General features: G+C 72.9%; 56 protein-coding genes, 2 tRNA genes and 1 pseudogene (1 of these 59 running past the window's edge). 20 read left to right on the forward strand and 39 right to left on the reverse strand.

The features are described 5' to 3' along the window. From ABFX46_RS25665 to ABFX46_RS25695, 7 genes and pseudogenes are all read left to right on the forward strand, one after another. Nucleotides 1-496 (forward strand): annotated as a pseudogene (locus ABFX46_RS25665) (hypothetical protein); the annotation flags it as partial. A gap of 186 nt (nt 497-682) precedes the next feature. Then, the gene (locus ABFX46_RS25670) at nt 683-1,516 is read left to right on the forward strand and encodes an NUDIX hydrolase (RefSeq protein ID WP_346045894.1); all 834 of its coding nucleotides are present in this window, start codon (nt 683-685) and stop codon (nt 1,514-1,516) included. Beyond that, complete coding sequence (locus tag ABFX46_RS25675) at nt 1,513-2,535, forward strand: serine/threonine-protein kinase (RefSeq protein ID WP_346045896.1); 1,023 nt, start codon at nt 1,513-1,515, stop codon at nt 2,533-2,535. Before ABFX46_RS25670 ends, ABFX46_RS25675 begins: the two co-directional genes overlap by 4 nt. 12 nt (nt 2,536-2,547) lie before the next feature. Next, nucleotides 2,548-3,519 (forward strand): hypothetical protein, encoded by a 972-nt coding sequence (locus tag ABFX46_RS25680; protein ID WP_346045898.1) that lies wholly within the window; start codon nt 2,548-2,550, stop codon nt 3,517-3,519. 5 nt (nt 3,520-3,524) lie between these two features. Beyond that, the gene (locus ABFX46_RS25685; protein ID WP_346045900.1) at nt 3,525-4,808 is read left to right on the forward strand and encodes an adenylosuccinate synthetase; all 1,284 of its coding nucleotides are present in this window, start codon (nt 3,525-3,527) and stop codon (nt 4,806-4,808) included. Nucleotides 4,809-4,852: 44 nt separating this feature from the next. Then, on the forward strand, nt 4,853-6,814 hold the full coding sequence (locus ABFX46_RS25690; protein WP_346045902.1) for a hypothetical protein: 1,962 nt from the start codon (nt 4,853-4,855) through the stop codon (nt 6,812-6,814). 23 nt (nt 6,815-6,837) lie between these two features. Then, nucleotides 6,838-7,542: a 3-keto-5-aminohexanoate cleavage protein gene (locus ABFX46_RS25695; protein WP_346045904.1), complete on the forward strand. Its 705-nt coding sequence runs from the start codon at nt 6,838-6,840 to the stop codon at nt 7,540-7,542. A gap of 7 nt (nt 7,543-7,549) precedes the next feature. Here ABFX46_RS25695 and ABFX46_RS25700 read toward each other — a convergent pair whose 3' ends face one another. The 3 genes from ABFX46_RS25700 to ABFX46_RS25710 are packed head-to-tail and all read right to left on the reverse strand — an operon-like array spanning nt 7,550 to nt 10,524. Continuing rightward, nucleotides 7,550-8,161 (reverse strand): Rv1733c family protein, encoded by a 612-nt coding sequence (locus ABFX46_RS25700; RefSeq protein ID WP_346045906.1) that lies wholly within the window; start codon nt 8,159-8,161, stop codon nt 7,550-7,552. A 43-nt stretch (nt 8,162-8,204) separates the two neighbouring features. Next, nucleotides 8,205-9,830, reverse strand: a complete 1,626-nt coding sequence (locus ABFX46_RS25705; RefSeq protein WP_346045907.1) for an MFS transporter — start codon at nt 9,828-9,830, stop codon at nt 8,205-8,207. Between the two features lie 10 nt (nt 9,831-9,840). After that, nucleotides 9,841-10,524: an LppX_LprAFG lipoprotein gene (locus ABFX46_RS25710; protein ID WP_346045909.1), complete on the reverse strand. Its 684-nt coding sequence runs from the start codon at nt 10,522-10,524 to the stop codon at nt 9,841-9,843. A gap of 155 nt (nt 10,525-10,679) precedes the next feature. Between ABFX46_RS25710 and ABFX46_RS25715 the strand changes: the two genes are divergently transcribed. Further along, nucleotides 10,680-10,753 (forward strand) — tRNA-Ile (locus tag ABFX46_RS25715). A gap of 367 nt (nt 10,754-11,120) precedes the next feature. On the opposite strand, the gene ABFX46_RS25720 is transcribed toward ABFX46_RS25715, so the two are convergent. Further along, nucleotides 11,121-11,894: an enoyl-CoA hydratase-related protein gene (locus ABFX46_RS25720; protein ID WP_346045911.1), complete on the reverse strand. Its 774-nt coding sequence runs from the start codon at nt 11,892-11,894 to the stop codon at nt 11,121-11,123. A gap of 64 nt (nt 11,895-11,958) precedes the next feature. Here ABFX46_RS25720 and ABFX46_RS25725 point away from each other — a divergent pair, with 64 nt between their 5' ends. Beyond that, on the forward strand, nt 11,959-12,345 hold the full coding sequence (locus ABFX46_RS25725; RefSeq protein WP_346045913.1) for a DUF7715 family protein: 387 nt from the start codon (nt 11,959-11,961) through the stop codon (nt 12,343-12,345). 12 nt (nt 12,346-12,357) lie between these two features. Continuing rightward, on the forward strand, nt 12,358-12,648 hold the full coding sequence (locus ABFX46_RS25730; RefSeq protein ID WP_346045915.1) for a thiamine-binding protein: 291 nt from the start codon (nt 12,358-12,360) through the stop codon (nt 12,646-12,648). Here ABFX46_RS25730 and ABFX46_RS25735 read toward each other — a convergent pair. Both ABFX46_RS25735 and ABFX46_RS25740 read right to left on the reverse strand, forming a co-directional pair. Next, on the reverse strand, nt 12,641-12,997 hold the full coding sequence (locus ABFX46_RS25735; RefSeq protein WP_346045917.1) for an STAS domain-containing protein: 357 nt from the start codon (nt 12,995-12,997) through the stop codon (nt 12,641-12,643). The genes ABFX46_RS25730 and ABFX46_RS25735 overlap by 8 nt on opposite strands. Nucleotides 12,998-13,029: 32 nt before the next feature. Next, nucleotides 13,030-13,752, reverse strand: coding sequence for a neutral zinc metallopeptidase (locus ABFX46_RS25740; protein WP_346045919.1), 723 nt, complete (start codon nt 13,750-13,752; stop codon nt 13,030-13,032). Nucleotides 13,753-13,924: 172 nt separating this feature from the next. Here ABFX46_RS25740 and ABFX46_RS25745 point away from each other — a divergent pair, with 172 nt between their 5' ends. The 5 genes from ABFX46_RS25745 to ABFX46_RS25765 are packed head-to-tail and all read left to right on the forward strand — an operon-like array spanning nt 13,925 to nt 18,824. Next, the gene (locus ABFX46_RS25745) at nt 13,925-14,725 is read left to right on the forward strand and encodes an ABC transporter ATP-binding protein (RefSeq protein WP_346045921.1); all 801 of its coding nucleotides are present in this window, start codon (nt 13,925-13,927) and stop codon (nt 14,723-14,725) included. Further along, nucleotides 14,722-15,576: an ABC transporter ATP-binding protein gene (locus tag ABFX46_RS25750; RefSeq protein WP_346045922.1), complete on the forward strand. Its 855-nt coding sequence runs from the start codon at nt 14,722-14,724 to the stop codon at nt 15,574-15,576. Before ABFX46_RS25745 ends, ABFX46_RS25750 begins: the two co-directional genes overlap by 4 nt. Then, a complete protein-coding gene (locus ABFX46_RS25755) occupies nt 15,573-16,463 on the forward strand; it encodes a branched-chain amino acid ABC transporter permease (RefSeq protein WP_131942988.1) in 891 nt (296 codons plus the stop codon). Before ABFX46_RS25750 ends, ABFX46_RS25755 begins: the two co-directional genes overlap by 4 nt. Further along, a complete protein-coding gene (locus ABFX46_RS25760) occupies nt 16,456-17,556 on the forward strand; it encodes a branched-chain amino acid ABC transporter permease (protein WP_346045924.1) in 1,101 nt (366 codons plus the stop codon). Before ABFX46_RS25755 ends, ABFX46_RS25760 begins: the two co-directional genes overlap by 8 nt. After that, entirely contained in the window at nt 17,553-18,824 is a 1,272-nt protein-coding gene (locus ABFX46_RS25765) for an ABC transporter substrate-binding protein (protein WP_346045926.1), read from the forward strand. Before ABFX46_RS25760 ends, ABFX46_RS25765 begins: the two co-directional genes overlap by 4 nt. Here the strand turns inward: ABFX46_RS25765 and ABFX46_RS25770 are convergent. The 5 genes from ABFX46_RS25770 to ABFX46_RS25790 are packed head-to-tail and all read right to left on the reverse strand — an operon-like array spanning nt 18,821 to nt 23,794. Next, nucleotides 18,821-19,318, reverse strand: a complete 498-nt coding sequence (locus tag ABFX46_RS25770; RefSeq protein WP_346045927.1) for a MarR family winged helix-turn-helix transcriptional regulator — start codon at nt 19,316-19,318, stop codon at nt 18,821-18,823. The genes ABFX46_RS25765 and ABFX46_RS25770 overlap by 4 nt on opposite strands. Continuing rightward, a complete protein-coding gene (locus ABFX46_RS25775) occupies nt 19,315-20,793 on the reverse strand; it encodes an MFS transporter (protein ID WP_346045928.1) in 1,479 nt (492 codons plus the stop codon). Before ABFX46_RS25775 ends, ABFX46_RS25770 begins: the two co-directional genes overlap by 4 nt. A 55-nt stretch (nt 20,794-20,848) precedes the next feature. Beyond that, a complete protein-coding gene (locus tag ABFX46_RS25780) occupies nt 20,849-21,655 on the reverse strand; it encodes an ABC transporter ATP-binding protein (protein WP_346045929.1) in 807 nt (268 codons plus the stop codon). Beyond that, nucleotides 21,655-22,704: a FecCD family ABC transporter permease gene (locus tag ABFX46_RS25785; RefSeq protein ID WP_346045930.1), complete on the reverse strand. Its 1,050-nt coding sequence runs from the start codon at nt 22,702-22,704 to the stop codon at nt 21,655-21,657. The genes ABFX46_RS25780 and ABFX46_RS25785 overlap by 1 nt, the downstream gene beginning before the upstream one ends. 52 nt (nt 22,705-22,756) lie before the next feature. After that, entirely contained in the window at nt 22,757-23,794 is a 1,038-nt protein-coding gene (locus ABFX46_RS25790; protein WP_346045931.1) for a FecCD family ABC transporter permease, read from the reverse strand. Between the two features lie 98 nt (nt 23,795-23,892). Between ABFX46_RS25790 and ABFX46_RS25795 the strand changes: the two genes are divergently transcribed. Then, the gene (locus ABFX46_RS25795; protein ID WP_346045932.1) at nt 23,893-24,921 is read left to right on the forward strand and encodes an ABC transporter substrate-binding protein; all 1,029 of its coding nucleotides are present in this window, start codon (nt 23,893-23,895) and stop codon (nt 24,919-24,921) included. 11 nt (nt 24,922-24,932) lie between these two features. Next, the gene (locus tag ABFX46_RS25800; RefSeq protein WP_346045934.1) at nt 24,933-25,763 is read left to right on the forward strand and encodes a siderophore-interacting protein; all 831 of its coding nucleotides are present in this window, start codon (nt 24,933-24,935) and stop codon (nt 25,761-25,763) included. A gap of 1 nt (nt 25,764) precedes the next feature. Here ABFX46_RS25800 and ABFX46_RS25805 read toward each other — a convergent pair whose 3' ends face one another. Together ABFX46_RS25805 and ABFX46_RS25810 are read right to left on the reverse strand one after the other, a co-directional pair. Continuing rightward, nucleotides 25,765-26,379, reverse strand: a complete 615-nt coding sequence (locus ABFX46_RS25805; RefSeq protein WP_346045936.1) for a response regulator transcription factor — start codon at nt 26,377-26,379, stop codon at nt 25,765-25,767. Further along, nucleotides 26,367-27,515, reverse strand: a complete 1,149-nt coding sequence (locus ABFX46_RS25810) for a sensor histidine kinase (RefSeq protein ID WP_346045938.1) — start codon at nt 27,513-27,515, stop codon at nt 26,367-26,369. Before ABFX46_RS25810 ends, ABFX46_RS25805 begins: the two co-directional genes overlap by 13 nt. A gap of 84 nt (nt 27,516-27,599) precedes the next feature. Between ABFX46_RS25810 and ABFX46_RS25815 the strand changes: the two genes are divergently transcribed. Next, complete coding sequence (locus tag ABFX46_RS25815; protein WP_346045940.1) at nt 27,600-27,779, forward strand: hypothetical protein; 180 nt, start codon at nt 27,600-27,602, stop codon at nt 27,777-27,779. Nucleotides 27,780-27,839: 60 nt separating this feature from the next. On the opposite strand, the gene mnhG is transcribed toward ABFX46_RS25815, so the two are convergent. From mnhG to ABFX46_RS25870, 11 genes are all read right to left on the reverse strand, one after another. Beyond that, on the reverse strand, nt 27,840-28,169 hold the full coding sequence (mnhG, locus tag ABFX46_RS25820; RefSeq protein WP_346045942.1) for a monovalent cation/H(+) antiporter subunit G: 330 nt from the start codon (nt 28,167-28,169) through the stop codon (nt 27,840-27,842). Next, complete coding sequence (locus ABFX46_RS25825) at nt 28,166-28,450, reverse strand: MrpF/PhaF family protein (RefSeq protein ID WP_346045944.1); 285 nt, start codon at nt 28,448-28,450, stop codon at nt 28,166-28,168. The genes mnhG and ABFX46_RS25825 overlap by 4 nt, the downstream gene beginning before the upstream one ends. Continuing rightward, the gene (locus tag ABFX46_RS25830) at nt 28,447-28,998 is read right to left on the reverse strand and encodes a Na+/H+ antiporter subunit E (protein WP_346045945.1); all 552 of its coding nucleotides are present in this window, start codon (nt 28,996-28,998) and stop codon (nt 28,447-28,449) included. Before ABFX46_RS25830 ends, ABFX46_RS25825 begins: the two co-directional genes overlap by 4 nt. Beyond that, a complete protein-coding gene (locus ABFX46_RS25835; protein ID WP_346045947.1) occupies nt 28,995-30,515 on the reverse strand; it encodes a Na+/H+ antiporter subunit D in 1,521 nt (506 codons plus the stop codon). Before ABFX46_RS25835 ends, ABFX46_RS25830 begins: the two co-directional genes overlap by 4 nt. Next, the gene (locus tag ABFX46_RS25840) at nt 30,512-30,937 is read right to left on the reverse strand and encodes a Na(+)/H(+) antiporter subunit C (RefSeq protein ID WP_346045949.1); all 426 of its coding nucleotides are present in this window, start codon (nt 30,935-30,937) and stop codon (nt 30,512-30,514) included. The genes ABFX46_RS25835 and ABFX46_RS25840 overlap by 4 nt, the downstream gene beginning before the upstream one ends. Then, nucleotides 30,934-33,726 carry a hydrogen gas-evolving membrane-bound hydrogenase subunit E gene (gene mbhE, locus ABFX46_RS25845; RefSeq protein WP_346045951.1) on the reverse strand — a complete coding sequence of 931 codons (2,793 nt, stop codon included), beginning with the start codon at nt 33,724-33,726 and terminating at the stop codon, nt 30,934-30,936. Before mbhE ends, ABFX46_RS25840 begins: the two co-directional genes overlap by 4 nt. A gap of 97 nt (nt 33,727-33,823) precedes the next feature. Beyond that, nucleotides 33,824-34,549 (reverse strand): NPCBM/NEW2 domain-containing protein, encoded by a 726-nt coding sequence (locus tag ABFX46_RS25850; protein WP_346045953.1) that lies wholly within the window; start codon nt 34,547-34,549, stop codon nt 33,824-33,826. Nucleotides 34,550-34,568: 19 nt separating this feature from the next. After that, entirely contained in the window at nt 34,569-35,132 is a 564-nt protein-coding gene (locus tag ABFX46_RS25855) for a dihydrofolate reductase family protein (RefSeq protein ID WP_346045955.1), read from the reverse strand. 138 nt (nt 35,133-35,270) lie between these two features. Further along, on the reverse strand, nt 35,271-35,633 hold the full coding sequence (locus ABFX46_RS25860) for a hypothetical protein (protein WP_346045957.1): 363 nt from the start codon (nt 35,631-35,633) through the stop codon (nt 35,271-35,273). A 191-nt stretch (nt 35,634-35,824) separates the two neighbouring features. Further along, a complete protein-coding gene (locus ABFX46_RS25865) occupies nt 35,825-36,610 on the reverse strand; it encodes a hypothetical protein (RefSeq protein ID WP_346045959.1) in 786 nt (261 codons plus the stop codon). A gap of 624 nt (nt 36,611-37,234) precedes the next feature. After that, nucleotides 37,235-37,307, reverse strand: a tRNA-Asn gene (locus tag ABFX46_RS25870). A gap of 144 nt (nt 37,308-37,451) precedes the next feature. Between ABFX46_RS25870 and ABFX46_RS25875 the strand changes: the two genes are divergently transcribed. Further along, nucleotides 37,452-37,724 (forward strand): YtxH domain-containing protein, encoded by a 273-nt coding sequence (locus tag ABFX46_RS25875; protein WP_346045960.1) that lies wholly within the window; start codon nt 37,452-37,454, stop codon nt 37,722-37,724. On the opposite strand, the gene ABFX46_RS25880 is transcribed toward ABFX46_RS25875, so the two are convergent. From ABFX46_RS25880 to ABFX46_RS25925, 10 genes are all read right to left on the reverse strand, one after another. Beyond that, nucleotides 37,721-38,212 carry a hypothetical protein gene (locus ABFX46_RS25880; RefSeq protein ID WP_346045962.1) on the reverse strand — a complete coding sequence of 164 codons (492 nt, stop codon included), beginning with the start codon at nt 38,210-38,212 and terminating at the stop codon, nt 37,721-37,723. The genes ABFX46_RS25875 and ABFX46_RS25880 overlap by 4 nt on opposite strands. Before the next feature lie 17 nt (nt 38,213-38,229). After that, nucleotides 38,230-39,549, reverse strand: a complete 1,320-nt coding sequence (locus tag ABFX46_RS25885) for an MGH1-like glycoside hydrolase domain-containing protein (RefSeq protein WP_346045964.1) — start codon at nt 39,547-39,549, stop codon at nt 38,230-38,232. 123 nt (nt 39,550-39,672) lie between these two features. Further along, complete coding sequence (locus tag ABFX46_RS25890) at nt 39,673-40,479, reverse strand: HAD family hydrolase (RefSeq protein ID WP_346045965.1); 807 nt, start codon at nt 40,477-40,479, stop codon at nt 39,673-39,675. Next, nucleotides 40,476-41,600, reverse strand: coding sequence for a cysteine protease StiP family protein (locus tag ABFX46_RS25895; RefSeq protein WP_346045967.1), 1,125 nt, complete (start codon nt 41,598-41,600; stop codon nt 40,476-40,478). Before ABFX46_RS25895 ends, ABFX46_RS25890 begins: the two co-directional genes overlap by 4 nt. After that, the gene (locus tag ABFX46_RS25900) at nt 41,597-42,907 is read right to left on the reverse strand and encodes a phosphoribosyltransferase family protein (RefSeq protein ID WP_346045969.1); all 1,311 of its coding nucleotides are present in this window, start codon (nt 42,905-42,907) and stop codon (nt 41,597-41,599) included. Before ABFX46_RS25900 ends, ABFX46_RS25895 begins: the two co-directional genes overlap by 4 nt. Nucleotides 42,908-42,945: 38 nt before the next feature. Further along, a complete protein-coding gene (locus ABFX46_RS25905) occupies nt 42,946-44,115 on the reverse strand; it encodes an HpcH/HpaI aldolase/citrate lyase family protein (protein ID WP_346045971.1) in 1,170 nt (389 codons plus the stop codon). A 17-nt stretch (nt 44,116-44,132) separates the two neighbouring features. Next, entirely contained in the window at nt 44,133-44,711 is a 579-nt protein-coding gene (locus ABFX46_RS25910; protein ID WP_163052931.1) for a TerD family protein, read from the reverse strand. A 52-nt stretch (nt 44,712-44,763) separates the two neighbouring features. Continuing rightward, complete coding sequence (locus ABFX46_RS25915) at nt 44,764-45,885, reverse strand: DUF475 domain-containing protein (protein ID WP_346045972.1); 1,122 nt, start codon at nt 45,883-45,885, stop codon at nt 44,764-44,766. A gap of 62 nt (nt 45,886-45,947) precedes the next feature. Beyond that, a complete protein-coding gene (locus ABFX46_RS25920; RefSeq protein WP_163052929.1) occupies nt 45,948-46,526 on the reverse strand; it encodes a TerD family protein in 579 nt (192 codons plus the stop codon). 97 nt (nt 46,527-46,623) lie between these two features. Beyond that, entirely contained in the window at nt 46,624-47,199 is a 576-nt protein-coding gene (locus ABFX46_RS25925; RefSeq protein WP_346045974.1) for a TerD family protein, read from the reverse strand. A 193-nt stretch (nt 47,200-47,392) separates the two neighbouring features. Between ABFX46_RS25925 and ABFX46_RS25930 the strand changes: the two genes are divergently transcribed. After that, entirely contained in the window at nt 47,393-48,646 is a 1,254-nt protein-coding gene (locus ABFX46_RS25930; RefSeq protein WP_346045975.1) for a molecular chaperone DnaJ, read from the forward strand. A 16-nt stretch (nt 48,647-48,662) separates the two neighbouring features. Here the strand turns inward: ABFX46_RS25930 and efeB are convergent, their stop codons facing one another. From efeB to dnaG, 5 genes are all read right to left on the reverse strand, one after another. After that, complete coding sequence (gene efeB / locus ABFX46_RS25935; protein ID WP_346045976.1) at nt 48,663-49,889, reverse strand: iron uptake transporter deferrochelatase/peroxidase subunit; 1,227 nt, start codon at nt 49,887-49,889, stop codon at nt 48,663-48,665. A 37-nt stretch (nt 49,890-49,926) separates the two neighbouring features. Continuing rightward, the gene (gene efeO, locus ABFX46_RS25940; RefSeq protein WP_346045977.1) at nt 49,927-51,057 is read right to left on the reverse strand and encodes an iron uptake system protein EfeO; all 1,131 of its coding nucleotides are present in this window, start codon (nt 51,055-51,057) and stop codon (nt 49,927-49,929) included. Nucleotides 51,058-51,205: 148 nt separating this feature from the next. After that, a complete protein-coding gene (locus ABFX46_RS25945; RefSeq protein WP_163060105.1) occupies nt 51,206-51,670 on the reverse strand; it encodes a YbjQ family protein in 465 nt (154 codons plus the stop codon). A gap of 132 nt (nt 51,671-51,802) precedes the next feature. Next, nucleotides 51,803-52,948, reverse strand: a complete 1,146-nt coding sequence (rpoD, locus tag ABFX46_RS25950) for an RNA polymerase sigma factor RpoD (protein ID WP_067631740.1) — start codon at nt 52,946-52,948, stop codon at nt 51,803-51,805. Nucleotides 52,949-53,019: 71 nt separating this feature from the next. After that, nucleotides 53,020-54,737, reverse strand: partial view of a DNA primase gene (dnaG, locus tag ABFX46_RS25955; RefSeq protein ID WP_346045978.1) — the 3' portion only. 256 nt of this gene lie beyond the right edge of the window; the window shows 1,718 of its 1,974 coding nt (coding positions 257-1,974); the start codon falls outside the window, past its right edge; its stop codon occupies nt 53,020-53,022.

Genomic DNA, 54,737 nt, shown 5'->3' on the forward strand with positions numbered 1-54,737 from the left:
GCCGCCCGGGGCACGGCCCGGGGCGCTGCGGCCGGGAGCGGCCGGGGGGCTGCCGCCCGGCGTCGTCCCCGCCGGCGGGCCCGGCCTCGGCGATCCGCTCGCCCACCCGCCCGGTGCGCGGAACGCCCGCCAGGCCCCCGGGCCCTACGAGTCCGGCCCGTGGCCCGGCGACCGGCGGCCCGGCGCGCCGGAGAGCCCCTACCCGACCGGCCGGTACTCGACCGGGCGGCAGCCGGGCGGGCAGTTCGCGCGGGAGCCGTACCGGCCCGAGCAGCCCGCACCGGAGCGGTACGAGGGCGGCGCGCCGTACCGCTCGGGCGCGTACGGGGCCGGGCCGTCCGCCGACGCCGATCCCTACGCGGTCGATCCGGGCGTGCCGAACCCGTACGCGTCCGGCCCCTACCGCGAGCCGGGCCGCCGCGACCAGGGCTACGGCGAGCAGGGCTACGGCGAGGAGCAGGAGGATCCGCCCGGCAGCGGGCGGCACCGCCGCTGAGCCTGCGGGCGGCCTGAGCCGCTCTTTGTGAAGTTCCGCCGAAGACAGCGGGCGCCGGCCCCCTTCCCAGGGGGCGGCGCCCGCTTTCGCAACCCCCGCGCACTGGACATACGCCCCCGTCCGGGTTACGTTGTTCTCAGTGAGAGATAAACTCACCTTGAGATCAACTAACGCGGGAGAGCGCGGATGACACCGGAACCGAGGCGCGACGAGGCGGAGTTCCTCGCGAACTACGACCCGCGCGACTACGACCCGGTCGCCGTGACCGTGGACGTGGTGGCGCTGACCATCCGGGACGGCGCCCTCCACGTCCTGCTGGTCCAGCGCGGGAACGCCCCCTACGAGGGCATGTGGGCACTGCCGGGCGGTTTCGTCCAGGCGGGCGGGCCGGTGCGGGGCACCGACGCCGAGGACCTGCCCGACGCGGCCGTCCGGGAGCTGGCCGAGGAGACCGGGCTCAGCGCCAAGGGCGGCGTGATCGGCCGCGTCCACCTGGAGCAGCTCGGCACCTACGGCTCCCCCGGCCGCGATCCGCGGATGCGCGTCATCTCCGTCGCCTACCTGGCGTTCGCGCCGGAGCTGCCCGATCCCGAGGCGGGCGGCGACGCGGCCGCGGCGGCCTGGACGCCGCTGGACGCGCTCGGCCTCACCGAGTCCGCCGAGCAGCGTCCGGGCACCACCCGCCGGCTGGCCTTCGACCACGCGCGGATCCTCGCGGACGGCCTGGAGCGGGCGCGCGGGAAGCTGGAGTACACGCCCCTCGCCACGGCGTTCTGCGGCGGCGAGTTCACGATCCCCGAGCTGCGCGCGGTCTACGAGGCGGTGTGGGGCGAGGAGCTGCACGCCGGCAACTTCCACCGCAAGGTCCTGTCGGTACCCGGGTTCGTGGAGAGCACCGGCGCCACGTCCGACCGCGGCGGCCGGCGCGGCGGTCCCCGCCCCCGGCTCTACCGGGCCGGCGACGCCCGCCTCCTGCACCCCGCCCTGCTGCGGCCGAGCCGGGAGGAGGAGATCCGGTGAACGCCCTGGACGACGCGCTGGCGCGGCTCGACCGGGCGCGGGTCCCGGCCGACCTGTTCGGCGACGACGCGGCGGAGGCCGCGCGGCGGTACCGGCGGCTGGCCCGGCTCGTCCACCCCGACGCGACGGGCGGCCGCACCCGCGACGCGTTCGTCAGGCTGAACGCCCTGTGGCGCACCTACAACCGCGGCGACCAGACCCTGATCACCACCCGCCGCCACGCGTACCGGCTGGACGGCGACCCGATCAGCGGCGATCTCGCCGAGCTGTACGCGGCGCGTCCCGAGGCCGGCCGCGACGTGCTGCTGAAGATGCCGCGCGACCCGCGCGACGGCGACCTGGTCGAGCGGGAGGCGGTGGCGCTCCGCCAACTGCCCAGGGACGGCGACGGGAAGTTCCTGCCGTACGTCCCGAGGCTGGTCGAGTCGTTCCGGCACCGGGACGCCGCGACCGGCGCGCAGCGCCAGGTCAACGTGATCGCCGCCCTCGACGGCTTCCGCAGCCTGGCCGAGGTCGGGAGGGCGTACCCCGGCGGCGTCGACCCGCGCGACGCGGCCTGGATGTGGCGGCGGCTGCTGGTCGGCCTCGGGTTCGCGCACCGCGCGGGCGTGCTGCACGGCGCGGTCCTCCCCGACCACGTGCTGATCCACCCGGAGGAGCACGGCCTGGTCCTCGTCGACTGGTGCTACTCCGTCCCCGGCTGCTACGCGCACGTCGACCCGTCCGGGCGCGTGCCCGCGATGGTCGACCGCTACGCCGGCTGGTACCCGCCCGAGGTGCCGGGACGGCGGCCCGCGAGCCCCGCGACCGACATCTTCATGGCCACCCGGTGCATGACCGAGCTGATGGGCGGCAAGGCGCCCCCGGCGATGCGCTCGTTCGCCCGCGGCTGCACGCTGCCCGCGCAGAACCGGCGCCCGTCCGACGCCTGGCGGCTGCTGGCCGAACTGGACGAGCTGCTGGAGCGGCTCTACGGCCCGCGGCGCTTCCGCCCCTTCCACCTGCCCTCCCCGAACTGAAGGAGAACCGCCATGGGAAGCGGACACTGGTCCACCGACGTCTACGCCGCCCGCGCGAGCTACCGCGCGTCCACCGGCGCCAGCGCGTTCGCCTACTCCGACGGCGGCGCCACCGCCGTCCACCCGGACCTCGACCCGTTCGGCGTGGCCGTCCGGGAGAGCCGGGACTCCGCCGACCACCCCGAGTCGCTCGCGATCGGCGTGCTGTTCGACGTGACCGGCTCGATGGGCACCGTGCCCCGGACGCTGCAGAGCAAGCTCCCCGACCTGCTCGGGCTGCTGCTGCGCAAGGGCTACGTCACGGACCCGCACATCCTGTTCGGCGCGGTCGGCGACGCGACCTGCGACCGGGCGCCGCTGCAGATCGGCCAGTTCGAGGCCGACAACCGGATGGACGACGACCTCGGCAAGATCCTCCTCGAGGGCGGGGGCGGCGGCCAGATGCGCGAGTCCTACGAGCTGGGCATGTACTTCATGGCCCGGCACACCGCGATCGACTGCTACGAGAAGCGGGGCAGGCGCGGCTACCTGTTCATGATCGGCGACGAGCTGGCCTACCCCAAGGCGAAGCGGCGCGAGATCGCGAAGATCATCGGGGACGAGCGGGCGAAGGACGTCCCGATCGCCGAGCTCGTCCGGGAACTGCAGCGCAAGTACGACGTGTACTTCATCATCCCCGAGGGCGCCTACCACTCCGGCAGCCGCGAGCTGGCGGACTTCTGGCGCGGGCTCCTCGGCCAGAACGTCCTCTACCTGGACGATCTGGACGCCGTCTGCGAGACGATCGCGCTGACCATCGGGCTCGCCGAGGACGCCATCGACCTCGACGAGGGCCTGGAGCACCTGGCCGAGGCGGGCTCGGACGCCGGCGCGTCGGTCTCGCGCGCCCTCGCCCGGCTGGACGCGGCCCGCGCACCGGTCGCGGTGTCGTCCACGCCGCCGGGGCTGAACGCCTCGGGCCCGTCCGCGACGACGCGGCTCTGAGTCCCATGGAGCGCGACCGCGGGGACCACGTGATCGTCGTCGACCTCGGCTTCGGCGACGCCGGCAAGGGCACGATCGTCGACCACCTGTGCTCCGCGAGTCCCGTCACCGCGGTCGTGCGGTTCAACGGCGGCGCGCAGGCCGCGCACAACGTCGTCGCGGCGGACGGGCGGCACCACACCTTCGCCCAGTTCGGCTCGGGGACGTTCACGCCCGGCGTGCGGACGCACCTGTCGCGGTTCATGCTGGTCGACCCCCTCTCCCTCGCCGCCGAGGCCGACCACCTGCGGGCCCTCGGCGTCGGCGACGCGCTCGACCGGCTCACCGTGGACGCGGACGCGCTCCTCACGACGCCCTACCACCGGGCCGCCAACCGCGCGCGGGAGTCCGCGCGCGGCGCGGCCCGGCACGGGTCGTGCGGCATGGGCATCGGGGAGACGGCGTCCTACGCGCTCGCGCACGGCGACGCGCCCCGCGCGGGCGACTGCCTGTCGCCCGCGCGGCTGCGGCGCCGGCTCGGCGCGCTCCGCGACTGGTACCTCGGCACGTTCCCGGGCGGCGAGCACGTCCCGGACGTCGAGGCCTGCGCGGACGCCTTCACCGCCTTCGGCGAGCGGGTCCGTATCGTCGGCGGCGGCCACCTGCGCGGCCTGCTGCGCGCCGGGCGCGTGGTGTTCGAGGGCGCCCAGGGCGTCCTGCTGGACGAATGGCACGGCTTCCACCCGTACACGACCTGGTCGACGACGACGTTCGCCAACGCCGAGACGCTGCTGGCCGAGGCGGGCGGGACCGCGACGCGGCTCGGGGTGCTGCGCGCGTACGCGACCCGGCACGGCCCCGGCCCGTTCGTCACCGAGGACCCGGCGCTGACCGCCGATCTCCCCGACCGGCACAACGGCACGGGCCGCTGGCAGGGCGCGTTCCGGGTCGGCCACCTCGACGCCATCGCGCTCCGGTACGCGCTGGAGGCGGCGGGCGGCGCGGACGGCCTGGCGGTCACGCATCTGGACGTCGCGGGGGCGCGTCCCGACCTGCGCGTCTGCCGGGCCTACGACCTGGACGGCGAGCGGGTCGAGCGGCTGGAGACCGGGCCGCCCGACCTGGACCGCCAGGCCGCCCTCACCCGCCGCCTCCTGCGCGCCCGGCCCGTCCACGCACCGCTCGGCGACCCGGTCGAGACGATCGAGGACGCGCTGGGGGCGCCGGTCGTCCTGCGCTCCTACGGCCCCACCTCGGCCGACAAACGGGTTGGCCACCATCGGACACCCATTGACCTCGGCCTCCGGTGAGACCAAGATCCCGCTGAACGCCGCGGATCCTCCGGAGGTGGACGTTGCGTCTCCCCCAGCGCACGCTCTCGGCTGCGGCGGCCGTCGCCGCCTCGCTCGCCCTGCTGACCGCACCGGCGCCGGCCGCGTCGGCGCGGACCGGCGACGGGTGCGACCCGATCGACCCGGCCGCATGCCTGCTGCCGTTCCCGAGCGACTGGTACACGGTGGCGGACGGGAGCACCGCGACGGGCCGCCGCGTCCATATGCGGACGACGCTCAAGAACGCGCTGGGCCTGCCCGTCTCGCCGGACGAGTGGAACCGGTCGGACGGCTTCTCGCCGGGATCGATGCTGCTCAGCCGCGTCCCTGGCGTCGACCTGGCCCGCAGCGGCGCCGCGCCGATCACCGACATCGGCTCCTCGCTGGACGCCGACGCCCCGATCGTCATCGTCGACACCGCGACCGGCGAGCGCTGGCCCTACTGGGCGGAATTGGACGCCAACGCGCCCGACGACCGCAGGGCGCTGATCATCCGCCCGGCGAAGAACTTCCGGGAGGGCCACCGCTACGCGGTCGCGCTGCGGAACCTGCGCGACGCGTCCGGGAACCTGATCAAGCCGAACGCCGCGTTCGCCGAGATCCTCGGGCCGGACCTGCCCTCCACCGACCCGCTGGCCGCGCGGCAGCGGGACGAGAAGGAGGTCCTCGCCTCGCTCCGGGCGAACGGCGTGGGCCGCGACGGCCTCTACCTCGCCTGGGACTTCACCGTCGCGAGCCGGCAGAGCCTCGCCGGGCCCGTGCTGCACATGCGCGACGACGCGCTGCGCAAGCTCGGCGACCGGTCCCCGTCGTTCTTCGTCACGCAGGTGACCGACAACGTGGACGACAAGATCGCCCGCGAGGTGAAGGGGATCGTCTGGGCGCCGAGCTACCTCGACCAGTACGGCGGGCTGCCCGGATCGTCCCTGCACCGGGGCCGGGACGGGCGGCCGGAGCAACTGCCCGGCAACTCCCAGGCCGTCCCCTTCCAGTGCGAGATCCCGAAGTCGGCGCTCGGCACCCCCGCCCGCCCCGCCCTCTACGGGCACGGCCTCCTCGGCAGCGAGGGCGAGGTCGACGCGGGCAACGTCAAGGCGATGGCGGCCGAGCACGGCTTCGTCTTCTGCGCGACCAAGTGGATCGGCATGTCCGACGAGGACGTCCCGAACGTGATCACGGCGCTCGCCGACCTCACCCGCTTCCGGACGGTCGCCGACCGCTTGCAGCAGAGCCTGCTCAACTTCACCTTCCTCGGGCGGGCAATGACCCGCGGGTTCGCCTCGAACAAGGCGTTCCAGAACGGCGCGGGCGCCCCCGTGATCGACACCGGGGCCGAGCTGACCTACGACGGCAACAGCCAGGGCGGCATCATGGGCGGCGCCCTCACCGCCGTGTCCCCCGACATCCGGCGGGCCGTCCTCGGCGTCCCGGCGATGAACTACAGCACGCTGCTCAACCGCAGCGCCGACTTCCCCGAGTACGCGCAGGTCCTCGATCTGTTCTACCCGGACAAGCTCGACCAGCAGATCGGCCTCGCGCTGATCCAGATGCTGTGGGACCGCGGCGAGGCCAACGGCTACGCCCAGCACATGACCGGTGATCCGCTGCCGGGCACGCCCGCGCACCGGGTGCTGATGCACGTGGCGTTCGGCGACCACCAGGTGGCGCCCGTCGCCGCCGAGGTCGAGGCGCGCACCATCGGCGCCCGCGTCCACGCGCCGACCGTCCAGCCGGGCCGCAACCCGGACAGAGTGCCCTACTGGGGCATTCCGACGTTCGGCTCGTCCTACGACGGCTCCGCCATGGTCGTGTGGGACAGCGGCTCCCCGGCGCCGCCGCTGACGAACACGCCGCCGACGCAGGGCCGCGACCCGCACTCCGACCCGCGCAACAACGCCGACGCCCGCCGCCAGAAGGCGGCGTTCCTGAAGACGGGCACGGTCGTGGACGTGTGCGGAGGGGCACCCTGCGTCATCAGCCCCTGACCTCCACCTGAGAAGATCGGACCATGCTCCAGGTCTGCCCGAACGGGCCCCGGACCGAGGGCGTGCCGGTCTCGCCGGACGAGGTCGCCATCGCGGTCCGCATCGCCGCCGACGTCGGCGCGCAGGACGTGCACCTGCATCCGAAGGACGACGCGGGCGCCGACACCCTGGACGCGTCCCGCGTCGCGGAGACCGTCGCGGCCGTGCGGGCGTCGACCCCGTCCATCCGGGTCGGCGTCACCACGGGCGCCTGGACGGCCCCCGACCCGGCCGAGCGCGCCGCGCTGGTCCGGTCCTGGACCGTCCTGCCCGACCACGCGTCGGTGAACTTCCACGAGGACGGCGCCGAACTGGTCGCCGAGGCGCTGCTCGAACGGGGCGTCGCGATCGAGGCGGGCCTGTTCTCCGGCACCGACGCCGCCGAGCGGTTCCTGCGCTGGCCGGGCGCCCACCGCGTGCTGCGCATCCTCGCGGAGGTCACCGACACCGACCCGCGGACCGCGACCGGCACCGCCAAGGCGCTCCTGCACGCCATCGGCACCGGGCACGGCCGCCCGATCCTGCTGCACGGCGAGGACGGCGGCGCCTGGCCGGTGCTGCGCCTCGCCGCCCGGCACAACCTCGACGTCCGGATCGGGCTGGAGGACACCCTCACCCTCCCGGACGGCTCCCCCGCCGGCGACAACGCCACCCTGGTCCAGACGGCCCGCGCGCTGCTCGCCCCGTAGCCGCGGGTCAGGAGCGCGGGTTGTGGCCGGCGGCGTCCAGCCGCGCCCAGTCGGCCTCCCACAGCGCGTCGCGGTGCCGGTCGCAGCGGCGGCGGACGACGGCGTAGGCGAGCAGCACCGGCAGCGCGCAGCCGAGGACGCCGGCGGCGCCCGCGTAGACGGCGTCGGTCACCGTGCGGCTGTGCGGGCGGGGGCGCACGGTCGGGTCGCCGTTCCGGTCGATCCAGATCGTGCGGTGCGCGCCGACCTTGACGTTCTTCCAGCTCGGCAGCGTCCCGATGCGGGGCTCACCGCCCGGTCCCGGCCAGGTCGCCTGGACGGTCTCGTGGATGTAGCGGTCGCCGGACGAGCCGACCCCGCCGGTCGAGGTGACGGTGGCGACGACCTGGTGCCGGCTCGCGCGCTCGGCGTTCTCCGCGTGCGTCCCGGCGCCGTAGGACCACGAGACGGCCAGCGCCGCCACCGGCGGCGCGGCGCCGAGCAGCAGCAGGAGCAGCCCGAGGGCCACCAGCCGCTGGACGCGGTCCACCCGGCGGCGCAGCCCGTTGGGCTCCAGACCGAGCCGGCGGCGCAGCCTGCGGACGGGCGTGCCTCCGCGACGGATGCCGGACCTGCGCATCTGCGTTCACCTCCCCGGGGATCGCCCTCCCGGCAAGAGGCCTTCAACCTTCTTTACCGAGGATATTCCCGAGTTCGTTGATCGGCACATCGCCGGTGGCCGAATCATTTCCCGGATCGCGTCCTATATGCCCGGTTGATGACCGTTTTAGGTCATCGTCCGGACCCGCGGCGACGCCCGGAGTGCCCTCCGCCGCGCCCCGCCGCGCCCCGGCCGCCAACGCCAGCAGGGCACCGAGCGCGCACATCCCCGCGGTGATCCAGAAGATCTCCTGGTACTCGGTGCGCAGCGCGTCCTGCAGCGCCGCGTTGTACACCTCCATCTGCCGCGCGAACTCCGCCTTCGACATCAGGAACGGCAGCGGCGGCTTCAGATCGGCCGTCAGCGCGTGGAACCGGTAGAACCCCCACCCCGACAGCGCCGAGACGCCGAGCAGCATCCCCATCATCCGCGCCACCACCACCGCCGCCGACGCGACGCCGTGCCGCCCCGCCGGGACGAACGCCAGCACCGCCGACGACACCGGCGCGATCACCAGGCCGAGACCGAGACCGGTCACCACCAGATCGACGTCCATCCGCGGGAACGGCCCGTAGGAGGCGTTCGCCAGATCCGCCGGCCAGCCCGCGATCAGCAGGTAGCCGACCGCGGAGACCGTCATCCCGACCGCCATCGGCCACCGCTCCCCCACCCGCCGCGCGACCAGCCCGCCCGCCACCGCCGCGACCGGCAGCGCCACCAGGAACCGCGTCAGCAGCAGCGCGCCCTCCGTCGTGTCCTTGTGCAGGACGGTCTGCGCCACCAGCACGACGTCCACCAGCGTCACCATCAGCGCCGCACCCGACAGCAGGCTCACGCCCAGCACCGCCAGCAGCGGCACCCGCCGCACCCCCGACAGGTCGAACAGCCGCGTCCTCGCCCTGACCTCCCACAGGACGAACACCGCGAGCACCACCGCGCCCGCCGCGAGCACCGGCACCCCCCACGGCGGCAGCGCCGACTCCTCCGGCTCCGGGTTGTAGACGCCCACCACCAGCAGCCCGAGGCCGAGCGCCAGCAGCAGGCCCCCGACGACGTCCACGCCGGGCCGCTCCCCTTCACCGCGCCCGCCCGGCACCGCGATCTGCACCGCCGCCATCGCCGCCGCCACCAGCGGCACGTTGATCCAGAAGATCGCCCGCCAGTCCAGCACCGCCGCGATCCCCGCCCCGTACAGCGGGCCGAGCACGCTCCCGAGCTCCTGCGCGGCCCCCACCGCGCCGAGCACCACCGGCCGCTGCCGCTCCGCCCACAGATCCCCGGCCAGCGCCATCGTCACCGGCAGCAGCGCGCCGCCCGCGACACCCTGCACCACCCGGCCCGCCGTCAGCACCGGCACGTCCCCCGCCAGCGCCGTCACCACCGACCCCGCCGCGAAGAACAGCAGGCACGCCTGCAGCAGCGGCCGCCGCCCGAACCGGTCCGACAGCTGCCCGAGCAGCGGCATCGCCGCCACATAGCCCAGCAGGAACCCCGTCAGGACCGGCGTCACCCGCTCCAGCCGGTTGACCGGGACCCCGACGTCCTTCACCATCGGCACCAGGACCGTCGTCACCACATAGGCGTCCAGCGCGGCCAGCAGCACCACCGCGCCGCCCGCCCCGATCGCGACCCGGCGCCGCGTCCTCACCCCCGCCGCCCTACTTCGGCGCGCTGATCTTGTACGGGGCGTCGAACTCGGTGAACGAGATCACCACCGCGCCGCCCTTCGGGAACTGCCCGCGCACCTTCAGCAGCCGGTGGTCGGCCTTCCCCACCCACACCTGGCCGTCCATGTCCGCGCCGATCCCCGGAATCAGGCCCGCGATCTGCGCCTTCGGCAGCTTCGCGCCCACCCGGTAGGCGTCCTCGCCGTCCACCTTCTCCACCGCCTGCGGCTCCGGCGACGCCGCCGACGACAGCAGCATCGGGATCCCCCGCTGCGGATCCAGCACCGCCGACGGGTCGTACATCGACGCCGCCAGCGCCTTCGGCAGCCTCCGCCAGCCGCCCGTCCCCGCGTCCAGGTAGATGCTGTCCCCCAGCGCGACGACCTTCATCTCGATGTTCTGGCCCTGCTGCTCGACCGTCAGCGTCCCCTGCGCGTCCCCGCTCCGCAGCAGCTTCATGTCGCCGCTCTTCACGATGACCGGCGTCCTGCCCTCCGACTCCAGCGTGAACCCGACGCTCTTCAACGCCCCCATCGCCTGCGCCGCCTGCCGGAGCGTCCCCGCGGCGTCGAACTCCGCCTTCTTCCCGCCGCCACCGCCGTCGTTTTCATCACACGCGCCGGTGAACACCAGCGCCAGCAGGACGGGAACGAGAACGAGCATGCGTCTGGACATACGCGGGACCCTACCGACGAGTCACCACACCCGTCACTCGCCTCCAGGTATGACTTCGCCCCACCGAAAGGAGGATTTGAGCACGCGTCGCGGCGCCCCTCCCCGCTAAGATTGCACGCGGCAAAACCCCCACCGGCACCCCGGGGGAACGCCTCGGGGCGGTAGCTCAGCTGGTCAGAGCAGAAGACTCATAATCTTCCGGTCGCGGGTTCGAGTCCCGCCCGCCCTACAGAGTCGGGCGAGGTATGTCCGCGGAAGGCGCGGACCGGTACTCTTCCGCGATGCCTTCCCGGGGGGCGACCCCCGGACCCCCGATGTGGGGGCTCCGCCCCCACGCCCCCTCCCGGCCCAGCTCACCGCGAACCTCAACGTCGCGCGGGGCCGGTGTTCCTGAGGCTCCGCTCCTCACCCCTCTCGGCCCAGGTCACCGCGAACCTCAACGTTGCACGGGGCCCGCGTTCCTGGGGCTCCACTGCTCGGCCCTCCCGGCTGCGGTTGCCGCATTCCTCGACCATCGGACGGGGTCGGTGTTCTCGGGCTTCGCCCCACGGGGGCCCTTCGTGGCTCAGGTTGCTGCTCGTCTTCGCGGGGGTGGGTTAGGCGGGCCAGGTGGGGTGGCGCTTTTCTAGGAAGGCCCTCATTCCCTCTTGGGCTTCCGGGGTTTGGCTGGAGGCGGCCATTACCTCTATTGCGTAGGCGTAGGCGTCTTGTTCTGGGCGGTCCAGCTGGGCGTACATGGCCTGCTTGCCCAGGGCCTTGCTTCTCGGGCTGCCCTGGGTGGCTCTGGTGAGGAGGTCTTGGGTGGCCTTGTCCAGGTCCTCGTCCGGGACCGCGTAGTTGATCAGGCCCCAGTCGGCGGCCGTTGCCGCGTCGACGATCTCGCCGGTCAGGGCCATCTCGGCGGCGCGCTTGCGGCCGATGTTGTGGGAGATCGCCACCAGGGGCGTGTGGCAGAACCAGCCGCCCTTGCCGCCCGGGGCCGCGAAGCCCGCGCTCTCGGCGGCCACGGCCAGGTCGCAGCCGGCCACCAGTTGGCAGCCCGCGGCGGTGGCCAGGCCGTGGACCCGGGCCACGACCACCTGGGGAACGGACTGGATCGTGCGCATCAGGTCCGTGCAGACCTGGAGGAGGTCGCGGACGTCGGCGTGCGAGGCGCCCGCCATGTCGGCGAAGTCGTGGCCGGCGGAGAAGACCGGGCCGTTCGCGGCCAGGATGATGCCGCGTGCGTCGGTGCCCGCGGCCTGCCGGAACGCGGCCGTCAGTTCGTTGAGGAATGCCTTGGAGAGTGCGTTGCGGCGCTTCGGGCGGTTCATCGTGATCGTGGTGAACGGGCCGTCGCGGTGCAGCAGGACGTCCTTGTCTTCGCTCATGGATTGAACGTTATGTCAGACCCGCGTCGTACGGTGGGCGGGTCCGAGGACCGAGGGGGTTTGCATGAAGCTGCTCACCGCGACCAACGCCGGCCAGGGATTGCGCGCCAACGACTTCGACTGGTGCGTCGAGGGGGAACTCGTCCACATCGGGATGGTGTGCGCCCGCGACCGGGACGACCCCGACGGGGGCTGCGGCTGCGGCCGGTCCTTCGCCGGGCTCAACTCGCACCGGGCCACGACGACCGCCATGGTCCGGGACGTGCCCGGGTTCACCGAGGACGACTACGTCATGGCGATCCGGTCCAGCCTCGAGCAGCAGGGCTGCGACCCCTCGTTCGCCGAGCACGAGGCCGCGCTGCTGCGGTGCCTCGTGCGCGACTGGCCGGTGGGGGTGATCGTCGAGCGGCGGCTGGATGAGATCGTGGTGAGGCAGGTCGTCCAGCCGTAGTGGAGGTGCTCGATGCTCGTCGCGTTCTCGGTGACGCCGCTCAGGGCGGGGGAAGAGGTCGGCGAACTCGTCGCGGAGGCCGTCCGGGTGGTGCGGGCCAGCGGCCTGCCCAACCGGACCGACGCGATGTTCACCACGATCGAGGGTGAGTGGGACGAGGTCATGGCCGTGGTGAAGGACGCCACCGATGCCGTGGCCGCGCGTGCGCCCAGGGTCGGGCTCGTGGTGAAGGCCGACATCCGGCCGGGGGTCACCGGTGCCCTGGACGGGAAGGTCGAGTCCGTGGAGCGGCACCTCAGGTGAGCCAGTCCCGGATCTCCTCGTCCGTGCGCGGCAGCAGGCACCACAGTGCCTCCTCCATGGACTGGCACAGGGGGACCTGCGCGTCCAGGCGGAGGATCCGGAACAGCTTGGCCACGAACGGATGCGCGCCCACCAGGGCCAGGGCCGTCCCGCGGGCGCACTCCTGGACCATGCGCAGGCCGTCCACGTCGATGAAGGAGACTCCGGAGAAGTCGAGGACGAGGGGGCGGCCGCTCAGCGCCCGCAGTCGCGGCTCGACGTCACGGCACGACGCCCGGTCGAGCTCCCCGGCGAGCATGACGGTGGTGTGGCGGTCGCCCTCGATGACGACCATGTCCGCGGCGGTCATGGCGCCATGATGCTCGGCGGGGACGCTCCCCGTCAGGTGAAGCAGGCGGGCACGCCGTTCTCGCCGCCGCGGGAGAAGCTGCGGAGGCGCTGGACGGCGGTGCCGTGGTCGCCCGGTTTCGTCCACGGGGCCTTGTCGCCGATGACCTGGAACGCGTCCACGAGTTCCTGCTCGTCCCCCGCCTCGAACCGCAGCGTGCCGTCATCGGACGAGCCGTAGAGGACGGCCCCCGCCAGGCAGTCGGCCTGGAGTTCGGCGGCCGGCGACACCAGGCCGCGGCGGAGCCTCGCCTGGATCGCGTGGCCCCACTCGTGCGCGATCACCAGATAGACCCATGCGTCGCCGCGCGCGTAGCCGGAACGCATGAGGTGCGCGTCCCACGCCACGTAGTCGCCGGACGGGCAGTACGCCGCGTTGTCGCGCGTCAGCCGCTCCTTGCCGCAGAGCGGCGCCGAACCCGGGTCGCCGCCGTCGTAGAGGCCCACGACGCGCGGTGAGCGGTAGGAACCGGTGAACAGCTCGGTCCAGTGCCGCCGCCAGTAGTCGTCCGTGGTCGTCTCGGCGGTGCGCAGGTCCTCCTGGAACCCGGCCTCGTCGAAGGCGGCCTGCACCGTCTGCCGCGGTGCGGGGGTGGCCTGCGCGGCCGGGCGGACCGGGCCTGGCGGCCGCAGCTCGAACTGGCAGGCGCCCGTCAGCGCCAGCGCGGCGGCGACGGCCGCTCCGGTCCGCCATCGCCGCCGAACATTCTCCCTCATGACGGGACATACGCACGCACACCGCCGGAGGGTCGAACGGCACCGCGACTGTGCTCGCCGCACAACCCGGACGACCGCCCGTTGGACCCCGGCCCCGTCTTGCCCCGGGCCCGTAGACGCAGGTCGGCGGCCCGTGCTGGGCTGCCCGCCACACGAACTTACGGAGGGGCGAATGGCGAACGGGACCCTCGCGGTCCGCGATCTGTCGGTGAGCTACGGGCGGGCGGTGCGGGCCCTGCGCGGCGTCTCGCTGGACGTCCCGGCGGGCTCGGTCACGGCCGTGCTCGGCGCGAACGGGGCGGGCAAGACGACGCTGCTCCGGGCGATCTCCGGGACGCTGCCGTTCCACCGCGGAGCGGTGGACGCCGGCGCGGTCCGCCTCGGCGACCGGTCCCTCGTCGGGCTGCACCCGGCCACCATCGTGGCGGCCGGGGTGGTGCAGGTGCCGGAGGGGCGGCGGGTGTTCGGCCGGCTCAGCGTGGAGGAGAACCTGCGGGCGGGAGCGCTCGGCACGCCCGGACGCGGCGCCGCGGCCAAGGCGCACGGGCGGGTGCTGGAGCTGTTCCCGGTGCTCGCCGAGCGGTCCCGGCAGCGGGCCGGGCTGCTGTCGGGCGGCGAGCAGCAGATGCTCGCGATCGGGCGGGCGCTCATGGCGTGCCCGTCGGTGCTGCTGCTGGACGAGCCGACGCTCGGCCTGGCGCCGCTGATGGCCGAGCGGATCGCCGAGACCGTCCGGGAGATCAACCTGCAGGGCACCGCGATCCTGCTGATCGAGCAGAACGCGGCGCTGGCGCTGGAGCTGTCGTCGGAGGCGCACGTGCTGGAGGTCGGCGCGGTCACGCTGCACGGGCCGTCGGCGGAGCTGGCCGCGAGCGACGAGGTCCGGCGGCGCTACCTCGGCGTCGGCGCCGAGGAGGACGAGGACGGCGGCGACACGGTGCCGCCGCCGTCGCTGGAGCGGTGGGCAGGATGAGCGGAGCGAACCGGGGGGCGCGGGGGGCCGTCCCCCCTCGGGAGACCGGGCCGAGCGAACTCGTGGTCGAGGGGCTCACCGTGCGGTTCGCCGGGCTGACGGCGCTGGACGGGGTCGGTTTCACCGTGGCGGAGGGCAGCGTCCACGCGGTCATCGGGCCGAACGGGGCGGGCAAGTCGACCTGCTTCAACGTGCTGTCCGGGGTGTACCGGGCGAGCGAGGGCAGCGTCCGGTTCGCCGGGGCGGAGCTGACCGCGCTGCCGCCGCACCGGATCGCGGGCCTCGGGGTGGCCCGGACGTTCCAGAACATCGCGCTGTCGCGGCACCTGTCCGTCGAGGACAACCTGATGCTCGGGCGGCACCGGCTCACCCGGGCCGGCTTCGTGTCGGCGGGGCTGCGGCTGCCGCGGGCGCGCCGCGAGGACGCCCGGCACCGCGCCCGGGTCCGCGACATCGCCCGGTTCGTCGGGGTCGGCGAGCATCTCGCGGCGCCGGTGGGGCTGCTGTCGTACGGCGTCCAGAAACGGGTCGAGCTGGCCCGCGCGCTCGCGATGGAACCCCGGCTGCTGCTCCTGGACGAACCCGTGGCCGGGATGAACGGCGCGGAGCGGCGCCGGATGGCCGAGGTCATCGGCCGGGTCCGCGCCGACCTCGGCGTCTCGGTCCTGCTGGTCGAGCACGACATGGGCATGGTCATGCGGCTGGCCGACGAGGTCACCGTCCTGGACTTCGGCCGGCGCATCGCGGGCGGCGCACCCGAGCGGGTGCAGCGGGACCCGGCGGTGATCCGCGCCTACCTCGGCGCCGCGCACGAGCCGCGCGAGACCGCCGATTCGGAGGGAAATCCTTGAGCACGTTCATCGAGCTGGTGGTCAACGGGGTCTCGGCGGGGTCGGTGTACGCGCTGATCGCCCTCGGCTTCGTGATCATCTTCAAGGCCACCGAGGTGGTCAACTTCGCGCACGCGTCGCTGCTGCTGGTCGGCGGCTACGTGACGGCCGTTCTGCACGACGACATCGGGTTCCTCGCGGCGCTCGGCGCGGGCGTCGCCGCGGCGGCGGTCGCGGGCGCGCTGGTGGAGTTCCTGGTGCTGCGCCGCGCCCGGGTCGAGGACCAGGCGGTGCTCGCGATCGTCACGATCGGCGTCGACATCGTGCTGACGACCGCGCTCACGCGGGAGATCGGCACGCAGGTCCTGTCGATGGGCGACCCCTGGCAGGACGAGATCGTGGAGGTGGCGGGCGTCGGCATCGCGCAGACCCGCATCGCCGCGTTCGCGGTCGCGTCGCTGCTGATCGCGGCGTTCCTGCTGGCGTTCCGCTACACCTCGTGGGGCGTGGCGATGCGGGCGGCGGCCGAGGACGGGGAGACGGCGGCGCTGATGGGCGTCCGGCTGACCCGCGTGTCGCTGGCGGCGTGGGCGGTCGCGGGGGCGCTCGCGGCGGTCGCGGCGCTGTTCCTCACCGTGTTCCCCACGCCGGGCCTGGACCGCAGCACCTCGTTCGCGGCGATGAAGGCGTTCCCCGCCGCGATCCTCGGCGGGCTCGACTCGACGACGGGCGCCCTGGTCGGCGGGCTGATCGTCGGGCTCACCGAGTCGCTGGTGACCGGCTACCAGGGCGACCTCGCGTTCATGGGGCGCGGCATCGGCGAGGTGGCGCCGTTCGTGGTGATGCTGCTGGTGCTGCTGGTCCGCCCGGCCGGGCTGTTCGGGACGAGGGAGCTGTCGCGTGTCTGAACGTCCGCTCCGCACCGCGGCCGCGCTCGGCGGAACGCTGGTCCTGCTCGCCATGCCCTTCTACCTGGACGCCTTCTGGCTCCAGACCGGCCTGTTCGCGATGTCGGCGGCGATCGGCGCGATCGGCCTGAACCTGCTGACCGGCGCGACCGGTCAGCTGTCGATGGGGCACGCGTTCTTCCTCGCGGTCGGCGCCTACGGATACGTGTACCTGGCGTCCGAGGACGGGCCGCACGCCGCGGGCCTCGGGCTGCCGACGCCGCTGGCCTTCGTCGGCGCGATCGTCCTCGCGGGCGTCGCGGGCGGCCTGTTCAGCCCCATCGCCGGACGGCTGCGCGGCGTCTACCTCGGCATCGCCTCGCTCGCGCTGATCTTCATCGGGCAGCACGTGCTGTTCAACGCCGAGACCGTCACCGGCGGGTTCAACGGCCGGGACGTCCCGCCGCTGGAGCTGGCCGGGCTCCGCTTCGACGACTCCCCCGAGCTGGTGCTGTTCAACGTGCCGCTCGGCGCGCTGGAGCGGCTGTGGTTCCTCGCCGTGCTGCTGCTGATTCCGGCGGCGTGGATCGCGCGCGGCATCGTGCGCGGCCGGCCGGGGCGGGCGATGAACACGATCCGCGACCACGAGACGGCGGCGGCCGTGATGGGCGTGCCGGTGGCGCGCTACCGGGCCGGGGTGTTCGTGCTGTCGTCGATGTACGCGGGGGCCGCCGGGGCACTGCTCGCGCTGGCGTTCCGCCGGACCGTCCCCGACTACTTCGGCATGTTCCTGTCCCTGGACTACCTCGCCATGATCGTCATCGGCGGGCTCGGCACCGCCGCCGGGGCGATCGCCGGCGCGGTGTTCGTGTCGGTCCTGCCGCAGCTCCTCACCCGCTTCGGCGACGACCTGCCGCTCGTCGCCGCGCCGGGCTCCGCCGGGGTCTCCCCCGCCGAGGCCGCCCGGATCCTGTACGGCGCCGCCGTCGTCGCCGTCGTCCTGTTCCTGCCCGGCGGCCTGGCCGGGATGTGGCCGCGGCTGCGCACCGCCGCGTCCCGGCGCCGGGCCGCCCGTCCCCTCACCCGACTCGAACAAGAGGAGCAACCCACATGAACCGAACGGCACGTCTCACGGCGGTCGCCGCCCTGGCGGTCGCGCTGCCGCTGAGCATGGCGTCCGGCTGCAGCGGCAAGGCGACCGGCGGGTCCGGCGGCACCGGGAAGGACGGTGTCAAGACCGGCCCCGGCGTCAGCGACGACACGATCCGCGTCGGTGCCGCGACCGACCTGACCGGCGTCTACGCCCCGCTCGGCAAGAGCCTCACGCAGGCGCAGCAGATGTACTTCGAGCAGGTCAACGCGCAGGGCGGGATCTGCGGCCGCAAGGTCGAGCTGGTCGTCCGCGACCACGGCTACGACGTGCAGAAGGCGGTCGCCGGGTACAGCGAGATGCAGTCGAGCGTCATCGGCCTCGCCCAGTTCGTCGGGTCGCCGATGGTCACGGCGCTCAACCAGCGGATCACCTCCGACAAGATGTTCGTGATCCCGAACGCGTGGGCGACGACCCTGCTCGGCAACAAGTACATCCAGGTCACCGGCACCACCTACGACGTAGACATGATCAACGCCCTGGACTTCCTGACCAAGGAGAAGGGGATCGAGAAGGGCGACAAGATCGGTCACGTCTACTTCGAGGGCGACTACGGCGAGAGCGCGCTCGCCGGGTCGAAGTACGCGGCCGGCAAGCTCGGTCTGACCCTCGTCGAGCAGAAGATCAAGGCGACCGACAACGACATGACCGCGCAGGTGTCGGCGCTGAAGGACGCCGGCGTGAAGGCGATCCTGATGAGCGCCGGGCCGAAGCAGTCGGCGTCCCTGGCGGGCGTGGCGCGGGCCAAGGGGATCATGGTGCCGATCGTGGCGAGCAACTCCGGGTTCTCCCCGCAGCTGCTGCAGACCCCGGCCGCCCCCGCGCTGCTGAAGGACTTCTACCTCGCCAGCGCCGGCGCGCCGGTCTCGTCCGACCTGCCGGCGATCAAGAAGCTCGCGGACGACTACGCAAAGAAGTACCCGGGGCAGCCGCGCGACAGCGCGGTCGTCAACGGCTACACCGGCGCGGTGATCTTCGCGGACGCGCTGAAGAAGGCGTGCCAGGCCAAGGACCTCACCCGCGAGGGCCTGATCACCGCGCACCGGTCGACGACCGCGCACGACGGCGGCTACGGCACCCCGATGGACTTCTCGAAGGTGGACGAGCCGGGCACCCGCAAGACCTACATCCTGCGGACCGACGCCAAGGCGCTCGGCGGCCTGGTCGTCGAGCGGGACGCGCAGGAGTCCGAGGCCGCCGAGACCTACAAGGTGCCGTCGGGCGCGGCCTAGGCACCGCCGGGGGCCGTGGGCTCCCCCAGCAGATGGAGGGCGATCCGGTCGAGGACGGCGAGGTCCTCGGCCGGGAGGCCGTACAGCTCCGGCGGCGGGGTGGCGAGGATGCGCTCGGCCTCCGCCGCCGCGGCGCGCCCGGCCTCGGTCGCCGTGACGAGCTTGGCGCGCCGGTCGGCCGGGTTCGGGGCGCGCTCGACGAGGCCGCGCCCGACCAGGTCGTCCACCACGACGGTGGCGTAGGGGCGGTCGGTGAGCAGGAGTTCGGCGACGTCGCCGAGCGTGAGCGGCTTCACCGCGGCGGCGATGCGGCGCAGCGCCTTGGCCCGGAAGAAGCTCATGCCGAGCGCCTCGGCGACCTTCCGGCGCACGTCGTTGCGCTCGTGGAACACGACCCCCAGGTTGCGCCAGGCGCGCGCGGCGACATCGGCCGCGGACTCGGCCGGCGGCTCGGCGGCGGGCTCGGCGGCGGGCTCGGTGGCGGGCTCGGTCATCGGGTGCTCGCTCCCGTCACGTGGGGTCCCTCCGGGGCCGGGTCGCCGGCGTCGAACAGCTCGGTCACGCGCGCGGTGCTGCGCGCGGCCCGCCGGCCGGTGGTGGCCGTGCCGAGCACGAGGACGGCCGCCGCGCATCCGGTCAGGATCCAGTATGCCGGGCGGGCGGCGGACACGAAGGCGTCCGCGCCGGGCGCGCCGGAGGCCGCGGCGGACGTCCCGGCGGCGAGCACCGCGCCGATCACCGCGACGCCGAGCGCCTGCCCGATCTGCCGGCTGGTGGACGCGACAGCGGCGGCGACCCCGGCCTGGGCGCGCGGCATCCCGGACACCGCCGTGTTCGTGATCGGCGAGTTGATCATCCCGAACCCGATGCCGAACAGCACGTAGGACGCGAACAGCGTGAGGTCCCGGGTCTCGGCGTCGAACGCGGCGAACAGCAGTCCGCTGGCGAGCATCGTGGCCCCGGCGATCTGCAGCGGCAGCCGGGGGCCGCGGCCGCCGACCAGGCGTCCGGACAGCGGGGAGACCGCGGCGGTCATCGCGGCCATCGGCAGCAGGTACAGCCCGGCGTGCAGCGCCGACATGTCCCGGACGTTCTGCAGGTAGAGCGTGTTGAGGAAGAGGAACCCGCCGAGCGCCGCGAACCCGCTGATCGCGATCAGCGTCGCGCCCGAGAACGGCAGGCTGCGGAAGAAGCGCAGGTCGATCAGCGGCTCGGGGGCGCGCAGCGCGTGCAGGACGAACCCCACGAGCGACGCCGCGGCGAGCAGCGCGGCGCCGTAGACGGCCGGGTCACCGATGCCGCGGCCGGGCGCCTCGATGATCGCGTAGGTCAGCGTCCCGAGCAGCACGATCATGAGCGCCTGGCCGAGCGGGTCGGGCCGGCGCGGCCGCTCGGCGCGCGACTCGGGGACGAACAGCGCGGTCAGCGCGAGCGCGGCGAGGCCGATCGGCACGTTCAGCCAGAAGATCGACCGCCAGCCGACGGAGTCGACGAGCAGCCCGCCGACGAGCGGCCCCATCGCCATGCTCAGCCCGACGACGGCGCCCCACACGCCGATGGCGCGGGCCCGCTCGCGCGGCTCGGTGAACACGTTCGTGATGATCGACATGGCGACCGGGTTCAGCATCGACCCGCCGACGGCCTGCACGACGCGGGCGGCGACGAGCCAGCCGAGGGACGGCGCGAGGCTGCACAGCACCGATCCGGTGACGAACAGCGCGAGGCCCGTCTGGAACACCCGGCGGCGCCCGATCCGGTCGGCGGTGGAGCCGGCGAGCATCAGCAGCGAGGCGAGGACGATCAGGTAGGCGTCGATCGTCCACTGCAGCCCGGACAGCGAGCTGTCGAAGTCGTGCTGCAGGGTGGGCAGCGCGACGTTGAGGATCGTGTTGTCCAGGCTGACGATGAGCAGGCTCATGCAGCAGATGCCGAGGACCAGTGACCTGCGGCGGGGGCTGAGTTCGGGCACCGCGGTCCAATCGTTGTAGGCGTACAAACGTTATAAGCCTACAACTAATTCGCGGTCAGCGGAGGGCGGGGACCCGGCCGCGCGCGGCCGGGATCACCAGCGGCGTCCCGGTCTCCGGGCAGTCGATCACCCGGCACGGCAGCCGGAACACCTCCTCGACCAGCTCCGACGTGACCACCGAGGCCGGGTCGCCCGCCGCGACGATCCGGCCGTCCCGCATGGCGACCAGGTGCGTGGCGTACCGGGCGGCGTGGTTCAGGTCGTGCAGGACGGCGACGACCGTGCGGCCCTCCTCGTGCAGCCGCGCGCACAGGTCGAGGACCTCGATCTGGTGGGCGATGTCGAGGTAGGTCGTCGGCTCGTCCAGCAGGAGCAGCGGGGTCTGCTGGGCGAGCGCCATCGCGATCCACACGCGCTGCCGCTGGCCGCCCGACAGCTCGTCCACGTGCCGCTCGGCGAGGTCCTGGACGCGGGTCGCGGCCATCGACTCGGCGACGACCCGCTCGTCCTCCCGCGACCACTGCCGCAGCAGGCTCTGGTGCGGGTACCGGCCCCGCGACACCAGGTCGGCGACCGTGATGCCCTCCGGCGCGATGGACGACTGCGGCAGCAGGCCGAGCGTCCGGGCGAGCTTCTTGGCGGGCCAGCCGGCGATGGGCCGGCCGTCGAGCACGACCGTCCCGGCCGCCGGCCTCAGGATCCGGGCGAGCGCCCGCAGCAGCGTCGACTTGCCGCACGCGTTCGGGCCCACGATGACCGTGAACGACCCGTCCGGCACGGCGACGTCGAGGTCCTCGGCGATGGTGCGCTTGTCGTAGGCGAGGGTGAGGCCCGTCCCGGTGAGGCGTGCTTTCTCGTCCATCAGATCCGTCCCGTCTTGCGTTCGGTCACGAGGAGCCAGACCAGGTACCCGCCGCCGAGGAGGCCGGTCACGACGCCCACCGGGAGCTGGTGCCCCGGGAAGGCGTGCTGCGCGACCCAGTCGGCGGCCACCAGCAGCGCCGCGCCCATGCACGTCGCGGGCAGCAGGTTGGGGCCGGTCGTGCGGGTGAGGCGGCGGGCGAGCTGCGGCGCGGTCAGCGCGACGAACGCGACCGGCCCGGCCGCCGCCGCGGCGAGCGAGGTGAGCAGCACGCCCGCGGCCAGCATGACCAGCCGGACCCGCTCGATCGGGACGCCGAGGCCGTGCGCGGCGTCGTCGCCCATCTCCAGCATCCGCAGCGCCCGCCCGCAGCCCACCATGACCAGGGGCCCGAGGACGGCGAGCGCCGCGAGCACGGGCGCGGTGTCGGCCCAGTCGCGGCCGTCGAGGCTGCCGGTCAGCCACAGCACGGCGCGGGCCGCCTCGGTGATCTGCGCCTGGGTGAGCAGGTAGCCGTTCACGCCGGTGAGGATCGCCGCCACGCCGATGCCGACGAGGACGAGCCGCTGCCCGTGCGCGCCGTGCCGTCCCGCGACGGCGAACACGACCAGGCCGGTGAGCAGGCCGCCGCCCGCCGCGCCGGCCGCGACCGCGGCGGTGCCGCCGCCGGTCAGCACGATCACCGCGAGGACGCCGCTCGCCGCGCCCTGGGTGAACCCCAGGATGTCCGGGCTGCCGAGCGGGTTGCGGGTGAGCGACTGGAAGACCGCGCCCGCCAGTCCGAGCGCGGCGCCGACGGCGAGCCCGGCCGCCACCCGCGGCAGCCGGATCTCGTTGACGATCAGCGAGTCGGCGGGCGTGCCCCGCCCGAGCAGGGTGCGGACGACGTCGGCGGGGCTCATCGGGAAGTCGCCGCTGCCGATGAGCAGGACGCCCGTCCCGAGCGCCGCCGCCAGGCAGAGCGCGGCGACGGCGAACGCGCGCGGGCGGAACCGGAACGACGCCCCGGCGGGCGTCCGGACGACGGCGAAGTGCGGCCCGCGGCTCATGGCTGTGCTCCTCGTGGGGGGACGACCCCCCACACCCCCCGGTTCGCTTCGCTCATGAGAGGCCCTTCCTCGGGCGCCGGACGAAGTACAGGAACACCGGCCCGCCCGCGATGACCATCACGATGCCGACCTGGACCTCCGACGGGCGGGCGGCGACGCGCCCGAGGACGTCCGCCGCCAGCATCAGCGCGGGCGACAGGATCGCGCAGTACGGCAGCAGCCGGCGCAGGTCGGGGCCGGTCAGCGCGCGGACGAGGTGCGGCACCATCAGCCCGACGAAGATGATCGGCCCGCAGGCGGCCGTCGCCGCGCCGCACAGCAGGGTGACCGCGGCGATCGCGGCGATCCGGGCGCGGCGGGGGTCGGCGCCGAGCGCGCGGGCGGCGTCCTCGCCCATCGCCATCGCGTTCAGCGGGCGGGCGAGCAGGAGCGCGAGCACGAGGCCCACCGCGACGAACGGGGCGACCCGGACGACGGTGTAGTCCTGCGCGGCGGCGAGGGAGCCGACCGTCCAGAAGCGCATCCGGTCCAGGGACGCGGTGTCGAGGAGCTGCACCGCGTTCACGTAGGAGTACAGCGCGGCGTTCAGCGCGGCCCCCGCGAGAGCGAGCCGCGCCGGGGTGGCGCCGCGCCCGCCGCCGACCGCGTAGAGCAGCACGGCGACCGCGCCGGCGCCCGCGAACGCGAACCACACGAAGCCGGTGAACGAGGTGATCCCGAGGAACGAGATCGCCGACACGACGGCGGCCGCGGCGCCCGCGTTGATGCCGAGGATGCCGGGGTCGGCGAGCGGGTTGCGGGTGAGCGCCTGCATCACCGCGCCGGCCAGCCCGAGCGCCGTCCCGGCGAGCAGGCCGAGCAGCGTGCGCGGCAGGCGCATCTCGTGGACGAGCGTGTACGCGGCCGAGCCGGGGTCGACGAGCCCGTCCCACGCCTGCCCGAGCGACAGCGGCTTCGCGCCGACGGCGAGGCTGAGCGCGGCGGTGGCGAGCAGGAACAGGACTCCGCCGCACAGTCCGGCCGCCCGCCATGCGCGACCGGGGGGTGCGGCCGGCCGCTCGGCGAGCGGGCGCGGCGTGGTCGACAGCACCGGGCGGGCCTCCTCTGGACAAGATCTTAGGTTAGGTTAACCTAAGTCACCATCGGCCCACTATCCGGCCACCGTAGTTGATTCAGGAGAAAGTTCGCATGTCGCATACCGGTGCTCGCCCCCTCACCCGCCGTGCCGTCCTGGGCGCCGGCGGCGCCTTCGCCCTCGGCGCGCTGATCAGCGCGTGCGGCGGCGACGACGGTCCGGGCGGCACCGCCTCCCCCGGCGGCGGCGCCTGGACGTTCACCGACGACCGCGGCACGAAGGTCGGCCTCAAGAAGCGCCCGCAGCGGATCGTGGGCTACTCCGCGACCGCCGCCGCCCTCTACGACTTCGGCATCGACGAGCAGATCGTCGGCGTGTTCGGCCCGACGAAGCTGAAGGACGGCAAGCCCGACCCGCAGGCCGGGAACCTGCCCGTCGGCCGGCTGGAGATCATCGGCAACGCGTTCGGCGAGTTCAACATCGAGAAGTACGCCGCGCTCCGCCCCGACCTGCTCGTCGACAACATGTTCATCCCGGGCGACCTGTTCTACGTCCCCGCGGAGAGCAAGGACAAGATCTACGCGCTGGCGCCGAGCGTCGCCATCGCCGCGGGCTCGGTCCCGCTGCCGAAGCCGATCGAGCGGACCGCCGCGCTCGCCGCCGCCCTCGGCGCCGACCTGAAGGCGGCGAAGGTCACCGCCGCCAAGGCCCGGTTCGAGAAGGCCGCCGAGGCCGTGCGCGCGGCGGCGAAGGCCAAGCCGGGCCTGAAGGTGCTCGCCGCGTCCGGGAGCCCCGACCTGTTCTACGCCTCCAGCCCGGCCAAGAACACCGACCTCATCTACTACAAGGAGCTGGGCGTCGACCTGATCGTCCCGGACAAGCTGGGCAAGGACGACTACTTCGAGAGCCTGAGCTGGGAGAACGCCGACAAGTACAAGGCCGACCTCATCATGCTCGACTCCCGCACGCAGGCCCTGCAGCCGAAGGACCTGGAGTCCAAGCCGTCCTGGAAGGACCTCCCCGCGGTGAAGGCCGGCCAGGTCATCCCGTGGAACGCGGAGCCGCGCTTCTCCTACGAGGGCTGCGCGCCGCTCCTCGAAGCCCTCGCCACCGCCCTCGACTCCGCGAAGAAGACGAGCTGAAAGGCAGCGCGATGACGACTCCGGCCCACCCCTACGCCTTCTTCGACGTGCACGTCGTCCGCTCGGAGCGGCTCGGGCCGTCCATGGCCCGGATCACCCTGGGCGGGACGTCCCTGGACGGCTTCGCGACCGCCGGGCGCGACCAGCGCTTCAAGCTGTTCCTCCCGCACCCGCACCAGGACGCGCCGGTCATGCCGGAGAACAGCGACGGCGCCACCTGGTTCAACGACTGGCGCGCGCTGGACCCGGCCGAGCGCGGCATCATGCGCTCCTACACCGTCTGCGACCACCGCCCCGGCGAACTGGACGTCGACTTCGCGCTGCACGGCAACGGCACGTCCGGGCCGGCGTCGCGGTGGGCGTCGGCGGCCGCCGAGGGCGACCGCGTCACGATCCTCGCCCCAACGGGCCCGGACAACGGCGGCTACGACTTCCGCCCGCCGCCCGGCGCCCCGGTCGTGATCGCGGGCGACCTGACCGCGCTGCCCGCCATCGCGGGGAACCTCGCCTGGCTGCCCGCCGGGACGTCCGCGCAGGTCTTCATCGACGTCCCGCACCCCGAGGACCGCCGCGACCTGCCCACCGCCGCCGACACGGAGGTCGCCTGGGTCTCCCCCGGCACCCTCGTGGACGCCGTCCGCGACGCGAACGTCCCGGACGGCGCCTACGCGTGGATCGCCGGCGAGTCCAGCGCGGTCAAGGCCCTGCGCCGGCACCTGGTGAAGGAGCGCGGCCTCGACCGCCGCGCCGTCGCCTTCACCGGCTACTGGCGCCGCGGCGCCACCGAGGAGGACCTCCTCGCCGAGTTCGAGGCGGGCGGCAGCCCCGCCACCGAGGAGTGAGTCAGGGGGCGGGGATGAGGCCGTGCTGGAGGGCGGCCACGACGGCGGCGGTGCGGTCGGAGACGCCCAGTTTGGTGAAGATGCGCAGCAGGTGCGTCTTCACCGTCGCCTGGCCGATGTAGAGGCGCTCGCCGATCTGGGCGTTGGTGAGGCCCTCGGCGACGAGGGCGAGCACCTCCGCCTCGCGCGTGGACAGGACGGGCGGCGCGGGGGTCTCGTCGACGGCGGCGAGGCGCGCCGACACCTCGGGCGACAGGACGCGCCGGCCCGCCGCGGCGTCCCGGACGGCCGCGGCGAGCACGGCGCGCGACGCGTCCTTCAGCAGGTAGCCGGCGGCGCCGGCCTCGATCGCGCGGACGATGTCGGCGTCGTCCTGGAACGTCGTCAGGACGAGGATCCGGTGGCCGGGCAGGCGCTCGATCGCGCTCACCCCGTCGCCGGACGGCATCCGCAGGTCCATCAGGACGACGTCCGGGGCGATGCGGGGCACCAGCGCGACGGCCTCGTCCCCGGACGCGGCCTCGCCCGCCACCTCGATGTCCGGCTCGGCGGCGAGCATCCCGCGCAGCCCCTCCCGGACGATCGGGTGGTCGTCCACGATCATCACGCGGAGCACGGGATCACCGCCTCGACCACGGTCCCGTCGCCGCCGGAGACGGCGAACGTCCCGCCGGCCTGCTCGACCCGGCTCCGCATGCCGCGCAGCCCGAACCCGCGCTCGACCGCGTCCGGCGCGAACCCGCGCCCGTCGTCGGCGACCGTCAGCCGCACGGCGTCCCCGTACTCCAGGCGCACCTTCACCTCCGTCGCCCCGGCGTGCTTGCGGACGTTCGCGAGCGCCTCCTGCGTCACCCGCAGCAGGACGACCTCCACGGCGTCCAGCGGGCGCGGCTCGCCCTCGACCGCGAACTCGGCGGGCAGGTCGAAGTCGCGGGCCATCCGGCGCAGCGCCTCCACCAGGGAGCTGCCGTCCAGCGCGGGCGGCGCCAGCGCCGCGACCAGGCCCCGCGTCTCGGCCAGGTTCTCGCGCGCCGACCGCAGGGCCAGCTCCAGGTGCCGGTTCGGCCCGACCTCGGCCTCCGCCGCCTGCAGCAGCATCGCGATCGACGTGAACCCCTGCGCGATCGTGTCGTGGATGTCGCGGGCCAGCCGCTCGCGCTCGGCGAGCACGCCCGCCTCGCGGCTGACCTCGGCCAGTTCGCCGCGCGTCCGGTCCAGCTCCTCGATGAGGCGCTTGCGCTCGTGGTTCTGGTGGCCCATCCGGCCGATGAACACCGCGAGCAGCCCGCTGCACGCGATGCCCGCCGCCACGATGACGACCGTCACCGCCGTGCCCGCCCCGGACTCCGCGAGCCCCAGCCCGACCGGCCCGGACAGCATGACGAGCATCAGCGCGAACCCGCGCCCCGCCCCGTACATCATGTAGACCTGCGGCGCCAGCGCGGCGAGGGCCGTCGCGGTCACCGGCGCGAGCACCGTCGCGGGCACGAACATGCAGATCAGCGCGACCGCGTAGATCTTGCACCCGGGCCGGGGCAGCTCCTGCGACCGGAGCGCCCTCCGCCCGATCGCCACGTACGCCACGCTCAGCAGGACGAGCAGCGCGATCGCCGCCGACCGCCGCGCCGGCGCCACCTCGTCGGCGGTCGTCGCGGCGATGGTCCCGACCAGCACCATCGCGAAGTAGGCGTCCCAGAACGGATACGAGCGCCGCCAGACGTTCTCCGCCCGCGCCACCGGCTCCCCGGCCATGCCGCACCCTCCGGTTCCCCGCCCGCCCGCTGTCCACCGACCGGTGGATACTACTGGGCTCCGGGCCGCGACAAGATCGAGCACATGAACAAGACCATCGCCCGGCAGGCCCTCTTCGCCCTCACCGTGCTCTACGGGCTCGCGATCGCGCTCCTCACCGTCCTGGACGTGCCGGGCGTCGGAGTCTTCGCCGCCGCCGGCGCCGTCGTCATCGGCCTCGGCTGGGGCTGCGCCGGCATGCTCAACCGCGGCGCGCGGTCCTGAGCCCGCTCCGGGCACCCCGCAGGGGCGGGTGCCCGCCGCCCCCCGGGAACGGCCCGCGGCTCAGGAGTCGCGGGCGGACTCGTCGAGGGCGAGGGTCGCGGGGTCGATGACGCCGGCGCGGTAGGCGGCGCCGCCGATGGTCTGGGCGGTGACCGGCGCCGTGATCAGCTGGAACGCGGCGACCAGCAGCAGCGGGGTGGCGGCGGCGACCGAGCCGGTCTGCGGTGCCACCCCGGCGAGGACGAGCAGCAGCCCGATCGTCTGCGGCTTCGTCGCCGCGTGCAGCCGGGTGAGCAGGTCGGGGAACCGGAGCATGCCGAGCGCGCCGACCGCGCTGAACCCCGACCCGGCGAGCAGCAGCACGGCGGTGACGGCGTCGGCGGCGCTCACGCCCGCCCCTCCCGCTCCCGCCGCTCCGCCCGCGCCGCCGCCAGGTGCGCGGCGCTGACCGACCCCACGAAGCCCATCAGCGCGACCGCGACGAGGATCGTCGCGTTCGCCGTCTCCTTGTGGACGGCCGCGTGGACCGCGATGCCGCTCACCAGCAGGACCGCGAGGATGTCCCCGGCCATGACGCGGTCGAACGTGGAGGGCCCGCGGACGAGGCGGGCGGCGGTCATCAGGAACGCGGCGCCCAGCAGCGCCATGGCCGCGGAGTAGACGACGCTCATCGGTCCTCCCTTGTGGATGGGTCTCGTTCCGCCGCGTCCTCGGAGGCCACGAGGGCGCGCATCAGCCGGTGCTCGGTGCGCAGCACGCCGTCCCGCGCGGCGTCCGCCTCCTTCGGGGACCTGACCGGCATGGCGTGGATGTGCAGCACGTGCCGGTCCCAGTCGAGGTCGACCAGCAGCGTGCCGGGGCGCAGCGAGATGCTCGTCGTGACGGCCAGCAGGATGAGCTCGGAGCGGGTCCGCGCGTCCACCTCGACGATCGCGCCCTTCACCTCGCGCGGCCTGTAGAGGGCGTGCCGGGCGATGACCAGGCTGGACAGCAGCAGGTCCCAGGCGAACTCCAGCGCCGCCAGCACCAGCCAGAGCGGCCGTACCCGCCGGAGCGTCGGGACGGCGGGCAGCCGGCTCACCCAGTAGGCGGCGGCGACCACGATGACGCCGCCGACCACGACGAGGGCGTCGGCCCGTCCCCACAGGAGCAGCCAGACCGCGAAGAGCCACACGCCCATGCCCACCCGCGCGACGGTGCCGCGGACGCTCGTGCTCATGGTGTCCCTCCGTCCAGGACGGCGTGCCGGTAGTCGTCGCCGCTGACGAGGTCGCTCGCGGCGTGCCTGCTCCAGGACGCGAGCGGCCCGGCGAGCGCGGCGATGAGGAGCCCGGCGACGACCAGTACCGCCGTCACCGACTGCATGAGCCGCACACCCCCGCGCGTGTACGACTCGGACTTCGGCGGCTCCCGCGCGTCCTCCGGGCGGGTGCGCCAGAACCCGAGCGTCCAGATCCGGCTCATCGCCATGAGGGTGAGGACGCTCCCCACCACCGCCACGCCCGTCACGGCGTACGCCAGGACGCCCCCCGAAGCCACGCCCGCCTGGAACAGCGCGAGCTTGGCGACGAACCCCGATGTCGGCGGCACGCCGCTCACGCTCATCGCGGGGATGAAGAACAGCACGGAGATGAACGCCGACAGGCCCGCGAGGCCGCCGAGCCGGTGCAGCGACGTCTCCCCCGTATGGCCCTGGATCAGGTCGCTGACCAGGAAGAGCGTCGCCTGCACGACGATGTGGTGGACGAGGTAGAGGATCGCGCCGGTGAGCCCCGCGACGTCGAACAGCGCGAGGCCGAACAGCATGTAGCCGATGTGCCCGACGAGGATGAACGAGAACACGCGGTGGATGTCGTCGTGCGTCAGCGCGCCGAGGGTCCCGATGACGATCGTCCCGGCGGCGAGCACCAGCATCACCCAGGAGCCGTGCTCGCGCGGGAACACCAGCGTCTCGACGCGGATGAGCGAGTACACGGCGGCCTTCGTCAGCAGCGCCGCGAACACCGCGGTGATCTTCGTGAGCGCGACGGGGTAGCTGTCGGGCAGCCACATGTGCATCGGCACGATCGCGCCCTTGATGCCGAACACCACGAGGAACATCAGCCCGAGCGCCGTGCGGGTCGCGCCCGGCAGGTCCGGCATCCGCGTGGACAGGTCGGCGAGGTTGACCGTGCCCGCGGCCGCGTAGGTGAGGCCGAGCGAGGTGAGGAAGAGGATCGAGGACGTGAGGCTGACCACGGTGTAGGTCATCCCGGCCCGCACCCGCTCCCCGGTCGGGGTCAGCGTCATGAGGACGTAGCTCGACGCGAGCATGACCTCGAACGCGACGAACAGGTTGAACAGGTCTCCGGCGAGGAAGACGAGGCTGACCCCGGCGGTCAGCGTCAGGTAGGCGGGATAGAAGACGCCGGGTTCGTGGCCGTCCGTCCCGCCGGCGCCCTCCCCCACGGCGTGCAGCATGATCGCCAGCAGCACCGTGCCGGACACCACCAGCAGCAGCACCGACAGCCGGTCGGCGACGAGCGTGATGCCGAGCGGCGCGGCCCAGCCGCCGGCCTGGACGACGAGGATCCCGTCGCGGGCCACGGCCGCGAGCAGCGCCGCGCTCGCCGCGACGCCCCCCGCGGCGGCCAGCGGGCCGAGCACCCGCAGCCACGTCCCGCGCCGCCGGGCGATCATCGCCAGCGCCGCGCCGAGCAGCGGCAGCGCGAACGGCAGCGGGACGAGGACGTTCATGCGCCGTCCCCCGGCCCGGGGTTCGCCTGCTCCAGCGGGGTGGCGTCCTGCGCCTCGCGGCGGTCCCGCTCCCGGCAGATCCGGCGGTCCTCGACGTCGTCGCGGACCTCGTCCCCGCCGCGGAGCCGCCGGCTCCGGTAGGCAAGGGCCAGCAGGAACGCCGTGACCCCGAAGGTGATCACGATCGCGGTGAGCACCATGGCCTGCGGGAACGGGTCGGCCACCGCGCCCGGCCCCTTCGCGCCGAGCAGCGGCGGTGTGCCCGCGGCCCCGCCGGCGAGCAGCAGGACGAGGTTGGCGCCGTGCCCGAGCAGCGAGAAGCCGATCACGACCCGGATGAGGGACCGCTGCATCAGCAGGTCGAACCCGGCGGCGAACAGCACGGCGACCACCACGACGAGGACGAGTCCGGGCCCGGTCACGACGGCTCCTCCGCCGCGGCCTCGGACTCCTCCGGTTCCTCCGGCTCCTCCAGGCTGGCGCCGAGCGTGGTGAGGATCATCAGCACCAGCCCGAGCACCAGGAAGTAGACGCCCGCGTCGAAGAGCAGGTTGGTGGGGACGTCGACGCGGCCGAGCACCGGTACGGTGCCGCCCGGCTTCCGGGAGGCCAGGAACTCCCCGCCGGACGCCCAGCCGCCCGCACCGGTGGCGACCGCGATCCCCAGCCCGCCGCCGAGCAGCACCGCGGGGCGGACGGGCAGCGCGGCGGCGAGCTCCCGCCGCCCGCCCGGCAGGTACCGTAGGACGAACGCCATGCCCGCGACGAGGCCGCCGACGAACCCGCCGCCCGGGCGGCCGTGCCCGGCGAAGAACAGGTACACCGAGAACACCAGGACCGTCGGGGTCAGCAGCCGCGCCACCGCCTCCAGCAGGACCGAGGAGCCGCCGAGCGGCGGACGGCTCGGCGCCGCGAGCCAGCGGCTCCGCGGCCCCGCCCCCGCCCGGCCGGGGCGCCGCACGTCCGGCCCCGTCAGCACCAGGCTCGCGACGCCCATCGCGGTCGCGGCCAGCACCGCGATCTCGCCCAGCGTGTCGAGTGCGCGCAGGTCCACCAGGATCAGGTTCACCACGTTCTTCGTGTGCTCCTGCGCGGCGAGCCGGGTGTAGCCGGGGCCGACCGGCGCGGAGCTCCGGCTCAGCGCCGCCACCATCAGGAACAGCCCGACGAACGCGCCCATGCCGAGGCTGATCACGGCGGTGGCCGCCCGCGCGGGCACCTTGCGCAGCCGCGGCGGGAACCGCTCCGGCAGCCGCCGCAGCACCAGCACCAGCATGAACAGCGTCAGCGTCTCCACCACCACGAGCGTGAGCGCGAGGTCGGGCGCGCCGTGCACGGCGAACAGGCCGGTCATCCCGTAGCCGGTGCCCGACAGCAGCAGCACCGCCGACAGCCGGCCGCGCGCCCACATCGCCCCCAGCGCACCGGCGATCACGATCACGGCGAGGACGAGCTGCGCCGGATCGCCCCAGGCCCGGGGCGCCGGCCACCCCGGCCCGGTGCCCCGGACCAGCCCCGCCACGAGCGCCGACCCCGGCACGACCAGCACCATCAGCGCGATCACACCGAGGTACACCGGCAGTGAGCCGATCTGGAGCCGCCGGGTCACCGCGTGCGCGGTGGCCATCGTCCCGCCGACCACGGCGTCGTAGCCCTTCTGGACGTCCGGGAGCCACCACCGCGCGGACCGTCCGGGGAATGTCCGGCCGAACGCGCCGTACAGCCCGGCGCCCGCCACGATCGCGATCACCGACATCCACAGCGGGAGCCCGAACCCGTGCCAGATCGCCGGCTCGTAGCCCGGCCCGTCGGCCGGCAGCGTCCCGGCGTAGGGACCGATGAGCCGCTGCAGGGCTCCGGGGACGAGCCCCAGCGCGAACCCGGCGACGGACAGCACCACGACGGGGACGACCAGCCCCCAGGGGTCGTCGGGCCCCTGATCCGTCGTTCCGGAGAAGGCACCGTGCAGGAACCGCGCCCCATACGCAACGGTCAACGCGGACCCGGCGACGATCCCCGCCAGGACGGCGACGTCCCAGCCGCCGTGGGCGAACGCCTCGAACGCGGCCTCTTTCGCCACGAACCCGAGGAGGGGCGGGATGCCGATCATGGACGCGACCGCCGCCGTCGCGGCGACCGCGAGGACGGGCAGCCGCCACCCGGCGCCCGACAGGTGGTCCGCGCGCCGCGTCCCCGTCTCGTGCTCGACCGCGCCGACCGTCAGGAACAGCGGCGCCTTGAACAGCCCGTGGGCCAGCAGCAGCGCCCCGCCGGCCAGCGCCGCCGTCCGCGTCCCGTTCCCGAGCAGCACCATCAGGAATCCGAGCTGGCTGATCGTCCCGTACGCCAGCAGCCTCTTGAGATCGTCCTGGCGCAGCGCGACAAGGCCCGCGGCCACCAGGCTCAGCAGGCCCACCGCCAGGACCAGGGGCCGCCACGGAGCGACCCCGGCGAACCCCGGCGCCAGCCGGGCGACCAGATAGACCCCGGCCTTCACCATCGCCGCCGCGTGCAGGTAGGCGCTCACCGGCGTAGGCGCGACCATCGCCGCCGGCAACCACCCGTGCAGCGGGATCTGCGCCGACTTGGCGAACGCCCCCGAGAGCACCAGAACCACGCCGACACGCGCCGCGACCCCGCCGGGAGGATCCGCGACCAACTGCGATATCCGATACGTCCCCGCTGCCTCCCCGAGCACTACGAACCCGACGAGCATGACCAGCCCGAACGCGGTGGTCGTCAGGAGCGCCTGGGTGGCGGCCCGCCGGTCCGCCACCCGGTCGGGCCGCGTGTGCCCGATGAGGATGAACGAACTCAGCGTCGTGAGTTCCCAGAACACGTACAGGACGAGCAGGTTGTCGGCGAGCACCAGCCCGGTCATCGCCCCCGCGAACGCGACGAGCGTCCCGATCATCAACCGCTCGGACCGCTCGAAGTACCACCCCGCGTAGCACAGGACGACGGCCCCGACACCGCCGACCAGCAGCAGCATCACCACGGCCAGCGCGTCCAGCCGGAAGTCGAGCACGAGCCCCAGATCGGACGACCAGACGACCCGGCCGGTCAGGTCCCGCCCCACCCGCGTGGCCGCCCAGGCGGCCGTCGCCGCGGGCAGAAGAGCCGCGGCACATCCCATGACCCGCCGGTACCGCCCCAGCGCCCACGGCACCCCGACGGCCACGACGGCATAGACCCCGACCAACGCCAGCATGCCGCCCGCAGCCCCCCTCCCCACGTCGCAGGCGATCTACCCAGGGGACGCGCCCGAAACGGGGAGGGACGACGGACGGCACCGCGCCGCCGACGCCTTACATGACGAACCGGGCGTTGCCCCACACGGCGACCGCGACGGAGGGCACCGCGGGGCCGCCGAATTCGAGCCCGACCACGGTGAGCGTGAGCGTCCGCTCGCCGTGCAGCGGCACGTAGACCGGTTTGGGCCTGTCGTCGGAGGTCAGCTTGTCATCGGTATCGCCCGGGCTCATCGTGAAGTTGAAACTGGACCCGGGATCGGAATCATCGTCCAGCCCGATCGTCGCGGCGAAAGCCTTCGCCCCCTCGGGGATGGCGTAGGCCATGGTGTTCGGATCGCCCTGCGTGAACGAAGTCCCTTTGATCCTCAAGCTGTACGGATAGTATCCGCCCATTTTCGCCGCACCGGTGGTCTGCCAGTTGTGCATGCCGCCCTTCGGCTTCAAGTCCTTGGACAGGTACAGAGTGGTCTTCCGCGGCTCCACGGGGCCATCGCCCCCAGGATCACCACCGGCAGGGGCGGCCGGAGGCGCCGCCTTGTGCGTGGGCGGCCTGGTGCGCTTCGCGGGCGGTGTCGTCGTCGGCTCCTCCTCCGGCGACGGCGTCACCGCCCTCCACCCCGCCCATGGCCACGGAAAGACACTCACCCCGGCAATCCACGAATGCTGACCAAAAGCGGCCACGCACGCACCCGAGCGCGACAAGGCACCGATCCCCCACGACGAAGCAGTGCGCAACAAATCGACGGGCTCGTCGGACACGAACGAGCCGGAGACCACCACGCGGGTTCAGAAGGGCGGATCAGCGCTTGGTCTCGTACCTGGTCAGGACCACGCCGTCGGGGAACGTCCGGGTCTCGACCAGGGTCAGGTTCACCCAGTTGTCCAGCGTCGTGAAGAACGGTGTGCCGCCGCCCACCAAGACCGGCGCGGTGACCAGCACGTACTCGTCGATCAGCCCGGCCCGCATCGCCGCCGCGGCGAGTGTGGCGCCGCCGATGTCCATGGGACCGCCGTCCTCGGCCTTGAGCCGGGTGATCTCGGCGACCGCGTCCCCGCCGACCAGGCGGGCGTTCCAGTCGACCGTCCCGATCGTGGAGGAGAACACCACCTTCGGCATGGCCCGCCAGCGCCGGGCGTACTCGGCCTCTGCCGGCGTGACCCCGGGCTGCCGGTCGGCGGTCGGCCAGTGGGAACTCATCGTCTCCCACAGTCCGCGCCCGTACAGCGCCAGCTCCGTCGCCCCCACCCGATCGGACCACCACTGGAACAGTTCGTCGCTCGGCACACTCCAGCCGAGGTCGTCACCGGGCGCGGCGACGTAGCCGTCCAGGCTCAGGTTCATACCGAAGGTCAGTTTCCGCATGCCGCCACCCTCCTGCGAGCCGGTCTTCGACGTACAGACCAGCACGGCGCCGAAGAATCATCGCCCACGCCGCACCGAGCGCCAGGTCTGGCGCTCGGTTCGTGCCGGTGGCGATGGATACCCGCACTTGGCCCCCGGCTACTCTTCACGGACAGGGCGAGGGAAGAGAGACTCTTGCAGTTCAAGGTTGATCTGTTCGGGGAATACAAGGAAGTGATAAATCGCGCGCCCTTCGTGGACGAGGGTTCCGTAGCCCATCACGCGGCCGGACAGGGATCGGTGAACGGTCACCCCTTTGAGTCCGTCCAGAGGCAGGATACTGGCGTTGTTGGGAGATCGCCCAGAAAATACAAGCAATCGCTGATTCGTTATGACCAGATAAGTCTTGCTCCATCGGACAATGGCCAGCAGCAACCCCACTGCCAACAGGGCCGTCAGCGACCAGACTATGGTCACCGACTGGTGCCGACCGTGCGATATCACCGGAGTGGCGATTGCCACGATCAAACTTCCCACAAGCGTTGCGGCCGGCGGAAGGAGAGCGAACGGATGTTGTCGCAGAGTTATCACTTGGTTCTCATGCGGCAGTAGATGACGGACTACTGACGGCGGGGCACTGTCGCTAGGAGTAATCACTCTCATCATCTGCTCCGCGTTCTCTGCAACATCTGATCTTCATGGCCGCCGACTGCTCACGGACCTGGAGCACAGAGTGGAACGCCAGTTGAAGCATGCGATAGAGAGATCAGCGGTTCCATGGAGCTGAAGTCGGCCATCTGGCACACCTGCCGTCCCGCGATCTCTCTCACCGGATAGTAGACGACCTCCCGGGTATCCTCCCTCAAGACGGCCAGCCAGTTGTCATTTCCAGGCAGTGCGTAGCCGATGACCGTCTCGTGAGAGGCCAGGGTGATCTTCTCGGGCGGCATCCATGGCCGCTTCAACTGCTCCGCATAGAAGTCGTCCCCATGCGGGACCGCATATATGTGAAGAACGTACGGGACGAGCGCCAGGGCGATGATGGCGCCGAGCGTCCTCAGGAACGAACTGTAGCCGAGGCCCAAGTTGCCGGCCAGAAGGACGACGGCCACCACGAAGAGCAGCAGCAAGACAATGAAACGCACGCTTTCCCACTTGTACACCGAGTGCCAATCATCTTTCGCGAGCGCGATCGCAGCGGATCCACTCATCGCGGCCGGAGAGACGAAAGCACTCGCCGTCAGCGCCAGAGCACCGGCCGCCGTTCGGCGGAAGAGGAGCAGAATCAGGGCAATATAGGGAAGAAAGGCAGGTATCAGTGGAACCACCGTGCTCAGCAGCGTGTTCACATACCCGCCCGACGAAACAATCGCGTTGGCGGTCGTCGGATTGTAATTTGAAACGATCAACAGCCTCGCGACCGCAATGAGCAGGAGTCCGACGGGCGAAAGAATCAGAACGAGCAGAGTTGACCGCTGAATACGGCGGAAGATGTCCATCTTCACCTTCACAGGTCGACCCGCCAAGCACCCCCGGCTGCCTCCATCTTGCCCATCTCATCGAACACGCCCACCGTTACCGACATGCCGCAAACCGGCCAACCGCACACCGTGAGAGAGTGCCGCCGCGCAGGTAGAGCCAAGACCCGCTTGACGGAAGAACCGGAATTCCAGGACGCCCGGTGCCGCAAGTACCCCGCGACCGTGAATCCATGGTCGGACGCGCGGCGTTGACGAGCCCGGCACCGTTACCTCCGCAACGTCCCGTCACCGTAGAGCCGGCCCCGGGGCACCGCGGCGCCTACCTGCCCAGGGTGGCCACGGCCAGCCTGGACGCGGTCCACAGCGTGCAGGGGGCGCCCACATGGACGCCGGGTCCGCCTTGGCACGCGCCATCCTGACGCCAGAGAGCTGGACGCCGCGGGAGTTGCGGCACAGTGACGGAGACGATCTACCGTCACCAGATCCGGCCGGTGGTCGGGGACGGCGCGGCCTCGGTGAACCCGCTCTTCCCGGGGAGCCACGGGGAGCCGTAGTCACGCAGTTGGTCGCCCAGAGACGAACAGAGCCCCCGTCCGCGCGGGGACGAGGGCTCTGAACTGGGCTTACGTGGGTTGAGTCAAGCTCCCGCGATTGGACTCGAACCAATAACCTGCCGGTTAACAGCCGGCTGCTCTGCCGATTGAGCTACGCGGGATCGTGCGTCCGGCGGGGCGTTTCGGCCCCTGTCGGCGGCACTAGGTTAGCGCATGTGAGGGGGTCTTCGCGCACGCGTTACGCGTGGGTGCGCCGTCGGCGGGTATGGGGGGTGTCACGATTCCGCCGTCAGTGGGAGTTGGACATGAAGACCCGCATGATGTTCATGGCAGGCGCCGCGATCGGCTACGTCCTCGGGACGAAGGCCGGACGCGAGCGGTACGAGCAGATCAAGCGGCTGTCGCAGCAGGTGTCGGAGAACCCGAACGTGCAGGAGGCGGCCGGGATGCTGCGGGCCAAGGGCGAGGAGTTCGCCGGTGCCGCGCGCGGCAAGGCGAACCATCTGAAGGAGCGGGTGCCCGAGCAGGTCGCCGGGCGCGGCAAGAGCGAGGATCAGCCGACGGTGTACCCCGGCTAGAGACCGGTCTGGCGGCGCAGTTCCTCTAGGGCCTGTTCGGCCTGGGCGCGCAGGCCCGGGTCGGACGGGTCGAGGCCCGCGTCGAAGACGAAGGTCCAGCGCACGTCGCCGCCGGCGGCGGGGCGCCGTGCCGCTATGCGGACCTTGCCGCCGGGGAGCTGGACCTGGTGGCTGACCGCGATGGTGGCGGTGACGCGTTCCCGGACGGTTTCGGGGACGGAGCCGGGGTCGGTGAGCCGGACGTGGTGCTCGGGACCGGCGGAGGTCTCGTGGACGTGGAGCCAGCCGTCCTTCCAGGTGGCGTGGTCGACGCGTTCCCACGGGACGCGGGTGAAGCCGCCCGCGGGTGCCGGGACGTGCAGCGCCGTGGTGGTGGCGATGACGTGGGATCCGCCCCGGGTGGGGGCGGTCGCGAGGACGCGTTCGCCGCGGTCGAGGGTGAGCGCGGCGCGGACTTCGGCGGGCAGCGAGCCCCGGAGCAGGCGCATGTGCTCACGGTAGGCGATCAGGCGGCCTGGGGGGCACGGCGGGCCCCGAGGAGGTCGAGGACGAGCGCGGCGGACCAGGCGTAGTCGTGGCTGCCGCGTCCGGTCCCGTCGAAGGGGTCGAAGAACTCGCGGAAGCCGGACTGGCGGACGAGCCGCATGGTGGAGCCGTAGAGCAGGTCGGCGACGACGGGCAGGCCGTGGCCGAGGGCGCCGTACCAGACGAGCCAGTTGGTGCTGATCCAGGTGGGGCCGCGCCAGTAGCCGCCGCGGTCGAAGGCGGGGGCCTGGATGTCGCAGCTCGGGACGGGGTAGCCGGCGGCGCCGGCGAAGCGGGCGGACAGCAGCAGGTCGACGAGGTTGCGGACGATGGGGGCGGGCAGGTCGGGGTCGAGGAGCGGGCCGAAGGAGCCGACGGTGATGACGGGCAGGAGCCGGTCGTCGCGCAGGTCGCGGGCGCGGAAGCAGCCGGTCTCGGCGTCCCAGAGGCGGTCGAGGACGGCGCGGTGGACGCGGCCGGCGTGCTCGCGGTGCGGGGCGGGGTCGGCGCCGATGATCTCGGCGATGTCGGCGAGGGCGTGGGTGGAGGCGAGGTAGACGGCGTTGACGAGGGGGTCCTCGACGGCGAACGGGTGCGCTTCGCGGAGGTAGTCGGGCTGGTAGCCGGCCTCGCGCATGAGGGCGACGAGGCGGACGTAGCGGTCGTAGTCCTCGCCGGTGGGGAGGGTGCGGGGGCGCTGCGCGGGCGCGTAGGAGGACGGCGGGAGCCGCAGGGCGCCGAGGGGGCGGTCCCAGGCGGGGCTGTTGTCGAGCCCGGACTCCCAGGGATGGCAGATGGCGATGAGGCCGCTGGAGTCGAGGTCGCGGGCGCGGGCGAGGTAGCGGTGCTGGGCGGTCAGCATCGGGTAGAGGCGGGCGAGGAACGCGCGGCTGCCGTCGAGGTCGGTGGCGCACTCGTGGAGGCGGAGGGCGGTGAGGGCGTGCAGCGGCGGCTGGGTGAGCCCGGAGGTGTGGACGCCGTGCGGCGCGTCCGGCTGGAGTTCGCTGCGCCAGAGTTCGGGGCCGGGGAAGTACCCGTGCCGGGCGAGGCTCGTGTTGAAGACGATGTGCGGGAGCATCCCGTCGGCCCACTGGCCGCGGAACAGCGAGAGCAGTTCGGCTTCGGCGCGGTCGCGGCGGTGGCGGGCGAGGCCCATGCTGATGAACGCCGCGTCCCAGCTCCACTGGTGGGGGTAGAGGCCGGGCGACGCGGCGGTGGCCGTCCCCGTCCAGTTGGCGTCGAGGACCCGGGCCGCGGCCTTCCACAGCGCGGTCTCGTCACCGGTCAGACGGGAGCTCATGTGGTCCAGGTGACCTCCTCGGCGTGAGAGGGGCTCACCGTGATTGTCACCTCAGATCGCGGCGACGGCGACCCCTGCGGGAGTGTCGATTCCCAACGCGGGCGTGAAGGGCCCCGTGATTATTTACGGTTCCGCCGCGCGTTCCAGGAGCCATTCCGCGATCTCCTCGCCTGCGGCGATGCCGCGGGCGGCGGTGACGGTGGTGCGGGGGGACGTCCAGCCGGTGTCGTGCAGTTCGCCGTGCGCGGGACGGATCGACAGGTCGGCGGCTTCGAGCAGTTCGATGTCGAGGAGGGAGTCGCCGGCGGCCAGCATCGCGGACGCGCCGGCGCGGTGGGCGACCTCCTCGGCGGCGGCGGCCTTGGTGAGGCACGCGGGCAGGCAGTAGACTTTGCGGCCCTGCAGGGACGTCCGCCAGCCGCGTTCAGCGCACCAGCCGGTGAGGGCCTCGACCCAGCCGGCGGGCAGCGCGGCCCTGTCGACGACGGTGTAGGCGAACAGGTCGGAGGCCGTGCGCTGTTTGAGGACGAAGTCGCCGCTGGACTCGGCGAGATGGTGCTGGACGTCCGCGAGCGGCGCGCACCCGTCCGCGACACGGGTCCGGACGGTCTCGGCCCATGCCCGGTCGACTTCGCCGTCCACGAGGAGGTGGCCGCCGTTCGCGCAGATGGCGTACGCGGGCGGCTTCTCCAGCAGGTGCACGCGCCGGTACTGCTCCGGTGTGCGCGTCGTGGTGGGAACGAACGTCGCGGCCGTCGACAGGACTTCGAGGGTGCGCGCGGAAGCCTCGGTCATGTAGGAGAGCGGCGCCCCCTGGTAGAACTCCACGCACAGCAGGCGCGGCATCGCCTCGTCGGGCCCGTCCAAGGCGAACGCGGCCGCGGAGTAGATGAGCGTACGGTCGAGGTCCGAGCACACCAGGACGGTCACTGAACGGCTCCCTGGCCGAAGCGGGGATGGATGAACCCCATGCACGCGTAGGGGAACCGGTCGGGCTCGACCTCGTGGACGGGCACGCCGCGCTCGCCGGCGAGCAGCCGGATGTGCGTCACCTCGGGCCCGGCGTCGGCCCGCACGAGCACCTTCCACGGGACGCGCCGCAGCAGCACCCGCGTCGTCTCGCCGATGCCCGGTTTGACCAGGTTGAGGTCGTCGATCCCCTCGGCCTCGGCGCAGCGCCGGACGGCCTCCCACCCGGACCAGTCGGGCGCGCGGTCGGCGGCGCGCAGATCCGGGAGGTCCTTCGCGACGCGTTCGGCGACGTCCGGGAACCGGGCGACGACGGCGTCCAGGAACACCGCGGACACGTCGTCGCCCGCCAGCTCCCGGTAGAACTTCGCGCCGTGGAAGTCGCCCGGACCGATGAGCGAGGCGTTCAGGACCGTCCGGCTGACCAGGCCCGACACCGTCGAGTTGAGGCACGCGGACGGGATCAGGAAGTCGTCGCGCGTCCCGTAGAGCGGCGTGCACCGCCCCGGGTCGGCGAGGACGGCGAGGTCGGACGGGAACGGGTGCGGTGCCAGCGCGGCGGTCAGCTCCCGCGTGATGGCGCCCTTGCCCGTCCAGCCGTCCACGAACATCACGGACGCGGGGTCGTGGTGCTCGGCGAGATACCGCAGCGCCGCGGTGTCGATGCCCCGGCCCCGGACGATGCTGGCGGCGTAGTGCGGGAGGTCGAGGCCGTGCGCGTACCGCGCCCAGCGGCGCATCAGGATCCCGACGGGCGTCCCGGCCCGCGCCAGCGACACCAGGACGGCGCCCGGCCCGCGCTCGGTGAGGATCATCTCGGTGACCAGCCCCGTCGCGTAGGCGAGCCGCTCCGCCGACGCCTCCAGCGCCCGGTGGAACAGCCGCCGGTACTCCGGACCGGGCTGGTACTCGACCGGGAGCGACTCGGCGTAGTGGGCGCGGCCCGCCTGGATCGCCGCTTCGCGCTCCTCGGTGGGGGCCTCCAGGCGCACATGCGAGAGGTCCTTGAGCAGCCAGGCGACGTCCTCCGCCGGATAGCTGCCGAAGGACGGCCCGTACAGCGGCCCGGGCAGCGGCTTCACGAATCCCTCCCATGGGCGGGGACAGTGGCGACCAGGACCGGCGCAAGCGCGCGCAGCCGCTCCAAGAGGCCGCCGGCGAGCGCCTCCGTGTCACCGACGTCGTCCACCACGAAGACGATCTGGTCGAACCCGCGCTGGTCCGAGCCGGCGACCACGTTGTAGGCGTACCGCTCCCCCGGCCCGTCGGCGGGATCGTCATGCGACGGGAACACCAGCCGCGTTCTGATCGCGTAACCGGGGTCGTCCACGGCGAGCACGGGCGAACGTGTGGTCGTCGAGTAGCGGACGTCCACGGACGGCAGCGCGTCGGCGAGCGCCTCTGCGAGACGCAGCGGCGCGTACATCAGCTCCTCGAACCCCAGCACGAGCACCCGCGAGACAGCATCGAGCTCCGCGGCGAGGACATCGGCCATACGCGCGAGGTCTTTCTCCAGGCGTGCCCGATGCTCGGGCTGGAAGCCGTGCCGTCCACCGTCCGGCAGACCGGCCGGCCACTCCAACTCCGCCCGCGTCACCTTGAACGGCGGCCCGTCCGGGACGGCGGAATCGCCGCACAGGCCCGCGACGAGGGCCTGCCCCGCCGCCAGGATGCCTTCGGGCAGCTCGACGTGCCCTCCGGCCAGCGCGACCGCGTCGATGCGGGTGCCCAGCCGGTCGGCGAGATCGTCCATGCGCGCCCGGTCCCCGGGCCCGCGCAGGTCGACCAGTGCCGCCAGGACGTAGTGGTCCCTCGGCCGGACGGCGTGCAGCGCCTCAATGGTGTTCAGCACGGTCCGGCCCGTGGACAGCTCGTCGTCCACCAGCACCACCGGGACGTCGCGGTCGAGCATCGCCGCATCCGCGGGCAGCAGCAGATGGCTCGTGGCGTGGCTGTGCTCCTCCTCGAACCCGCCGTAGGTCGCGAAGCCCGGCACGGGACGCCGCGTCGAGTGCAGGTAGTAGGCACCGCCCAAGGCGTCCGCCACGGAATGCCCCAGGGCGGTGGCGGTCTCGGCGTAGCCCAGGACGATCGCGTCCACGGGGACCCGAGGTGCGCGCATGAGGTCGCGCAACCTGGCCGCAGCCCCCGGTGCACCGCCCAGAGCGTCCGGCAGAAGCGAACCGGGATGGGCCGCATCCTCACCCCGCAGGCGCGCGCGCACGAGGTCGCCCAGCAGCAGCCCGGACCCGTACACGAGCCGAGGGTCCGTCGGGACGTGCTTGCCCAGCACGGCCGACACCAGCAGATGCGCACGGCGCGGATTGCGCCGCACGGCCAGCCCTACGAGCGACGACAGACCGGCCCCCACCGGGCGGGAGCCGTCCATGAGCCGCACCCCGAGGCGCGAGGAGACCCAGGAGGACGTCACCGGCCGCCCGCCGCTTCCAGCAGCTCGACGAACGTGACGCCCTCCGCCGCGACCCCGAACACGCTCGCCCGCAGCATCAGCCGCTGCGCCCACGCGCGGTGCGGCTTCGCCTCGTTCATCTTGTTGGCATAGGAACTGGCCATCGCCCCGCCCCCGGCGACGCCGAGGATGTCGGCGGCGTCGCAGTACTCCTCGTGCGTCACGACCGACAGGGCGTGCACGGCCGCGACGTGGCTCGGATGGATCACGGTCTTCCCGAGCAGGCCGTTGGCCTTGTCCAGGTGCACCTCGCGGATCAGCCCGTCCAGGTCCGAGGTGATCAGCCGCTGCCGCAGCGGCGCCGCCTGCTGCGCGTCGAACGGCGACTGCCGCAGCTGCGGCTTGAACATCCGCTCCCCCGCCGAGAAGTACTCCCACACCGGCCCGGTCACCACGTACCCGGTGCCGTCGGCGCGGCCGAGCACATTCACCACGTCGCAGATGACGCTCGCGACCGGCCGGATGTCGTAGATCGTGAGGTCGGGCGGGCGGCGCAGCCCGTACGCGGCGGACATGTCCGTCGCGCCGAGCCGGACGGCGAGGATCCGCGACCGGTGCTTGGCCAGCAGCCGCGCCACGTCGTCCAGCATCTCCGCGCGGCTCTCGGCGTACACCGCCTCCGGGCTCTCGATCACCGGCATCGCGAGCAGCCGCAGCCCGGTGCGGACGGCGGCGTCCTCCAGCGCGTCGAGGAACGCGCCGCCGCCCGCCGGGGTGAACTTCGGCAGGACGAACCCGCTGACGAGCCCGGCGGCGCCGCCGAGCCGGCCGAGCAGGTCGCCGATCTGGCGCGGGTCGCGGATCCGGACGAACAGCAGCGGCACCTCCGCGCCCCGCTCCCGGCAGGCCGCGTCCAGGTCGTGGAACTGCGCCACCAGGTTCGCCTCGCCGGCCGCGACCTCGTCGTCGCCGATCGCGTCCTCAAGGCACACGACCATGCTCATCACGCCCCGCCGCGCCGCCCGCTCGATGTCGGCGGCGAGGCAGGGACGGGTGGCGGGGCTGTACAGCGTCGCGCCGAGCGCCACGGCCAGCACCGCCGGGTCGCCGTGCCGGTCGAACGGGCGCGGATGCCGGTAGAACAGGTGCTTGCGACGCGCGGCGTCGATGTGGTCGAAATGCCGCATGGACGGCCGTCAGCCCATCACAGGTGGGCGGACACGGCCGGCAGCAGGTGCTGGAAAGTGCGGCCGGTCGCGGTCGCGCCGATCGCCGTCATCGACCAGCCCTGCCCGTCCCGCGTCACCTTCGCCATGATCTGCGCGTTGTGCTGGCCGGCGCCGCTCAGGTCGTAGCGGGCGATCTCCTCGCCGGTGCTCTCGTCCACCAGGCGGCAGAACGCGTTGGCGATCTGGGAGAAGTCCTGCCCGGTGAAGGAGTTGACCGTGAACACCAGCTGGGTGACGTTCGCGGGGACGCCCTGCAGGTCGACGTTGATGACCTCGTCGTCGCCCTCGCCCGCGCCGGTGAGGTTGTCGCCGGTGTGCTGGACGGACCCGTCCTTGCTGCGCAGCTGCCGGAACCACACCTGGTCGGCGAGGTTCCCGGCGGCGTCGAACAGCAGGCAGGACGCGTCCAGGTCGATCGACTGGGCCCGGCCCTTGCCGAACAGGCCCTTCTTGGCGACGGCGTCCCAGCCGAGCCCCATCCGGACCCGGCTGAGGGTGCCGCCGCCGGGCTTGGCCAGCGAGACCTTCTGCCCCTTCTGCAGCGAGATCGACATCGTTCGGCTCCTTCGGTGAATCGATGCTGGTCGCGGGGTGGAGTCGGACCGGTCAGACGTTGCTGGAGTGCAGCTGCTTGCCGCCGCCGGACGGCGAGCCGGAGGCGTCCTCGTCCTCGCCGCGGTTGCGGACGACGGAGCTGATGAACGCCGCGATGATCAGGCCGGCGCCGAGCCCGCCGGTGATCCACTCGGGCACGTGGTGGCCGATGCTGATCAGCATGCAGGTCGCGAGCGCGCCGATCGCCCAGTGGGCGCCGTGCTCCAGGTAGACGTACTCGTGCAGGGTCCCCTTGCGGACGAGGAAGACCGTCAGCGACCGGATGTACATGGCGCCGATGCCGAGGCCCAGCGCGATGACGATCGGGTCGGTGCTGATGGCGAACGCGCCGATGACGCCGTCGAAGCTGAACGACGCGTCCAGCACCTCCAGGTACAGGAACAGGAAGAACCCCGCCTTGCCGGTGGCCAGCGCCAGCGAGCTCGGCCCGGACTTCGCCGGAGCGGCCTCGCGGCCCTCGCCGTCGCCGTCCTCCTCCTCGTCGTCCTCGCTCGCCTCGGAGAACAGCTCGCCGAGCCCGTTGACCAGGATGTAGGTCACCATGCCGAGCACGCCCGCGATCATGACGTTGCCCGGGTCGTCGGCGGTCAGCCACGCCACCAGCGCCAGCGAGCCGCCCGCGACGACGACCGCAAGCTGGTCGAGCTTGCCGATGCGCGCGAGCGGCCGCTCCAGCCAGGGCAGCCACTTCTCGGCGCGCTCCTCGAACACGAAGTTCAGGAACAGCATCATCAGGAACATGCCGCCGAACGCCGCGATCATCGGGTAGGCGCCGTTCATCAGCTCGTGGTAGCGGTGCTGGTCGTTGAGCGCGAGATCGAACGCCTCGACCGGCCCCAGCTTGGCGGTGATGCCCACGATCAGCAGGGGGAAGACCAGCCGCATGCCGAACACCGCGATCGCGATGCCGACGGTGAGGAAGATCTTCTGCCAGAAGGGGCTCATCCGGTCGAGCACCTTGGCGTTGACCACGGCGTTGTCGAACGACAGCGAGATCTCGAGGATCGCCAGCACGGCGACCAGGGCCAGCCCGGTCGGCCCGTCGTAGAAGAAGGCGGCCAGCAGCCCGAGGGCCGTGATGCCGAAGGACCAACCGAAGGTGCGAAGAATCATGCGCGTATCTCTGCTAGTGAGGACGGCCGGGCGTGGCGGCCGGGTGCGGGGTGCGCCGGCCGTCAGCCGACGTTGACGCCGAAGTCCGTGGCGATGCCGGCCAGACCCGAGGCGTACCCCTGTCCGACGGCCCTGAACTTCCACTCGCCGTTGTGGCGGTACAGCTCGCCGAAGACCATCGCCGTCTCGGTGGAGGCGTCCTCGGTGAGGTCGAAGCGGGCGAGCTCGTTGCCGTCGGTCCGGTTGACGATCCGGATGAAGGCGTTGCGGACCTGGCCGAAGCTCTGGTTCCGGTTGTCGGCGTCGTAGATCGACACCGGGAACACGATGCGGTCGCACTCGGCCGGCACCGCGTTGAGGTCGACGTTGATCGACTCGTCGTCGCCCTCGCCCTCACCGGTCAGGTTGTCGCCGGTGTGCTCGACCGAGCCGTCCGGGCTCTTCAGGTTGTTGAAGAACACGAAGTGCTGGTCGGACATGACCTTGCCGGTGCCGCCGAGCATCAGCGCGGACGCGTCCAGGTCGAAGTCGGCGCCGGTGGTGGCGCGGACGTCCCAGCCGAGGCCGACGGTGACCGCGGTGAGGTTCGGGGCGGCCTTCGTCAGCGAGACGTTGCCGCCCTTGGCGAGTGAGACTCCCATGTTCGGGCCGTTCCCTTCCTGGTGTTCCTGTTCGGATCCGCGGCTCGGGGGGCCGCGGGATCAGACGTTCCGGATGAAATGCGGACGGGGTGCCGGGTCAGATGTTGACGCCGAAGTCCATCGCGATGCCGGCCAGCCCGGAGGCGTAGCCCTGGCCGACCGCGCGGAACTTCCATTCGGTCCCGTTGCGGTACAGCTCGCCGAAGACCATCGCGGTCTCCATCGAGGCGTCCTCGGACAGGTCGTAGCGGGCCATCTCGGCGCCGTCGGCCTGGTTCAGCACCCGGATGTAGGCGTTGCGGACCTGCCCGAAGTTCTGCCCGCGGCTGTCGGCGTCGTAGATCGACACGGCGAACGCGACCCGCTCGGCCGCGGCCGGCATCGCGCCGAAATCGACCTTCAGCTGCTCGTCGTCGCCCTCGCCCGCGCCGGTGGTGTTGTCGCCGCTGTGCTCGACCGCGCCGTCGGGGGTGCGCAGGTTGTTGAAGAAGACGAAGTGCTGGTCGGTGATGATCTTGCCGGAGCCGTCCAGCACCATGGCCGAGGCGTCGAGGTCGAAGTCCGTGCCGGTCGTGGTGCGCAGGTCCCAGCCGAGACCGACGATCACCGCGGTGAGTCCGGGTGCCTGCTTGGTGAGCGAGACATTGCCGCCCTTGCTCAGGCTGACGGGCACGATGGGCCTCCAAGATCGCATGCCGTGACGGACGCCGACCCGGCGCCCAGCATTATCGACGTAGCAGCGATGCTATCCGTTCCATGCGTTGTGAACCTGTGACGGCTTTCCCTGTCGCACTGGGCGGTCCGGGGCACCCGGGGCGCGAAATACCGGCCGTCTGGGCCAGACTGGGCAGGGACGAGAGGAGGCTGTGTTGCGGGGACCGGGCGACCAGCGCCGCCGGGGCGGCAGGGGGGCGCAGGCGGCTGCCGCGGCCACCGAGGCCAGGGAGGCGGCCGCGGCCGCCTTCTACGACATGGACCAGGCGCAGAAGTACATCGACGGCCGCGTCACCGTCTTCGAGGACCTGGACGCGGCCGCCGCCGCGCCCGTCCGGCGGGAGTTCGGCCTGCTGTCGGAGTCGGCCGACGCCGCGTCGGTCGCCTACATCTCCGTCCTGGACGCGCACGACCTCGATGACCGGGACCGGTCACCGGCCGAGTACGACGCGGCCCGCCGCGCGTTCGTCGCGTCCGCCGAGCGGCTGCGGCAGGTCACCGGGAACCTGAACGGCTTCGCCGAGCGGCTCGCCCCCAAGATGGCGCGGCTGGAGGCGGCGCTCGACCAGCTCCCGCCCCGGCTGACCGCCGCCCGCGACGCCGTGGCCGCCGCCGACGCCGCGCTCGCCGCCGCGAAGGACGCCGGGATGGACGCCTCCGAGCCGGAGGCCGAGCTGGCCCGCGCCCGGGAGATCCTCGCCCAGCTCGGCTCCAAGGGCCTCGGCGGGCTCGGGCTGGACGGCGCGATCCGCCGCGCCGAGGACGTCCGCGCGATCGCCGAGCGGGCCCGGGAGGCCGCCGCGGAGCTGCCGCAGCTCGCGCAGAAGGTGCGCAACTCGCTCGCCTCCGTCCGGACCCGCGCGGACGCCGTCGCGAACCGGGTCGGGCCCGTCCAGGAGGCGATGCGGGCGCTGCTGCGCGGCTACTCGCAGGCGTGCTGGCAGGACCTGCGGGGCGCGCCCGAGGCCATCGAGGCGGCCGCGACGCGGGCCCGGGAGCGGCTGAACGAGGCGTCCGCGCACGTCGCGCGCGCCGAGTGGCAGGAGGCGCAGCGGGCGCTCACCGCCGCACGCACCGAGCTCAACGCCGCGGACCGCCGCGCCGGGCAGGTCACCGGTCGGGTGGAGGAGCTGAAGGCGGTCGCCGCGGACCCGGCGAAGCCCGCGGAGCGGGCCCAGTTCGCCGTGCGGGACGCGCAGCGGCTCGCGATGGCGCAGCCGGGCGGGGCCGCGCCGCAGCACGCCCGGGTGCTGGACGGCCTCGTCGAGCGGCTGGAGAACGCGCCGAAGCGGCTCACCGGCGTCCACCCGGACTACTGGGCCTACCTCCAGGAGCTGGAGTCGGTCAGGACCGCCGCCGGGGACGTCGTGACCCGCATCCGCTCGGAGCGCGCCGGGCAGGGGTAGCCGCGGGGCAGGGGCCCTAGGCGAACAGGGTGTCGCCCCAGTAGCCGCCTTCGCGGACCCCCGGCGGGCACGCGTACACGCCCGACCCGACGTGCTGGATGTACTCGTTCAGCGCGTCGGTGGCCAGCGACTGCTGGACCGGGATGAAGCCCGTGCGCGGGTCGCGCTGGAACGCGATGAAGAACAGGCCCGCCTCCAGCCGCCCGAGGCCGTCGGACCCGTCGGTGAAGGAGTAGCCGCGCCGCAGGATCCGCGCCCCGCGGTTGGAGTCGGGGTGCGCGAGCCGGACGTGCGCGTCCGGCTTCATCCGCGCGAGGACGGGCTTGTCGCGCTCCTTCTGCTCCCCCACCGGCGCGCCCTCGCCCTTGCTGCGGCCGAAGATGTCCTCCTGCTCGCGCAGCGACGTCCGGTCCCAGGTCTCGATGTGCATCCGGATGCGGCGGGCGACGAGGTAGGAGCCGCCCGCCATCCAGCCGTCGTCCTTCCCGGCCCACACGTGCTCGTCCAGCAGCGCCCTGTCGCCGGCGCCGATGTTGTCGGTGCCGTCCTTGAACCCGAACAGGTTGCGCGGGGTCTGCGCGTCCGGGGTCGTCGAGGACGTCTTGCCGAACCCGAGCTGCGACCAGCGGACCGAGACCGTGCCGAACCCGATCCGAGCGAGGTTCCGGATGGCGTGCACCGCGACCTGCGGGTCGTCGGCGCACGCCTGCACGGCGATGTCGCCGCCGCTGCGGTCGGGGTCGAGGTTGTCGCCGGGGAAGTGCGGCAGGTCGACGAGGGCGGCCGGGCGGCGCGCCCTGAGGCCGAACCGGTCCTCGCCGTCCTTCTCGAACAGCGTCGGCCCGAACCCGATCGTCAGCGTGAGCCGGGACGGCGGCAGGCCGAGCGCCTCCCCGGTGTCGTCGGGCGGCGCGACCGGCGGCCCGGCGACGGCGCCGTTGCCGACGGGCCGCCCGGCGGTCATCGCGGCGGCCGCGTCGGTCCACTCCTTGAGCATCCGGACGAGCCGGCCGCGGTCGCCGGTCGTCACGTCGAACGCGGCGAAGTGCAGCCGGTCCTGGACGGGGGTGGCGATGCCCGCCTGGTGCGCGCCGCGGAACGGGACGGCGGCGCCGGCCCCGGTGTCCTCGCCGGCGAACGCCACCCGGTCGATGCCCGCACCGGCGGCGGCCCCGGCGACCAGGCTCGCGCCGGAGAAGGTCAGCATCCTGCGCCGGGACATCCCCGGCCGCGCCTCGGTCATCCCGCCGCCACCTTCCCGTTCCGTTGCTTCGCCCGCGCTACGCGGCGACGACTTCGGCGAGCTTGGACAGCGGCTCGCCCAGCGCGTTCACCGCGTCGGCCAGGTCCTTGCGGTCGTCCTTGCCGACCTTGTCGTAGGAGACGTAGCCGTCGCCCTTCTCGTGCTTCTTCAGCAGCGCCTCGACCTTGGCGAAGTTGTCGTCGAGGTCGGTGGCGAGCTGGGCGTCCCGCTCCTGGACGACCGGCTTGAGCAGCTCGTAGATCTTCTTGGCGCCGTCGACGTTGGCCTTGAAGTCGACCAGGTCGGTGTGGCTGAACGCCTCCTCCTCACCGGTGACCTTGCCGGTGGCGACCTCGTCCAGCAGCTCCTTCGCGCCGCCCGCCATGTCGTTCACCGGGTCGAGGGTGAGGCCGGGCAGCCGCGACTTCAGCGTCTCCAGGTCCTTCAGCAGCTGATCGCCGTACTTCTCCTTGCCCTTGACCGAGCCGTCCTCCCAGAGGGCCTTCTCCAGCAGGTGCCAGCCGGACCAGTCCTTCTTCTCCTCCGGCTTCAGGTCGGCCTCGCGGGCGTCGACCTTCGGGTCGATGTCGCCGAACTTCTCCGCGACCGGCTCGATCGTCTCCCAGCCGACGCGGGACGGCGCGTACAGCTCCTTGGCCTTCTCCACGTCGCCGGCCTTCACCGCGTCGACGAACGCCTGCGTCTTGGCGATGGTGTCGTCGAGCTTCACGATGACGAACGCCTTGTAGTCGGCGGCGGCCTTGGACAGCCGCGCGTCGGCGCCGCCCTCGGCCTTGCCGGTGACCGTGACCTTCTGGGACGGGCCCTTGCCGGTCTGGCCGGCGCTGCACAGCAGCGTGAACTGGCCGGCGGGCAGGTTCACCACGAAGTCGACGCTGGTGCCGGGGCCGATGTTCTCCCGCTCGGCGAGGATCTTGCCGTCCGGCTTGAGGACCTCGAACTCGTTGACCTTGGAGCCCTTGTTGCTGACCTTGAACGTGGTCTTGCCCGCGGTGAGGTCGGTCTTGGCCACCTCGCAGGAGTCGTCGGTCGCCGTCACCGGGATGGCGCCCGCAGCGTCCGCCTTGCCGTCACCGCCGCACGCCGAGAGCAGGGACATCGACACGGCGGCGGCACCGGCGAGGGCGAGGGCGGACACAGGACGCATGGGGGTCTCCAGGGGCGAGCAAATAGTTAGGCTCACCTAAATTAGCGAAGCCTGTCCTCAGCTCGTCAAGTGGCCCCCGCGACAGTGAGCCATCGCACGCCGCGGCCGCCCGGCCCGACCCGGTTCTGCGGGATCCGCCCCGGTCCGGTCAGCGGGGCCGGTCGCGCAGGCCCATCGTGAGGTTGCGCGCCGCCATCGGCGGGCCGCCCGGCTGCGGGTCGCCGTAGGGCGGGAGGTGGCCCTGCTGCGGCGGGCGCTGCTGGTACTGCTGCGGCTGCTCGCGCTGCTGCCCAGCGGGCTCAGCCCAGACGGCCGTCCCGTACGCGCAGACCTCGAAGCCGCCGCCCACGTGGGCGGTGTCGAAGCGCATGCCGACGACGGTGTTGGCGCCCTTGCGGCGCGCCTCCTCGCCGAGCCGGTCGATCGCCTCCCGGCGCGCCGCGGCGAGTCCGGCGGCCGGCCGCTCCCCCGTCACCCGGAACGTCGCGCTGCTCCCGCCCTGCGCGGGCTGCGCGGGCGCGCCCTGGTCGGCCTGCAGGGACGTCCCGAGGACCTCCCCGAGCACGCTCCGGATGTCGTACCCCGGCACGCCGTCAGTCGTCACGATCAGCATGACCACCACGGTAGATGACCGCCCGGACGAAAAGCGACGAATCGCCGCGAGTCACCCTGGCGGCGCCGCCGGACGCCGATCGTCCCCCCGGCCGCGCGGCCGGGGGGACGATCGGCCGTTCCGAGTCCGCCGTCACTCCAGGTATTCGCGGAGCATCTGGGCGCGGGACGGGTGGCGCAGCTTCGCCAGCGTCTTCGACTCGATCTGGCGGATCCGCTCCCGGGTCACGCCGAACTCGCGGCCGACCTCCTCCAGGGTGCGGGGGTGGCCGTCGGCCAGGCCGAAGCGCAGCTGGATGATGCGCTGCTCCCGGTCCGACAGGGTGCCGAGGATGTCCTCCAGTTGGTCCTGGAGGAGGATGAACGCCGCGGCCTCGATCGGCACGACGGCGTCCGCGTCCTCGATGAAGTCGCCGAGGTCGGAGTCCTCCTCGCCGATCGGCGACTGCAGCGAGACCGGTTCCTGGGCGATCCGCTGGATCTCCACCACCCGGACGGGCGACAGGCCCATCTCCAGCCCGATCTCCTCGGGGGTCGGCTCCCGGCCGAGGTCCTGGTGCATCTGCCGCTGCACCCGGACCAGCTTGTTGATCGTCTCCACCATGTGGACCGGGATCCGGATCGTCCGGGCCTGGTCGGCGATCGCCCGGGTGATCGCCTGCCGGATCCACCAGGTGGCGTAGGTCGAGAACTTGAACCCCTTCGTGTAGTCGAACTTCTCGACCGCGCGGATGAGCCCGAGATTTCCCTCCTGGATCAGGTCGAGGAACAGCATTCCCCGGCCGACGTAGCGTTTCGCGATCGAGACCACCAGCCGCAGGTTGGCCTCGATCAGGCGTTGCTTCGCCCGCATGCCTTCGCGGGAGAGCAGTTCGAGGTCGAGCAGCTCGCCGCGGGCGAGGACGGCGGTGCGCGCCATCTTCTCCTCGGCGAACAGGCCCGCCTCGATCGATTTCGCGAGTTCTACTTCATCTTCTGCCGTGAGAAGCGGTACGCGACCGATCTCTCTCAGGTAGATCCGAACCAGGTCGCTCGTCGGCGCCCGCTTGCCGAGGTCTCCCTCATCCGCTCGCGCGACGTCCTCGGTCTCCTGCTGAGACTCGAGGACCTCCACCCCCTGCTCTGCGAGCATCCGGACGACCCGTTCCATGGAGTCGTCCGGCAAGTCCGAGCGATCGAGTGCGGCAGCGACGTCTTCGACGGTCACACCGCCGCGTTCTCTGCCACGTGCGACGAGGTCCGCCACCTGATCAACCGATGGCGCCTCGCTTGGCAGCACCGAAGGGCCCACGGGGACAGTCTGCGACAAAGGGGGCCTAGATCACAGGACCCATTTTGCGCTCACTTGCCTTACTGTGATCCGAGCCCTCGCTCGCGCAACACCCGTCTCTGCTGCTCAAGCGCGACAAGATCGCCGAAGAGCCTGTGGTACTCCTCCTGCGCCTCGACCGGATTCAGCCGCCCGAGTTTAGATTTCGCGTCCGCGATCATGCGGGTGAGCTGGCGCTCCTGTATCCGGGCGAGCAGTTCCATGGCATAGCGGTCGTCCGAATCCTGGGCGGACCGGACCGGTTCCACGCCGAGCTTGGTGATCAGGTCCCTGACCTGGTCGTTGGGGGCGCTCTCCAGGAGCAGCGACACCCACTCGGCCACGTTGCCGGCGGCCGTCACGCCGCCCGCCGCCGCGAGGACCGCGCGCACGGCCGCGTGCGGCGGCGCGATGAACGCCTCCGCCGGGACCTCGTCGAACACCGGCCCGAGCAGCGCCGGCCGCTGCACGGCCAGTTTCAGCAGCTCGCGCTCGCGCTGCACCTCCGGATCGGACGGGTCGAACGCGGGCCGCCGCGGCTCGGCGGACCCGTTACCGTTCCGCCCGTTGCCGTTCCGCCCGTCGCCGGGCCGGCCGTTCCCGTTCCGCCCGTCGCGGCCGTACCCGTCCCGGCCGTTTCCGGCCGGGGCGCGCCCGTGGCCCGCGCGCTCGCGGGCGTGCCGGCGGTTCGCCAGCTCGCGGACGCGGCGCAGCACGAACTGCTCGTCCATGATGCCGAGCCAGCGGTCCAGGTTGACGGCGTACATGTGCCGGCGCGACCGGTCCTTGATGGCGGCGACGACGGGCGCGGCCGCGTCCAGCGCGGCGAGCCGCCCCTCCACGGTGTCGAGGTCGTGCTGCTCGATCGCGCTGCGCACCGCGAACTCGAACAGCGGCAGCCGGGAGGCGACCAGGTCGCGCACCGCCGCGTCGCCGTGCCGGATGCGCAGGTCGCAGGGGTCGAGCCCGTCGGGCTGGACGGCGACGAACGTCTGCGAGACGAACTTCTGCTCGTCGTCGAACGCGCGCAGCGCCGCCTTGCGGCCGGCCGCGTCGCCGTCGAAGGTGAAGATCACCTCGCCGCGGAACTCGTCCTGGTCCATGAGGAGCCGGCGCAGCACCTTGATGTGCTCGTCGCCGAACGCCGTGCCGCAGGTGGCGATCGCCGTCGGGACGCCCGCGAGGTGGCAGGCCATCACGTCGGTGTAGCCCTCGACCACCACGGCCTGCCGGCGCCGCGCGATCTCCTTCTTCGCCAGGTCGGCGCCGTACAGCACCGAGCTCTTGTGGAAGAGTGGCGACTCGGGGGTGTTCAGGTACTTGGGGCCGTCGTCGTCCTCGTAGAGCCTGCGCGCGCCGAACCCGATGACGTCGCCGGACAGGTCGCGGATCGGCCACATCAGCCGGCCGCGGAAGCGGTCCATCGGGCCGCGGCGGCCCTCCTTGGCGAGGCCGCCGGCGACGATGTCGCGGTCGGCGAACCCGCGCCCGCGCAGGTGCCGGACGAGGCCCTCCCACTCGCGGGGCGCGAACCCGACGCCGAACCGGGCGGCGTCGGCGGCCTCGAAGCCGCGCTCGGACAGGAACTTGCGGCCGATGGCGCCCTCGGGGGACTCCAGGTTGCCGGTGTAGTACTCGGCGGCGGCCTTGTGCGCCTCGATCAGCCGGGCGCGCTGGCCGCCGTCCTGGCGGGGGCCGCGCCCGCCGCCCTCCTCGTAGCGGAGCTGGATCCCGGCCTGGGCGGCGAGCCGCTCCACGG

This window comes from Actinomadura chokoriensis, assembly GCF_039529475.1.
Lineage (GTDB): Bacteria > Actinomycetota > Actinomycetes > Streptosporangiales > Streptosporangiaceae > Spirillospora > Spirillospora bangladeshensis.

What these genes read in the sequence shown, in the direction of transcription:
- ABFX46_RS25785 (WP_346045930.1), bottom strand. Translation starts at nt 22,704, where the DNA reads ATGAGCCGCGGGCCGCACTTCGCCGTCGTCCGGACGCCCGCCGGGGCG.
- mbhE (WP_346045951.1), bottom strand. Translation starts at nt 33,726, where the DNA reads ATGCTGGCGTTGGTCGGGGTCTATGCCGTCGTGGCCGTCGGGGTGCCG.
- ABFX46_RS25670 (WP_346045894.1), top strand. Translation starts at nt 683, where the DNA reads ATGACACCGGAACCGAGGCGCGACGAGGCGGAGTTCCTCGCGAACTAC.
- ABFX46_RS25795 (WP_346045932.1), top strand. Translation starts at nt 23,893, where the DNA reads ATGTCGCATACCGGTGCTCGCCCCCTCACCCGCCGTGCCGTCCTGGGC.
- ABFX46_RS25920 (WP_163052929.1), bottom strand. Translation starts at nt 46,526, where the DNA reads ATGGGAGTCTCACTCGCCAAGGGCGGCAACGTCTCGCTGACGAAGGCC.
- ABFX46_RS25770 (WP_346045927.1), bottom strand. Translation starts at nt 19,318, where the DNA reads ATGACCGAGCCCGCCACCGAGCCCGCCGCCGAGCCCGCCGCCGAGCCG.
- ABFX46_RS25835 (WP_346045947.1), bottom strand. Translation starts at nt 30,515, where the DNA reads ATGAACGTCCTCGTCCCGCTGCCGTTCGCGCTGCCGCTGCTCGGCGCG.
- ABFX46_RS25815 (WP_346045940.1), top strand. Translation starts at nt 27,600, where the DNA reads ATGAACAAGACCATCGCCCGGCAGGCCCTCTTCGCCCTCACCGTGCTC.
- ABFX46_RS25695 (WP_346045904.1), top strand. Translation starts at nt 6,838, where the DNA reads ATGCTCCAGGTCTGCCCGAACGGGCCCCGGACCGAGGGCGTGCCGGTC.
- ABFX46_RS25710 (WP_346045909.1), bottom strand. Translation starts at nt 10,524, where the DNA reads ATGTCCAGACGCATGCTCGTTCTCGTTCCCGTCCTGCTGGCGCTGGTG.
- ABFX46_RS25685 (WP_346045900.1), top strand. Translation starts at nt 3,525, where the DNA reads ATGGAGCGCGACCGCGGGGACCACGTGATCGTCGTCGACCTCGGCTTC.
- ABFX46_RS25865 (WP_346045959.1), bottom strand. Translation starts at nt 36,610, where the DNA reads ATGGACATCTTCCGCCGTATTCAGCGGTCAACTCTGCTCGTTCTGATT.
- ABFX46_RS25900 (WP_346045969.1), bottom strand. Translation starts at nt 42,907, where the DNA reads ATGGACGGCTCCCGCCCGGTGGGGGCCGGTCTGTCGTCGCTCGTAGGG.
- efeO (WP_346045977.1), bottom strand. Translation starts at nt 51,057, where the DNA reads ATGCGTCCTGTGTCCGCCCTCGCCCTCGCCGGTGCCGCCGCCGTGTCG.
- ABFX46_RS25725 (WP_346045913.1), top strand. Translation starts at nt 11,959, where the DNA reads ATGAAGCTGCTCACCGCGACCAACGCCGGCCAGGGATTGCGCGCCAAC.
- ABFX46_RS25700 (WP_346045906.1), bottom strand. Translation starts at nt 8,161, where the DNA reads ATGCGCAGGTCCGGCATCCGTCGCGGAGGCACGCCCGTCCGCAGGCTG.
- ABFX46_RS25910 (WP_163052931.1), bottom strand. Translation starts at nt 44,711, where the DNA reads ATGTCGATCTCGCTGCAGAAGGGGCAGAAGGTCTCGCTGGCCAAGCCC.
- ABFX46_RS25745 (WP_346045921.1), top strand. Translation starts at nt 13,925, where the DNA reads ATGGCGAACGGGACCCTCGCGGTCCGCGATCTGTCGGTGAGCTACGGG.
- ABFX46_RS25800 (WP_346045934.1), top strand. Translation starts at nt 24,933, where the DNA reads ATGACGACTCCGGCCCACCCCTACGCCTTCTTCGACGTGCACGTCGTC.
- ABFX46_RS25885 (WP_346045964.1), bottom strand. Translation starts at nt 39,549, where the DNA reads ATGAGCTCCCGTCTGACCGGTGACGAGACCGCGCTGTGGAAGGCCGCG.
- efeB (WP_346045976.1), bottom strand. Translation starts at nt 49,889, where the DNA reads ATGACCGAGGCGCGGCCGGGGATGTCCCGGCGCAGGATGCTGACCTTC.
- ABFX46_RS25740 (WP_346045919.1), bottom strand. Translation starts at nt 13,752, where the DNA reads ATGAGGGAGAATGTTCGGCGGCGATGGCGGACCGGAGCGGCCGTCGCC.
- ABFX46_RS25720 (WP_346045911.1), bottom strand. Translation starts at nt 11,894, where the DNA reads ATGAGCGAAGACAAGGACGTCCTGCTGCACCGCGACGGCCCGTTCACC.
- ABFX46_RS25915 (WP_346045972.1), bottom strand. Translation starts at nt 45,885, where the DNA reads ATGATTCTTCGCACCTTCGGTTGGTCCTTCGGCATCACGGCCCTCGGG.
- ABFX46_RS25880 (WP_346045962.1), bottom strand. Translation starts at nt 38,212, where the DNA reads ATGCGCCTGCTCCGGGGCTCGCTGCCCGCCGAAGTCCGCGCCGCGCTC.
- ABFX46_RS25875 (WP_346045960.1), top strand. Translation starts at nt 37,452, where the DNA reads ATGAAGACCCGCATGATGTTCATGGCAGGCGCCGCGATCGGCTACGTC.
- ABFX46_RS25830 (WP_346045945.1), bottom strand. Translation starts at nt 28,998, where the DNA reads ATGAGCACGAGCGTCCGCGGCACCGTCGCGCGGGTGGGCATGGGCGTG.
- ABFX46_RS25855 (WP_346045955.1), bottom strand. Translation starts at nt 35,132, where the DNA reads ATGCGGAAACTGACCTTCGGTATGAACCTGAGCCTGGACGGCTACGTC.
- ABFX46_RS25810 (WP_346045938.1), bottom strand. Translation starts at nt 27,515, where the DNA reads ATGGCCGGGGAGCCGGTGGCGCGGGCGGAGAACGTCTGGCGGCGCTCG.
- ABFX46_RS25765 (WP_346045926.1), top strand. Translation starts at nt 17,553, where the DNA reads ATGAACCGAACGGCACGTCTCACGGCGGTCGCCGCCCTGGCGGTCGCG.
- ABFX46_RS25735 (WP_346045917.1), bottom strand. Translation starts at nt 12,997, where the DNA reads ATGACCGCCGCGGACATGGTCGTCATCGAGGGCGACCGCCACACCACC.
- ABFX46_RS25780 (WP_346045929.1), bottom strand. Translation starts at nt 21,655, where the DNA reads ATGGACGAGAAAGCACGCCTCACCGGGACGGGCCTCACCCTCGCCTAC.
- ABFX46_RS25730 (WP_346045915.1), top strand. Translation starts at nt 12,358, where the DNA reads ATGCTCGTCGCGTTCTCGGTGACGCCGCTCAGGGCGGGGGAAGAGGTC.
- ABFX46_RS25680 (WP_346045898.1), top strand. Translation starts at nt 2,548, where the DNA reads ATGGGAAGCGGACACTGGTCCACCGACGTCTACGCCGCCCGCGCGAGC.
- ABFX46_RS25905 (WP_346045971.1), bottom strand. Translation starts at nt 44,115, where the DNA reads ATGCGGCATTTCGACCACATCGACGCCGCGCGTCGCAAGCACCTGTTC.
- ABFX46_RS25750 (WP_346045922.1), top strand. Translation starts at nt 14,722, where the DNA reads ATGAGCGGAGCGAACCGGGGGGCGCGGGGGGCCGTCCCCCCTCGGGAG.
- ABFX46_RS25825 (WP_346045944.1), bottom strand. Translation starts at nt 28,450, where the DNA reads ATGAGCGTCGTCTACTCCGCGGCCATGGCGCTGCTGGGCGCCGCGTTC.
- ABFX46_RS25945 (WP_163060105.1), bottom strand. Translation starts at nt 51,670, where the DNA reads ATGCTGATCGTGACGACTGACGGCGTGCCGGGGTACGACATCCGGAGC.